At 29.2% G+C, this 57,671-nt stretch carries 57 protein-coding genes, 1 rRNA gene, 1 pseudogene and 1 other annotated feature (2 of these 60 only partly in view); of the genes and pseudogenes, 47 read left to right on the forward strand and 12 right to left on the reverse strand.

From position 1 onward, the window contains the following. The 11 genes from KHQ81_14860 to tpiA form a co-directional block, all read left to right on the forward strand. Positions 1-2,690: the 3' portion of an HRDC domain-containing protein gene (locus KHQ81_14860; GenBank protein QVK18086.1), read on the forward strand. It extends 1,027 nt beyond the left edge of the window; the window shows 2,690 of its 3,717 coding nt (coding positions 1,028-3,717); the start codon falls outside the window, past its left edge; its stop codon occupies positions 2,688-2,690. A gap of 99 nt (positions 2,691-2,789) precedes the next feature. Further along, a complete protein-coding gene (locus KHQ81_14865) occupies positions 2,790-3,416 on the forward strand; it encodes a dTMP kinase (GenBank protein QVK18087.1) in 627 nt (208 codons plus the stop codon). Between the two features lie 5 nt (positions 3,417-3,421). Beyond that, complete coding sequence (gene holB / locus KHQ81_14870) at positions 3,422-4,393, forward strand: DNA polymerase III subunit delta' (GenBank protein QVK18088.1); 972 nt, start codon at positions 3,422-3,424, stop codon at positions 4,391-4,393. A gap of 154 nt (positions 4,394-4,547) precedes the next feature. Then, the gene (locus KHQ81_14875) at positions 4,548-5,426 is read left to right on the forward strand and encodes a stage 0 sporulation family protein (GenBank protein ID QVK19661.1); all 879 of its coding nucleotides are present in this window, start codon (positions 4,548-4,550) and stop codon (positions 5,424-5,426) included. 39 nt (positions 5,427-5,465) lie between these two features. Next, entirely contained in the window at positions 5,466-6,203 is a 738-nt protein-coding gene (locus KHQ81_14880; GenBank protein QVK18089.1) for a tRNA1(Val) (adenine(37)-N6)-methyltransferase, read from the forward strand. Between the two features lie 60 nt (positions 6,204-6,263). Continuing rightward, entirely contained in the window at positions 6,264-6,641 is a 378-nt protein-coding gene (locus tag KHQ81_14885) for a hypothetical protein (GenBank protein QVK18090.1), read from the forward strand. A 115-nt stretch (positions 6,642-6,756) separates the two neighbouring features. Beyond that, complete coding sequence (locus tag KHQ81_14890) at positions 6,757-7,641, forward strand: DUF3137 domain-containing protein (protein QVK18091.1); 885 nt, start codon at positions 6,757-6,759, stop codon at positions 7,639-7,641. Positions 7,642-7,740: 99 nt separating this feature from the next. Beyond that, entirely contained in the window at positions 7,741-8,304 is a 564-nt protein-coding gene (locus KHQ81_14895) for a LemA family protein (GenBank protein QVK18092.1), read from the forward strand. A 136-nt stretch (positions 8,305-8,440) separates the two neighbouring features. Next, positions 8,441-9,001: a DJ-1/PfpI family protein gene (locus KHQ81_14900; protein QVK18093.1), complete on the forward strand. Its 561-nt coding sequence runs from the start codon at positions 8,441-8,443 to the stop codon at positions 8,999-9,001. A 137-nt stretch (positions 9,002-9,138) separates the two neighbouring features. Then, positions 9,139-9,918, forward strand: coding sequence for a hypothetical protein (locus KHQ81_14905; protein ID QVK18094.1), 780 nt, complete (start codon positions 9,139-9,141; stop codon positions 9,916-9,918). A gap of 85 nt (positions 9,919-10,003) precedes the next feature. Next, positions 10,004-10,756, forward strand: a complete 753-nt coding sequence (gene tpiA, locus KHQ81_14910; GenBank protein ID QVK18095.1) for a triose-phosphate isomerase — start codon at positions 10,004-10,006, stop codon at positions 10,754-10,756. A 44-nt stretch (positions 10,757-10,800) separates the two neighbouring features. On the opposite strand, the gene KHQ81_14915 is transcribed toward tpiA, so the two are convergent. The 3 genes from KHQ81_14915 to KHQ81_14925 form a co-directional block, all read right to left on the reverse strand. Continuing rightward, a complete protein-coding gene (locus tag KHQ81_14915) occupies positions 10,801-11,850 on the reverse strand; it encodes an IS1595 family transposase (protein QVK18096.1) in 1,050 nt (349 codons plus the stop codon). Positions 11,851-12,208: 358 nt separating this feature from the next. Continuing rightward, entirely contained in the window at positions 12,209-13,345 is a 1,137-nt protein-coding gene (locus KHQ81_14920; GenBank protein QVK18097.1) for a site-specific integrase, read from the reverse strand. After that, positions 13,294-13,806 carry an ImmA/IrrE family metallo-endopeptidase gene (locus tag KHQ81_14925; protein QVK18098.1) on the reverse strand — a complete coding sequence of 171 codons (513 nt, stop codon included), beginning with the start codon at positions 13,804-13,806 and terminating at the stop codon, positions 13,294-13,296. The genes KHQ81_14920 and KHQ81_14925 overlap by 52 nt, the downstream gene beginning before the upstream one ends. A gap of 470 nt (positions 13,807-14,276) precedes the next feature. On the opposite strand from KHQ81_14925, the gene KHQ81_14930 reads away from it, so the two are divergent. The 6 genes from KHQ81_14930 (at position 14,277) to KHQ81_14955 (ending at position 18,521) form a co-directional block, all read left to right on the forward strand. Further along, positions 14,277-14,756, forward strand: a complete 480-nt coding sequence (locus KHQ81_14930) for a hypothetical protein (GenBank protein QVK18099.1) — start codon at positions 14,277-14,279, stop codon at positions 14,754-14,756. Between the two features lie 152 nt (positions 14,757-14,908). Then, the gene (locus tag KHQ81_14935) at positions 14,909-15,184 is read left to right on the forward strand and encodes a hypothetical protein (GenBank protein QVK18100.1); all 276 of its coding nucleotides are present in this window, start codon (positions 14,909-14,911) and stop codon (positions 15,182-15,184) included. Next, on the forward strand, positions 15,184-16,017 hold the full coding sequence (locus tag KHQ81_14940) for a hypothetical protein (protein ID QVK18101.1): 834 nt from the start codon (positions 15,184-15,186) through the stop codon (positions 16,015-16,017). Before KHQ81_14935 ends, KHQ81_14940 begins: the two co-directional genes overlap by 1 nt. Further along, a complete protein-coding gene (locus tag KHQ81_14945) occupies positions 15,998-16,447 on the forward strand; it encodes a hypothetical protein (protein ID QVK18102.1) in 450 nt (149 codons plus the stop codon). The genes KHQ81_14940 and KHQ81_14945 overlap by 20 nt, the downstream gene beginning before the upstream one ends. Before the next feature lie 773 nt (positions 16,448-17,220). Further along, entirely contained in the window at positions 17,221-17,784 is a 564-nt protein-coding gene (locus tag KHQ81_14950) for a hypothetical protein (protein ID QVK18103.1), read from the forward strand. After that, positions 17,718-18,521, forward strand: coding sequence for an IS3 family transposase (locus KHQ81_14955; protein QVK18104.1), 804 nt, complete (start codon positions 17,718-17,720; stop codon positions 18,519-18,521). Before KHQ81_14950 ends, KHQ81_14955 begins: the two co-directional genes overlap by 67 nt. 57 nt (positions 18,522-18,578) lie before the next feature. Here the strand turns inward: KHQ81_14955 and KHQ81_14960 are convergent, their stop codons facing one another. Then, the gene (locus tag KHQ81_14960; GenBank protein ID QVK18105.1) at positions 18,579-18,776 is read right to left on the reverse strand and encodes a hypothetical protein; all 198 of its coding nucleotides are present in this window, start codon (positions 18,774-18,776) and stop codon (positions 18,579-18,581) included. Positions 18,777-19,104: 328 nt separating this feature from the next. Between KHQ81_14960 and KHQ81_14965 the strand changes: the two genes are divergently transcribed. The 3 genes from KHQ81_14965 (at position 19,105) to KHQ81_14975 (ending at position 22,440) form a co-directional block, all read left to right on the forward strand. Further along, positions 19,105-20,445: a hypothetical protein gene (locus KHQ81_14965; GenBank protein ID QVK18106.1), complete on the forward strand. Its 1,341-nt coding sequence runs from the start codon at positions 19,105-19,107 to the stop codon at positions 20,443-20,445. Positions 20,446-20,457: 12 nt separating this feature from the next. Beyond that, on the forward strand, positions 20,458-20,778 hold the full coding sequence (locus KHQ81_14970; protein ID QVK18107.1) for a hypothetical protein: 321 nt from the start codon (positions 20,458-20,460) through the stop codon (positions 20,776-20,778). Between the two features lie 756 nt (positions 20,779-21,534). Continuing rightward, positions 21,535-22,440, forward strand: coding sequence for a hypothetical protein (locus tag KHQ81_14975; GenBank protein QVK18108.1), 906 nt, complete (start codon positions 21,535-21,537; stop codon positions 22,438-22,440). Between the two features lie 48 nt (positions 22,441-22,488). Here the strand turns inward: KHQ81_14975 and istB are convergent, their stop codons facing one another. Together istB and istA are read right to left on the reverse strand one after the other, a co-directional pair. Next, positions 22,489-23,238: an IS21-like element helper ATPase IstB gene (istB, locus tag KHQ81_14980; protein ID QVK18109.1), complete on the reverse strand. Its 750-nt coding sequence runs from the start codon at positions 23,236-23,238 to the stop codon at positions 22,489-22,491. Beyond that, a pseudogene (gene istA, locus KHQ81_14985) lies at positions 23,238-24,523 on the reverse strand (IS21 family transposase). Before istA ends, istB begins: the two are co-directional and overlap by 1 nt. Positions 24,524-24,640: 117 nt before the next feature. Here istA and KHQ81_14990 point away from each other — a divergent pair. Further along, on the forward strand, positions 24,641-25,150 hold the full coding sequence (locus KHQ81_14990; GenBank protein QVK19662.1) for a DDE-type integrase/transposase/recombinase: 510 nt from the start codon (positions 24,641-24,643) through the stop codon (positions 25,148-25,150). A 482-nt stretch (positions 25,151-25,632) separates the two neighbouring features. On the opposite strand, the gene KHQ81_14995 is transcribed toward KHQ81_14990, so the two are convergent. Further along, a complete protein-coding gene (locus KHQ81_14995) occupies positions 25,633-25,830 on the reverse strand; it encodes a hypothetical protein (GenBank protein ID QVK18110.1) in 198 nt (65 codons plus the stop codon). Positions 25,831-26,126: 296 nt separating this feature from the next. Here KHQ81_14995 and KHQ81_15000 point away from each other — a divergent pair, with 296 nt between their 5' ends. From KHQ81_15000 to KHQ81_15015, 4 genes are all read left to right on the forward strand, one after another. After that, positions 26,127-27,221: a hypothetical protein gene (locus KHQ81_15000; GenBank protein QVK18111.1), complete on the forward strand. Its 1,095-nt coding sequence runs from the start codon at positions 26,127-26,129 to the stop codon at positions 27,219-27,221. Positions 27,222-27,301: 80 nt separating this feature from the next. Then, a complete protein-coding gene (locus KHQ81_15005) occupies positions 27,302-27,865 on the forward strand; it encodes a hypothetical protein (protein ID QVK18112.1) in 564 nt (187 codons plus the stop codon). After that, positions 27,799-28,602: an IS3 family transposase gene (locus tag KHQ81_15010; GenBank protein QVK18113.1), complete on the forward strand. Its 804-nt coding sequence runs from the start codon at positions 27,799-27,801 to the stop codon at positions 28,600-28,602. Before KHQ81_15005 ends, KHQ81_15010 begins: the two co-directional genes overlap by 67 nt. Positions 28,603-29,327: 725 nt before the next feature. Continuing rightward, positions 29,328-29,516 carry a hypothetical protein gene (locus KHQ81_15015; GenBank protein ID QVK18114.1) on the forward strand — a complete coding sequence of 63 codons (189 nt, stop codon included), beginning with the start codon at positions 29,328-29,330 and terminating at the stop codon, positions 29,514-29,516. Between the two features lie 197 nt (positions 29,517-29,713). Here the strand turns inward: KHQ81_15015 and KHQ81_15020 are convergent, their stop codons facing one another. Then, positions 29,714-31,858: an alpha-amylase gene (locus KHQ81_15020; protein QVK18115.1), complete on the reverse strand. Its 2,145-nt coding sequence runs from the start codon at positions 31,856-31,858 to the stop codon at positions 29,714-29,716. 235 nt (positions 31,859-32,093) lie between these two features. Between KHQ81_15020 and gpmI the strand changes: the two genes are divergently transcribed. The 8 genes from gpmI (at position 32,094) to KHQ81_15060 (ending at position 39,896) form a co-directional block, all read left to right on the forward strand. Further along, the gene (gene gpmI / locus KHQ81_15025) at positions 32,094-33,638 is read left to right on the forward strand and encodes a 2,3-bisphosphoglycerate-independent phosphoglycerate mutase (GenBank protein ID QVK18116.1); all 1,545 of its coding nucleotides are present in this window, start codon (positions 32,094-32,096) and stop codon (positions 33,636-33,638) included. A 16-nt stretch (positions 33,639-33,654) separates the two neighbouring features. Next, on the forward strand, positions 33,655-34,266 hold the full coding sequence (locus tag KHQ81_15030) for a threonylcarbamoyl-AMP synthase (protein ID QVK18117.1): 612 nt from the start codon (positions 33,655-33,657) through the stop codon (positions 34,264-34,266). A gap of 113 nt (positions 34,267-34,379) precedes the next feature. Next, a complete protein-coding gene (locus KHQ81_15035; GenBank protein ID QVK18118.1) occupies positions 34,380-35,282 on the forward strand; it encodes a lysophospholipase in 903 nt (300 codons plus the stop codon). Between the two features lie 54 nt (positions 35,283-35,336). Next, complete coding sequence (spoIIR, locus tag KHQ81_15040; protein ID QVK18119.1) at positions 35,337-35,906, forward strand: stage II sporulation protein R; 570 nt, start codon at positions 35,337-35,339, stop codon at positions 35,904-35,906. Between the two features lie 37 nt (positions 35,907-35,943). After that, positions 35,944-36,384, forward strand: a complete 441-nt coding sequence (locus KHQ81_15045; protein ID QVK18120.1) for a hypothetical protein — start codon at positions 35,944-35,946, stop codon at positions 36,382-36,384. Positions 36,385-36,541: 157 nt separating this feature from the next. Continuing rightward, positions 36,542-37,993, forward strand: a complete 1,452-nt coding sequence (locus tag KHQ81_15050) for an aminotransferase class I/II-fold pyridoxal phosphate-dependent enzyme (GenBank protein QVK18121.1) — start codon at positions 36,542-36,544, stop codon at positions 37,991-37,993. A gap of 21 nt (positions 37,994-38,014) precedes the next feature. After that, positions 38,015-38,863, forward strand: a complete 849-nt coding sequence (speB, locus tag KHQ81_15055; protein QVK18122.1) for an agmatinase — start codon at positions 38,015-38,017, stop codon at positions 38,861-38,863. Positions 38,864-39,020: 157 nt separating this feature from the next. After that, on the forward strand, positions 39,021-39,896 hold the full coding sequence (locus tag KHQ81_15060; protein QVK18123.1) for a hypothetical protein: 876 nt from the start codon (positions 39,021-39,023) through the stop codon (positions 39,894-39,896). Positions 39,897-39,941: 45 nt separating this feature from the next. Here KHQ81_15060 and KHQ81_15065 read toward each other — a convergent pair whose 3' ends face one another. The 3 genes from KHQ81_15065 to KHQ81_15075 are packed head-to-tail and all read right to left on the reverse strand — an operon-like array spanning position 39,942 to position 41,040. After that, complete coding sequence (locus KHQ81_15065; GenBank protein ID QVK18124.1) at positions 39,942-40,328, reverse strand: hypothetical protein; 387 nt, start codon at positions 40,326-40,328, stop codon at positions 39,942-39,944. A gap of 13 nt (positions 40,329-40,341) precedes the next feature. After that, complete coding sequence (locus tag KHQ81_15070; GenBank protein ID QVK18125.1) at positions 40,342-40,707, reverse strand: DUF2089 domain-containing protein; 366 nt, start codon at positions 40,705-40,707, stop codon at positions 40,342-40,344. Positions 40,708-40,719: 12 nt separating this feature from the next. Continuing rightward, positions 40,720-41,040, reverse strand: a complete 321-nt coding sequence (locus tag KHQ81_15075; GenBank protein QVK18126.1) for a hypothetical protein — start codon at positions 41,038-41,040, stop codon at positions 40,720-40,722. 244 nt (positions 41,041-41,284) lie between these two features. On the opposite strand from KHQ81_15075, the gene KHQ81_15080 reads away from it, so the two are divergent. Next, positions 41,285-41,761 (forward strand): MgtC/SapB family protein, encoded by a 477-nt coding sequence (locus tag KHQ81_15080; protein ID QVK18127.1) that lies wholly within the window; start codon positions 41,285-41,287, stop codon positions 41,759-41,761. 48 nt (positions 41,762-41,809) lie between these two features. Here the strand turns inward: KHQ81_15080 and KHQ81_15085 are convergent, their stop codons facing one another. Continuing rightward, a complete protein-coding gene (locus KHQ81_15085; GenBank protein QVK18128.1) occupies positions 41,810-42,232 on the reverse strand; it encodes a GNAT family N-acetyltransferase in 423 nt (140 codons plus the stop codon). Between the two features lie 222 nt (positions 42,233-42,454). On the opposite strand from KHQ81_15085, the gene KHQ81_15090 reads away from it, so the two are divergent. From KHQ81_15090 to KHQ81_15150, 13 genes are all read left to right on the forward strand, one after another. After that, entirely contained in the window at positions 42,455-43,246 is a 792-nt protein-coding gene (locus KHQ81_15090; GenBank protein ID QVK18129.1) for an ATP-binding cassette domain-containing protein, read from the forward strand. Next, positions 43,246-44,475, forward strand: coding sequence for an ABC transporter permease (locus tag KHQ81_15095; protein ID QVK18130.1), 1,230 nt, complete (start codon positions 43,246-43,248; stop codon positions 44,473-44,475). The genes KHQ81_15090 and KHQ81_15095 overlap by 1 nt, the downstream gene beginning before the upstream one ends. 151 nt (positions 44,476-44,626) lie before the next feature. Further along, on the forward strand, positions 44,627-45,076 hold the full coding sequence (locus tag KHQ81_15100) for a GatB/YqeY domain-containing protein (protein ID QVK19663.1): 450 nt from the start codon (positions 44,627-44,629) through the stop codon (positions 45,074-45,076). 121 nt (positions 45,077-45,197) lie between these two features. After that, positions 45,198-46,208, forward strand: a complete 1,011-nt coding sequence (gap, locus tag KHQ81_15105) for a type I glyceraldehyde-3-phosphate dehydrogenase (GenBank protein ID QVK18131.1) — start codon at positions 45,198-45,200, stop codon at positions 46,206-46,208. A 92-nt stretch (positions 46,209-46,300) separates the two neighbouring features. Beyond that, positions 46,301-47,224, forward strand: coding sequence for an LD-carboxypeptidase (locus KHQ81_15110; GenBank protein ID QVK18132.1), 924 nt, complete (start codon positions 46,301-46,303; stop codon positions 47,222-47,224). 120 nt (positions 47,225-47,344) lie between these two features. Next, positions 47,345-48,742, forward strand: a complete 1,398-nt coding sequence (locus KHQ81_15115) for an alanine:cation symporter family protein (protein ID QVK18133.1) — start codon at positions 47,345-47,347, stop codon at positions 48,740-48,742. A 9-nt stretch (positions 48,743-48,751) separates the two neighbouring features. Then, positions 48,752-49,981, forward strand: a complete 1,230-nt coding sequence (locus KHQ81_15120) for a competence/damage-inducible protein A (GenBank protein QVK18134.1) — start codon at positions 48,752-48,754, stop codon at positions 49,979-49,981. An 89-nt stretch (positions 49,982-50,070) separates the two neighbouring features. Next, positions 50,071-51,267: a phosphoglycerate kinase gene (locus KHQ81_15125; GenBank protein ID QVK18135.1), complete on the forward strand. Its 1,197-nt coding sequence runs from the start codon at positions 50,071-50,073 to the stop codon at positions 51,265-51,267. Positions 51,268-51,388: 121 nt separating this feature from the next. Next, positions 51,389-53,101: a phosphoenolpyruvate--protein phosphotransferase gene (gene ptsP, locus KHQ81_15130; protein ID QVK18136.1), complete on the forward strand. Its 1,713-nt coding sequence runs from the start codon at positions 51,389-51,391 to the stop codon at positions 53,099-53,101. A 68-nt stretch (positions 53,102-53,169) separates the two neighbouring features. Then, positions 53,170-53,371: a binding site (T-box leader), on the forward strand. A 47-nt stretch (positions 53,372-53,418) separates the two neighbouring features. Further along, positions 53,419-55,356 (forward strand): methionine--tRNA ligase, encoded by a 1,938-nt coding sequence (metG, locus tag KHQ81_15135; protein QVK18137.1) that lies wholly within the window; start codon positions 53,419-53,421, stop codon positions 55,354-55,356. A gap of 197 nt (positions 55,357-55,553) precedes the next feature. Then, the gene (gene rplM / locus KHQ81_15140) at positions 55,554-55,991 is read left to right on the forward strand and encodes a 50S ribosomal protein L13 (protein ID QVK19664.1); all 438 of its coding nucleotides are present in this window, start codon (positions 55,554-55,556) and stop codon (positions 55,989-55,991) included. An 18-nt stretch (positions 55,992-56,009) separates the two neighbouring features. After that, the gene (gene rpsI, locus KHQ81_15145) at positions 56,010-56,402 is read left to right on the forward strand and encodes a 30S ribosomal protein S9 (protein QVK18138.1); all 393 of its coding nucleotides are present in this window, start codon (positions 56,010-56,012) and stop codon (positions 56,400-56,402) included. A 543-nt stretch (positions 56,403-56,945) separates the two neighbouring features. Beyond that, positions 56,946-57,671, forward strand: a 16S ribosomal RNA gene (locus KHQ81_15150) (it continues 806 nt past the right edge of the window).

The raw sequence follows: 57,671 nt of genomic DNA on the forward strand, positions 1-57,671 counted from the left end.
GCCGATTAGTACGTGATCTTTTTGTTGGAATTGATAATCCAACGCCTCAAGTTTCTGAGGTATCTCAACAAGATCCAAATGAAAATAATCTATTTTATATTAATGAAATGAATTATTCACAAGAAAAAGTATTAGCGAGTATCGACCGTGCGATGGTCATTCAAGGTCCTCCTGGGACTGGTAAATCACAAACGATTACTTCGCTCATTTCTCAAGCTGTTCTGCAAAATAAAAAGGTGCTAGTCGTATCTGAGAAGAAAACAGCGCTTGATGTAATCTATAATCGATTAGGAAAAATCAGTGATTTTGTACTCTATGTTGATGACCCAAATAATAAAGATTTATTTTATAAACAACTTAATTCCTTATTAGAACTAGATGATGAGTTTGTTGTGAATAGAAATAAAATAAATGAAAAATCAGTTGAAATTAATCGTGAATTAGAAAAACTAAGTGACTTAGAGTCATTACTTGATTCAAATACATTGTTAAAAGCAAGTTTACGCGATTTGTATCAAAATTCGCGTAAGTTAAATTTTAATGATGGTGATATAGAACGTTTATTTAAAGAAGTAAAAGGTAAAAGGATAAGAAATACTTTTTCCCTGGAACAGTTATTAAAACTTAGACAAATGTTTAAAGAATCTCAAGTTTCAGTAAATTTATTAGCCTATAAAAATTATGTTAAGTATGAAAGTGTTTATGCTTATTTTAAGAATGATATTAATGAAACAGATTTACATGTTACCACAAAAGATTTTTATGAAATTCCTTTTTATGTTGAATTATATAAAAAATTTGGTTGGTATACGCAACTGCGTTTAAACAATAAGAATAAAGCATTACTTAGTACTATTAAATCTTTAACCGAAAAAATTGGTGGTAAACAAAAAAAGAAAGTCAAAAAAGTAATGTATGATGATGTTCAATTCTTTATGAATGCGATTGAAGCTTATCCTAAATATGTTTTTAATAAAAATGTATATGATAGTTTAAATCTAGTTGAGAAAAAATATTTTGAATATTGTTTTTATTTAAGTAAAAAGTTAAAAATTAATTTTAAAAAAGTAAATGAATATTTAATAGATATATTTACTACTGTCGTAATATTAGAATTCGAACAAAAATATGATAATATTTTGATTACAACAGAACGTTATCGTGATATTAGAGATAAAATAACAAGTCTATCGATTGAAAAAGAAAAACTTACTTTTGAATGTTTATATAATATTTTACAACAACATATTAGTGAGGTATTTAATGAACAATCGAAACGATTAAATGAATTAAAAAGAAAATGTGATAGTAAAAGAAAATGGTCTATTCCAAAGCTTGTTAAAGAGTTTAATTTAGAACTATTCAATAGTATATATGTTTGGTTACTAACACCAGAAGGTATATCAGAAATTATGCCAATGAAAGAATCACTTTTTGATTTAATTATCTTTGATGAAGCATCACAAATGTTTATTGAAAATGCTGTCCCAATTTTATATCGTGGTCAAAAAGCAATTGTAGCGGGAGATAGTAAACAATTACGTCCGTCTAAATTTGGTCTTGGAAGAATTGATAGTGAAGATCAGGAAAATTATGATGAGTATAGTGGCGTTCTTGAAGAGGAAAGTTTATTGGATTTAGCGAAGCATCGTTATCATGAAGTGATGTTAAATTACCATTATCGTTCAAAATATGAAGAATTAATTGCTTTTTCTAATTATGCTTTTTATAATGGTAAGTTACATGTTTGTCCAAATCCTGAGTTATCAACAGAACGTCCGATAGAACGGATTAAGGTTAATGGTCATTGGGTTAATAGAAGTAATGAAGTTGAAGCAGATGAAATTATCACTTTACTAAAGAAAATCTTTAGTGAAGGGAAAAATGAAACAGTCGGGATAATAACCTTTAACTCAACGCAAAAAGATTTAATATTAGATAAGATTGAACAAGAATGTTTGTATAATCCTGAATTTTATCAGTTTATCGCAAGTGAAAAATTAAAACCAGCAAAGGATCAGCTTTTCGTCAAAAATATTGAAAATGTTCAAGGTGATGAACGAGACATTATTATTTTCTCAATTGGGTATGCACCAAATGAGCAAAATCGAATTGTTAGACAATTTGGTTGGTTAAATAATGCTGGTGGTGAAAATCGCCTTAATGTTGCAATCAGTCGTGCTAAAAAGAAAATTTATGTGGTGACTTCTATAGAACCTTTTGAATTACATGTTAATGATTTAAAAAATAGAGGTCCAAAATTATTAAGAGAGTATTTAGAATATGTGAAAGCCATAAGTGAAAGAGATAATGATACTGCACAAAAAATATTATATCGTTTAAGTGAACACATAGAGATAGATTCAAAAGAGAATACGCAGTTGTTTGAACAAAGTGTGTATGATGAATTAGTTAATATTGGTTTTGATATAGAAAGAAATGTTGGAACAGGTGTTCACAAAATAAACTTTGTGATTAAAGATAAAATATCAAATCGTTATTTATTAGGTATTGAATTAGATACAAGTAAAATGGCATCTATTAAAGAAAGAGATTATCATCGTCAAAAGTATTTAGAAAGTCATGGTTGGATTGTCCATCGAATTTGGGCAAGCGATTGGTGGCGAGATAGTGAAGCAGAGATCAATAAGATTTTAGCTTTAATGAATCGTATTGAAAAAGCATTATAGATTTATACACTATAATGCTTTTTCTTAACGTTAAGACTTTAAAAAATCGTTAATTTATGCGATAATATAAGTTAAGTGTAAATGAAGTGAGGTTAAGAAATGAAGAGTTTATTTATCACAATAGAAGGTCCTGATGGGTCTGGCAAAACGACCGTCGTTAAAGAAATAGCGAAAAAATTAAATGAAGATCAAATTGATTACCTGACAACAAGAGAACCAGGTGGAATAGATATTGCAGAACAGATAAGAAATATTATTTTAAATCCTAAAAATACCTCAATGGATGTGAAAACAGAAGCATTATTGTATGCTGCTAGTCGTAGACAACACTTAGTTGAAAAAATCATACCTGCTTTAGAAGCAGGAAAAAACGTGATTTGTGAGCGATTTGTGGAGAGTTCTCTTGCTTATCAAGGACATGGACGTGAGATTGGTATTGATGAAGTGTTTGCGATTAATCAGTTCGCAATTAATAACATTATGCCTGATGTGACTATCTTTCTAGATATTTCACCAGATGTTGGGTTATCTAGAATTACCAGTAACCGCAAACAGTTAGATAGATTAGATTTAGAAAGTATTGAGTTTCATAAAAGAGTTTATCAGGGTTATGAAATAGTTAAAAATATGTTTAAAGAACGTATTATCGTGGTTGATGCCAATCGTGATCTTGATTTAGTCGTAGATGAGGTCTATCAGATTATATATCATAAAATTAAAGGATGATTTTCATGTCTTTAGAAGCGTGTATTAATATTCAACCAAAAGTAATTAAAATGTTAATGAATAGTTACAAGAAAAATCGTCTTTCACATGCTTATTTATTTGAAGGAGAAAAAGGGACCAAGAAAAAAGAAATTGCATTGGAATTTGCGAAATTATTATATTGTGAGGAAACAGGAAACGTTTGTGATAGATGTATTAATTGTCTAAGGATTGAACATAATAATCATCCTAATGTTTTAATTATTGAGCCTGAAAATAATACGATAAAAAAAGAACAAGTATTATATCTTCAACAAGAATATTCAAAGACAAATTTAGAACCAGGTCCTAAAATATATATAATTGTTAATATAGATAAAATGTCAAACAATGCAGCTAATAGTATATTAAAATTTATTGAAGAACCACAAGAAGAAACGTATACGATATTAATTACAGATAATATACATCAAATATTACCGACGATTATTTCTAGATGTCAAGTGATTAATTTTCAACCCATCCCTAAAAAAGAAATTATCAATTATTTGATACAGCATAAAATTGATCCTTATATCGCTTCGATTTGTGCACATCTAACAAATGATTTAGAAGAAGCTTTAATAATAGCGAGTGATGATAATATTAATCATGTGATTGATTTAGTTAAAACAATTGGACAAGCGATTTTAACTAAAAAAGAAAACTTAATTGTGATTGCTGAGAATAGTCAAATTGATTTAAGTAAAAATAAAAAGAGTTTAGAATATTTCTTGGATATATTGCTAATGTATATGCGTGATATAAAAAATGTCGATAATGATAATGATAATGTCATATTTATTCATGAATTAGACTTTATGAAAAACCATATAAACCGTTTAACATCAGATAAGATAATTTATAATATAAATGAAATATTAAAATCGAAAATAAGTTTAGAATATAATGCCAATACTGTTTTACTTATAGATCATTTATTAATTAACCTTATGTAAAGGAGGAATATCGTTGAGTAAGAATAAAAATAAAAAGAAAAATTATTATAAAAATCATAAAAAAATAAAAGAGGAAAAAGAAGTTAATAATGTTGATTCATCAGAAAGTATAAATGATGAAGTAGAAAATAAACCAATAAACGAAGATTTGTTTATTTATGAAGAAAAAGAAGAATATAAAGTAATCGCTGTTAGATTTAAAAATGTTGGTAAGAAATATTTCTTTGATCCACGAGATATTGATTTAAAAGTAAATGATAAAGTATTAGTTGAAACAATAAGAGGAATTGAGTTTGGCGAAGTTGTTTCAGATATTAAACTAGTAACTAAAGATGAAGTGTTTTTACCGATAAAACCAATTATAAGAAAAGCAACTGATGAAGATTTAAAAAAATATTATCAAAATAAAGAAGAAGAGAGTCATATACTAGATAAATGTCAACAGTTAATTATTAAAAATGAATTATCTATGAGACTATTAGGGTGTGAATATACGTTTGATAGAACTAAATTAATCATTTACTTCAGTGCTGAAAATAGAATTGATTTTCGTCAATTAGTTAAAGATTTAGCATCTATTTTTAGAACACGGATTGAGTTGAGACAAGTAGGCGTACGAGATGCAGCGAAATATATTGGTGGATTAGGTCCTTGTGGTCGTGTTTTATGTTGTAATACTTTTTTAGGAAATTTTGATACAGTTTCTATTAAAATGGCGAAAAATCAAAATTTATCACTTAATCCACAGAAAATATCGGGTGCCTGTGGAAAACTATTATGTTGTTTACGGTATGAATCGGAATTTTATGATGAAATGTCAAAACTAATGCCTCGTGTAGGTGAAATTGTCACAACACCAGATGGTGAAGGTAAAGTGTTTGGTATAAATGCACTATTAGATACTGTAAAAGTTATCATAACAGAATCAAGTGCAGTTAAATCATATCAACTTAAAGATATCAACAGAACTTCAGTTAGTAAAGATGAAGATGAAGCTGTAGATGAAGAATTATTAGTTTTAGAAAAAGAATAAGGCTAGTAATCCATCAGTAAATAAAGAAGTGTGAAAATAATGTTAAAAGAAAATGAAGTTTTAAATGATTTATTAGGTTATGATCATTTAAAGATTATTCAAAGACCAGATATGTTCAATTTTTCGCTAGATTCAACACTGTTAGCTAATTTTGTGACAATTAATAAAAATGTCAAAAAGATTGTTGATTTAGGAACAGGAAATGGTCCTATTCCGTTGTTTTTGAGTTTGAAAACAAAAGCTAAAATTATCGGTGTTGAAATTCAGGAACAGTCGTATGATTTAGCTAAACGAAATATTGAAATCAATCAATTATCGAATCAAATCGAGATAATTCACGATGATTTAAAAGGAATTTATAAAAAAATAGGTCATCATACATGTGATATTGTGACCTGTAATCCACCTTATTTTAAAGTAACGAATGCTTCGAATGTAAATAAAAATGATTACTTAACGATAGCACGTCATGAGGTTTTAGCGACTTTAGAAGATGTTGTGAAAGAGGCAAGTCTATTGTTAAAACATGGGGGTTATTTCTCTTTAGTCCATAGACCAGATCGTCTATTAGATATTTTTGAAATAATGAGACAATATAAAATTGAACCCAAAAGATTACGGCTTGTATATCCTAAACCTCATAAAGAATGTAATACTGTTTTAATTGAAGGACGAAAAAGTAATCAAGGCGGGTTAAGAATATTACCTCCACTTTATGTGTATCATGACAATAATGAATATACAGAAGAAATTAAGAAGATGTTTATGATGAAATAATAAGCATGATGTTTATTATATTTCACTTAACAAATAATAAAATTAAAAAGGAGTGATTTTATGGAGTTTAAAACAGAAAAATTAATGATAAGAATTGGAGCAATATTAGGTGCAGTTGGAATTTTTTTAGTTGCAGTTATTAATTTGTTATGGAGTGCATTAAAAGAAATGTCAGAAGTAAAAGAAGCATTTGAAAATGCAGGACAAGAAATGCCTGATATCCATCTTACTGCAACTTATTTTGTTTCAACTGTATTATCTATACTTGTTGTGGTTGCTTTATTTATTATTGCTAATAAATTAAATTCAGAAAATAGTAAAATAATGGGAATTGCATTGTTAGTACTTACAGTTGCTTCATATTGGTTATTATGGTTTGTTCCAATTATATTAATCGCAATAGCTGGTATAATGGTTTTAATTAAAGGTAATAAATAAATACAGAAGGTGTAGAATGATTGCTTAATATTTAAAAAATATCTTAAATTCTTTAAAAAGTATTTAAGATATTTTTTTGAAATGATATAATTAATTCTAACAGGGAGGTATCTCAATGGAATATAATCAATTATTAGAACAATTAGAAAGTCAAAGACAAGTTATCAAAAAAAGAATGTTATATAGTATTGGAATTATAATTGTAACCTTATTGTTAGGTCTTTTAATAGGAAATAGTCAAGGTATCGTATTTGGTGGTATTATTGGTTTAGTTTTTTCAGTAGCTTATGTGGGTAGTAGTGCTTCTAAATATAAACAAGCGTTTAAAAATCAATTAATGCCATTAATTATTGCCAAGACAGGTATGGATTTAAAATATGACTACAAAGATGGTGTTGGGAAAAACACGGTAATGGGTAGTAAGTTGTTTAAAAAGCCAGATCGTTATCACTGTGAAGATTTAATGTATGGTACTTTTGATGATGTTCAATTTATGGCAAGTGACGTTCATATGGAAGAAAAGCATGTAACGACTGATAAAGATGGACATCGCCGTGTAGAATACATAACTTATTTTAAGGGTCGTTGGTTTGTTTATGATTTCAATAAAGAATTTAATGGAATCATACAAGTTCGAGAAGATGGCTTTTTTGGAGGTGCTCAATGGGGATTAAATGTTGAGAAAATTTCATTAGAAGATGTGGAATTTAACAAAAAATTCAAAACATATGCTTCAAATCAACATGATGCTTTTTATGTATTAACGCCAACTTTAATGGTTAATATGAAAAATTTAGAAAAACGATTTCCAGGAAGAATATATTTTTCTTTTATTGGTAGTCAATTACATATTGCGATTTATAGTTCAGCGGATTCATTTGAACCGCCTATCTTTAAACCAATAGATGATGCCTTTGTTAGTTCTCAAGTAGAGGACATTTTAATACTAAAACAAATAGTAGAAGAGTTAAGATTAAATAGAAAAATATTTAAGCAATAATAGATTAAATCCAATAAAAAACAATTAATTTTTATATAAAAATATGGTATAATTTGATTGGATTAATAAATTTTAACAGATTAAGAGGAGGAAACAAAAATGCCAGGTACAACGATTTTAATTATTATAGCTGTTATAGTTATCTTTATTATATTATGGATTGCCGGAGGATATAATAGTTTACAAGCCGGTAAAATTAAGGTTGATGAAGCAGAATCAGGAATTGATGTTGCTTTAACAAAACGTTTTGATGTTTTAACTAAAATGGTTGAAGTTGTAAAAGGTTACGCTAAACATGAGCGAGAAACATTAGAAAAAGTAATCGCTATGCGTAATTCAGTTAACTTAGGAAATTCATCAATTGAAGAAAAACAAAAAATGGTTACTCAAATGGATGCAGCGATGCGTGCTATTAATGTAGTTGTTGAACAATATCCAGATTTAAAAGCAAATGACAATTTCAAACAACTACAAATGACTATATCTGATGTTGAAGAACATTTACAAGCTGCTCGTAGAGTTTATAATGCAAATGTATCAGCATATAATCAAAAAGTACAATTATTCCCATCAAATATAATTGCGGGAATGTTCCACTTTACAACAAGAGAATTCTTCGAGGCAGAAGAATTTAAACGTAAAGACGTAGAAATTAAATTTTAGTTTTAGGACTTATTGAAATTATACCTATAAAGAAGACATGACATTAAAAGGTGGATACTTTATAGGTATTTTTATTTATAATAAAAGAAATTAAAAATGATAAAATCATTTATAAAATGATAGAGGGAGATATTAAATGAGTATTTGTATATTTTATTATGATGGATTTTGTGAGTTTGAAGTGGTACTTAGTGCTTTACAATTTAAAGGAAATTATTTTACTGCTGCATTAGAAAATCGAATTTATATTAGTGAAGAGAAACAAAAATTTATACCGGATAAAACAATTGATGAATTAAATACTGATGATATAGATTTATTTATTATCCCAGGTGGTAATCCAGCTTACTTATATAACAATATACAGTTAAAAGATTTTATAAAAGAACTAAATAGAACAAATAAATTGATAGCGGGTATTTGTGCAGGAACATATCTAATGGCAAGTTATGGATTACTTGAAAACAAACGATGCACAGGAGCATCATCTGGTATTGATGAAAATGGTGAATATTTTGATTTATTTAAGAATTCGATTATTGTTAAGGAGGATGTTGTTGTTGATGGCAATGCAATCACTTCAACTGGTCAAGGTTTTATTGAACTTGCTTTACAACTTTGTATAATGATGAAAGTATATTCTAATGATGATGAGGCTGTAAAAGCTTATAACTGGTTCAAAAACTTCAAGTATTAACTGTATTAAAATAATTATAAATGAAGCAGACATGTGTAAGATAAATAGGCTGCTTCTTTATTTATCTATAAAAAAGTTTTGAATATAATTTTTTAATGATATATAATAAAATTAGATAAATATAAATGGGTGATTGTATGAGGAAAAAAAGAGTTTTAGTGGCTCACAATAATATTGAGTTTATTGAACTACTAAGGCAGTGCTTTTTAGAGAATGACTTATACACATTAAGTGATATTGCTTTGAACGGACAGGAATTACTAAACAAAGTCTCTTTAGATAATTATGATATTGTTATTTGTAAAAATGCATTAACGCAAGTGACGGGTTTATATGCCTTGGAAGGTTTGTTTTCTAAAACAAAAAATAAACCAGAGATAATCATTTTAATAACCCCATTTATTAATGACTTTATAAGGAATAAGTGTCAGAAATTAAATATTGATTATATTCAAGGTTTAGATGTTAATATAAGTGAAATTCATCAATTATTATGTCATCTTGGAATAAAGAAAACGGTAGAAGGAAAGAAATATTTTGAATCTCAAATTGAAGTCATAAATATATTAAAAAAAATAGGTTTACTAAAAACATATATTGGATATGCTTACTTTGAGTATGTTTTGAATATCATGTTAGAAAAGAGTGAGAATATAAATAAGTACATGAAAACTATTTATCATATGGTTGGGCAACATTTTAATGTTAGTGCAACAAGTGTTGAGAAGGCAATGAGAACTTGTATAAAATCATCATTATCAAAAAGTGATGGGTTTTATGCGAAAATGTTGTTTGGATATTATGAAGATAAATATCCATCAACATCCATATTTTTACAAGTGTGTATAAAAACCTTGAAAGAACAAAAAAATATGATTATTTCTAATAATATTGGTAGATCAACACGAAAAATATGAGGTTAGTTTGACAAAAAACTTTTTAATTCGTGCCAATTGGTGTATAATAGCAAGGGTAATAAATTACATAAAGGAGAGAAGTTCAATGAGAAAACCTATTATCGCAGGAAACTGGAAAATGAATAAAACACGTGATGAGGCACTTCAATTTATTTATGCTGTAAATCAAGCAGTTCCTTCAATTGAAGAGGTGGATACTGTTGTATGTGCCCCAGCAGTTTTATTACGTTGCTTAGTAAAAAGACAAGGAGATAATTTAAAAATTGGTGCTCAAAACATGCATTATGAAGCAAGTGGTGCCTTTACAGGTGAAATATCTCCAGTAATTTTAAATGATACAGGTGTTAGTTACGTAATTATTGGTCATAGTGAAAGACGTCTTTATTTTAATGAAACTGATGAAGCAGTAAATAAAAAAACACACGCTGCTTTTAAATATGATTTAACACCGATTGTATGTGTAGGTGAGCAATTAGAACAACGTGAGAATAATATGACAAATCAAGTAGTTGAAGCTCAAACTAAAAAAGCATTAGAAGGCTTAAGCGCTGAAGAAGCTAAACAAGTAGTTATTGCTTATGAACCAATTTGGGCTATTGGGACAGGTAAAACAGCAACGCCAGAGATGGCTAATGAAACTTGTGGATATATTCGCTCTGTTGTTGAGAGCATTTATGGAAAAGCTGTTAGTGATGCGATTCGTATTCAATATGGTGGTTCAGTAAAACCAGCAAATATTAAAGAATTAATGTCACAAGAACATATTGATGGAGCATTAATTGGTGGTGCTTCATTAAATGCAGATTCATTTAATGAAATGGCAAATTATCAAAAATAAATTTTTTAAAAATCTATCGTTCTTTTCAATTTAAGTGTTGATGATTATGCAAAAATCCCATATCGATATTCATAATAAGCATCTTTTAAAGATATTGGATAATCAAAATTTAACGTATCCTTATTAGATAAATGATGATTGTATTTTAATAAGTTATACATTATATTTGCATGATCTTTTCGATTAGTTCTATAATGTAATTGTTTTTTATATAGGTAAAATGATAAGTAATCTTGTAAATGTCTTATAGATACACCATGACTATTTTTTATAATCTTAGTAATCCCGGTAGCCAATTGATTAATATCACCTAAACTATTACCTAGATTAGTAGTATAACGTTTTTTATTAGCTATCACAGGAACTTTATCATTCTTAACACCTAAATTATTCGCAAATTGTTGAATACATGGTTTACTGTCAGAAATAATTAAAGTTGTATCCATAAATTTATCGGTATATTTAGTGTATTTTTCCATTGATTCCGATCCAACTCCAGCTATCTCAAGCAACATATTATCATTTTCATCGATTGCAGCGACAATACATACTTTGTGATGAGATATACCTGAATATGCAGATGTATTACCTCTCTTTTTACTATGTCTAGGCATATTTGATGGTTTGGTTCCTTTAAGATTTATCTTTGTATAAATACAATCTAATTCAACTTTACTAGATAAAGTTTCTTTCATCTTTAAGTTTCTGATTGCTTTATAAAGCTTATGTCGCATATAAAAACAAGTTGTGACACTTAAATTATTATAATAAGCAGTTTCTTTTAAAGATAATCCTGATATTTCACAATCAATAAATTTTAACCATATATCTTCAGTACATCTACTTCTATAAAGAAGAGTATTAGATGTATCACAAAATGATTTATTACACTCGCGACAAATGTATCTTTGAATTCCTTTGTTTGTTTTTCCATTTTTAACAAACTCAACTGAACCACAATGTGGACAATTCAAACAAATATCGCTTTTAGATTCTATAGGGTTATTGAAAGACATAATGAAACTAAAAACATCTTCATAATTCTTTATAGATAGTTTATTTAATTCATTAATTAAATCTATTTTATTTATCATTCTAATTACCTCTCTTTATAATTTCATTATAAAGTGACTTATTACATCATAGATGTAACAATAAAAAAATATCAACACTTAAATTGAATTTAGCGAAATCTATTAAAAAATTATAATTTTTTTTGCATAATATTAACATATTTGACTCACAATATTAATGCACGAAATGTGCAAACCTACCCTTTATAATTTAATATATCCCCCCAAAACTCACATAACATATTTACCCCCCTAATCAACTATTTATTTATACAGAAAGTGTTCGTTAGAAATAGCGAACACTTTTTGTTTTGTTTGTACAACAAACTATATAAAATTGTACTAAAATTGAGAGATGTACAACAATTGTACAACATGTTTAACTTAAGTATTTTGATGGATCAATGGTTGTATTTAATAGATTAACTGTTTTTTTATCTAATTCAATAAAATCTTGATACGTATTAACAGTCATATCTGCTTTAGCATGTCCTAGTAAATTTTGTACATCTTTTACATTTGCTGTTTTAAGATGAGTACCAAATGTGTGTCTCAGCTTATGCATTGTAAAATGCACTCCATAAGTTATTGATTTTTCATACATTGTTTTGGATACTTGGCCTGTTTTTAATGGTTTATCATCATACTTACATATAACTAGATTATGATTTTGATAGGTATTTCCTAATTTTTCTTTACATGTTTCAATATGTGATTGTATTCTAAACATCAAGAATAATAGATTATCATACATATAAATATCTCTCATTCCTGAATTTGTTTTAGTTGGGCCTAACCTGCCTTTTGTATCAACACTAGTTCTAACTTCGATGATTTTTTTATTAAAATCAACTCTGTCCCATGTGAGTGAGCATAATTCACCCAGCCTCATTCCGGTCATTATTCCTAATAATAATAAATGAATATAATAATCCATTTGAAATGAATTCAATATAGTTCTGAGTGTATCTTCATCAACAGATTTAACTTCTTTTTTTCTTGTATCCTTAAAATCAAAATCTAATTCAAGCATTGGGTTATATTTTATTAAATGCTTTTTCTTAGCTGATTTAAGTACTAGATTTAAAATATCTCTATATAGTTTTAGGGATGATATTTTTAAACCTCTCTTTTTTAATGATAGAAAATAATTGTCCAGTTCTGTTGCAGTTATTTCAGGTAGTTTCTTAGTTCCAAACTTTTGGTTAATATAGCCTAAATATTTTGTATAGTTATCAACCGTGTTAGGTCTTTTATTGTGTAAGTGAATTTCCATAAACTGCTCTGAGTATTCTTTAAAGGTTTGATTCGTTTCAATCTCAAGAATACCTAGGGCTTTTTCTGCTTCTATTTTAGCTGCAAATTTTTCTGCAGCTTTATTTGCATCACGAATTGCAGATTTAGTAGAATTTTTTGATGTGAAAGCTTTAATGTGTTGGTCTCCTTCTTGATCTCTATAATAGACTAAAAAAGATATTTTACCTTTTGCACGTTCCCTTGTTTTGATTGTTGCCACAAAAGCACCTCCGTTTTGCTTTTTATCCCCTCAAGCCTCTTTTGTGCTAATTCTTCTGTTACATAAAAATAATTAACTACAGCATCAACTGTATTCAAATCCATTATTCTATCCATCAAAAAATATGGCATCGCCAAGTACTGCATTAGTCCATTTGCTTTTAGCTCAAAGTATTTCCATTGATGTTCATTTAAATACTGATAAGATACATGCTCCTGGATGTAATGACTTAGTTCGTGCAAAAAACTAAGGTATTGTTCTTTACCAGATTTGTGTTTATTCAATATTATGGCTGCTTTATTTTTGTTAGTTAATAAAATATTACCTGCATCACAATATCTAACTATGATGTTGAATGCATTTGATAAATCATAGATGTTTAACTTGAATACTGATTTAATCCCTTTATCAATCAAGATGTTTGATATTAATATTTCCCAGTTCGTTGGTACATAACACATATAATCTCTCCCCTATAGTTCTTAATTTAATAGTACGTTTATTTATTACGCGTTATTTGTAACAAATCAAAATTTACCACGATAATTTAATTAAAATGTCTCGTGTTGTCCCTTATTAAATTGTATAACTCTTGTTGAATAGTAGGGTTGTAATATATGTGCTGTTTGAAAATATCGTGGGTTGAACTTAATGGTTGTCTTGTTTCATTAAATTTTAATCTTCATCATCCATAGCTTGTAATACTGCTTTAATTACTTTTAATTGTTCAGGGGTAACATTTGTAGCATCTTCAAAGTGGATAGAAACACCAGGTCCAAGTTCTTCTATGATCATTTGTTTTGTTTTTTCGTGATCATAAGTATCCGGATATCATCCAGTACTTGTTTAATGAAATTAAAGACTTAAAACGAGTTAATGTTCTGTTAAATGACAGAATTGAACGATTAGAGAAGAAAGGCGTGATAGAATAATGGATGTATTACACGAATTTCAAAAGTGGTATAACAATAGTGATGCAGTGTCTAACACTGTTCAAATATTAAATCTGTTAATTATTATTATCTTCATTTGGGTAATATCCTGGTTAAAGAAAAAAGCAAGAAAATTACTTGCAAATGATAAACAAAAAGTACCTGAAGAGAAAATGGATATGTTAATTGAAAACCAGGTTAAAAACAATCGAGCTTTGCAGAACGTCAATCAAATGATAATGTTATTCTCATTGAACACAAATATCAAAGATGGTACAAAGACTGATATCATTAATTTGTATAATGACATAAAGAACAATGCAATTGACTTAACAAACAAATCAAAACAACTTATTGAAAGTACTGTTGATCAAGCTAAAGAAATTGTTGATACAGCTGTAGAGAATGTGGAAGAAGTTAAAATAGAAACCAAAAGCATAATGGATAAATATAGAAAAGAACTTAAAGAGGATGAGTAGGTGATTGTATGAAAAAATATAACACCTTGAGGTTCATATTCTATTGGATATACACGTGTTTCGCAATCGGTATACCAATTATATTAGTCTCTGAAAAGTATGCCCTAGTGGTTGCAAAAAGCCAGTACAAAACTACCGGAATGGGAATCATTATGGCCATAGTTATACTATTTTATTTTCGTGGCCAATTAAAAGACATGATTGAAAACATGGATGATGGGAACGCTAAAGTATTCGCTAGAGAGTCTATGAGAGTGTTCCCTATTCTTCTCTTATTTTTTGCATTGCAGTTTGCTGAAGTACAGATGCAAAACTTTCAATTTATAGTATTATGGTCTTTTGTATCAAATCTAGTTGCGGTTGTATTCCAGGTGCAACATTATAAGTATTTACGATTAGCAAAAGAACAAAGGAAGGTGAATAGTTAATGAATAAATGGAAATGCCTTCCTTTCTTCTTCATGTATTTTATTTCATTATCAATGGTTGTGTTAATAGATTTAGTTACAGCTCAATTTTCATTAGATAGGATTGGTTCTTCAGAATACTGGTCAAACATTTTAACAGTAGCGATAGCAAATCTTTTAGTTTTATTATCATCCACTTTTTATGATGTAGATAAATTAAAGGAAACAGATAGACGTATATTAGATGACAGAAAAGAAATTAGACAGGCAATTGCTAATGATATTGATGTTGATTTTAAAGATTTTATTGTTCAAGATAACTTGAGCAGAAAAATAACATCCTGGAAGAACTACATCAATCGAAAACTTAGAAAACTAGAAAATAAAAAAGCATCTCAAAAACGAGATGCAGCAATCCAAAAGTTACAATCTATGATAACAAAAGAGTATATAGATAAATACATTGATTCTATTAAAATCAAATACTATTATATTAAAATGTCTCAGATTATATCTGGATTCCGTTCAGGAGACGAAGTAGAACGTTTAGAATCAGGATTTAATAAAGTATCTAAAGATATATTACCTAAGTTTCTATTGTCTATATCGCTTCCTATTTTCATATCCTCTTTTGTTATGGATGTTAAGGATTTTAGCCCGGTGTTATTATTGACGATAGCGTCTAAATTGGTCTCATTAATTTCTAATTTTATGAATGGGAAATCATATGCTAAAGTATATGTCAATGAAGTTGTTCTGTATAATCTAGATTACCGGATTAAATATATTGAGCGATATGTTTCTTGGAAAGCTAAAAAGAAAGCTGGTGATACAAATGAAACAACTATTATATAAAGTTATTACTAAAAAAGGAACATTGACTTTGGATCCATCAACTAAGGAAACTATATTAAATGAGTTGGAAAATATGTCTACCTCAATGACATTTATATTTGATAGAATAATTCCTGCAGATAACAAGCTGCTGATTTTGTTTGTTAATGGAGATACTGTTAAACCTTATAAATTAGATCGCATTAATAATAATAGATATAGTATTGCAATACCTCGTGAAGTGATGAAGAAAGGTCGTTTATACTTTACTGTTCATCATTATGATAAAGACTTGGTAGAACTTGCAAAGTACTCACCAGCTGGTTATCTATACATAAACAAGTCATTAGATATATCAGCTGATATGATGGAGATTAGACCTGATCTGTTTGCAGAACTATACTATAAGATACAGAAGTTAGAAGAGATTGTATATAAAGATAATACCTAGGGTTAATTCCCTGGGTATTTTTTTATTGGGTAACAGGCTAATTTAGAAAAGTAGTAGTGTTATGGTATGTTTACAAAAAAAATTAGTTCTGTTTGGTGTTGTTTTCAGATAATATTTAGTATATAATAAAAAACGTACAGATACTTGTGGTTTTAGTATTAGGCTTCCCCTATTGGATATATTAAATTTTTCAACGAGGGGAGGTAATATTTAATGTATAAAAACTTCATTGAAAACATTAGAGTGACGGTACAGATAATTTATTATTTGGCGTTGATAGTATTAATATTAAAAAAGAAAAAAAGTAACCATTAAGCTTGCAGGCGAATGGTTACAGTAAATAAATGCGTGAAATATAGGGGGAACCTATATCCACAAGTATTTGTACAATACATTATATGAAGTTATTATCATATGTAGTACAAAAATGTTTTACAATACACTTTAATGTACCAAAATGTACTACAATACTATATTAATATTATTTTGAAACTTTTTCAAGTATTTTATTATCTTTTTAGATAATTTTTTTATATTTTTATATAAATATATTTACCATTTTAATTAGATTTTTATCTAGAGTTTTTATTTTTTTATATATATTTAAATAAATTATGACTTTTCTCCTGAGGAGAGGGGGCGAAAAAATACAAAGAGTAAGTCGATAATAAAATATACCCTATAGTGTGGACACTTTGAAAAAGAAAGTGTTCCCTCTATAGGGTATTTTTGTATGTTATAATAATTTTAGTGTGTATTAAGGAGAAGAGGATATGAGCATTAATGTATTTAATGAAACAGAAATTGAACTAATAAAAAATAATCCAAATGTTAAGCGTGTGTCAAGTAAATCTATTACTTATACCCTTGAATTCAAGATTGACTTTATGCATGAATATAGAGGCGGAAAATTACCACGTCAAATATTTATTGAACATGGTTTTGATGTTGATATTATAGGGATGAAACGAATAGAACAATGTGCAACTAGATGGAAGAGACTTTATAATGACGGAGGCGTTGTTTCACTTGATGATTCCCGTAAAGATAATCGAGGAAGATATAAGCATGAAATTCAAACCGAAGAACAAGAGATTGAGAAATTAAAGGCTAAAATTGCTTTAATAGAAATGGAAAATGATATGTTAAAAAAGCTCGACGAAAGCGAAAGGAGGAATGGGAAAGAAATAAGAAAAAGTGATAAATTTGAGATGATCAAAAAGTCATCCATAAATCTAGAAGACCAGGAATACAAGATTATTTATGTAGTGTGGCAGAAGTATCAAGAAGTGGTTACTATAACTACCATTCAGAAAAATCAAAGAAGAATAGAATGAAAAAGGAACAAAATGATAAGAAAAGATTTAAACTCATCAAGGAAGTATTTGAGGTTGGAAAGAAAAAGTATGGTGCTAAACAAATTAAGATGCATTTAAAGGAAAACATGAATTTGAAGTCCATTAGAAGAATTATGAGTAAATATGGTCTAGTATGTAAAATACGTAGACAGGATCCTTATAAGCAGATGTTAAAAGCAGATCAAAACCATAGAGTACACAAGAATCATTTAAATAGAAACTTTGATCAGCAGTCTCCATATAAGGTGTTACTGACTGATATTACGTATATAAGGTATAATAATAGATTCGCATATTTATCTACCATATTAGATGGTAGTACGAAAGAATTAGTTGCTTATAAGGTATCAAATAATCTTAAAATTGACTTTGTATTGGATACAGTTAAAGAATTAGACAATATAAACTTACCTGAAAATGCCATTATACATTCGGACCAAGGAAGTCATTATACAAGTCCTAAATTCTCAAAAGAAGTGAGGTCAAGAAACTTACTTCAATCAATGTCTCGTAGAGGTAACTGTTGGGATAATGCACCTATAGAATCGTTCTTTGGCCATATGAAAGACTATATAGACTTTTCAGAATGTAAAACATTAAAAGATGTAGAACTAAAAATAGATGATTATATGTACTATTACAATCACCAAAGATATCAGTGGAAACTAAATAAGCTGACTCCTATTGAATTCAGGAATCAGCTTAAAGCAGCATAATATAATATATTCTTTTTTTCAATATGTCCTTGACATAGGGTACAGTTTAATAAAGACTTACTCTTTTTTATATTTTAAATATAACTTTCTTAAATCTAAATTCAAAGTATGGATTAAATGATATCCATAATCTATCGTCAAATCACCAATTGTAATGTCATTATCTATAACTTTCTTCCAGTCTAAACCAGTTGTTTTTTTTAGTTTATCAACTGAAATATTCTTCTCTTTTAGTATTTTTTGTAACCAGTTCATTTTATTCTCCTTTCTATAATTATATAATGAGTAGTATGAGCAAATTTATAAATATAATAAAAAGCGAGAAATAGTAGTCTCGCTCTTTTTCTGTTATTAATTTCTTCTTCAATTATTAACTTAAAGATAACTGCTAGAGGAAAAGAATAAGTTTTCTTGTAGTTAATAAAAATACATTACAAAGTTAAAAACAAATAACCCCTATCATATTTTCATATAAATCTTTTGTTAACTTATATGAATATTTATTAAAAACTCTATAAAACAATGGTTAATTATGGTAAAATTAAAATTGCATAAAATTTTTAAGAAAAAGGAGAAGTTTTTAATGAAATATTTTAAGAAGATTATATTTTTATGCATTTTTTCCATTTCTTTATCAATTTTTATTAATGAAAAAGTACATGCGAATGAAATTAATAACGATCCACTAAATGTTGATATGCCAAACGGCAGTATTGGGGATATTGGTAATGATAATGGCGGAGGTGGAGGAACTAGTGACGAAAATAATTATTTTAATTCTGCAGTAACTATACCTACACATTTTGATTTTAAAGAATCATATAGTAGATCAGATATTATAGATTATAAAGATGATTTTGATTATTTTAAGTTTTCTTCTAATGTAAGTGGATATATGAATTTTCATTTTTCATCATCCAATAATAAATATTCAATAGTTGCAAGAATATATAATGAAAACAAGGAAGAATTAATATCGAATCATGATACAACTCCTTGTGAATCATGTTCTTTTGATATTAATAATTTTAGAATTGAAAAAAATAAACTATATTATATACAAATAAACAATGGAGATTATAATACACCATACAATACATACAATTTCTCAATGACGCTTGTTGATGATTTAAATAATGAAAACCATCCTGAACCAATTAATTCAAATGTTAATATATCATCATCTATCGATTATGTTGGAGATGTTGATTATTATACATTTACAGCGAATGAAAGTGGAGTATGGGGATATAAGGTAACTGGTATTTTAAATGCTGATATATCAATAATATGTAATGATAAAGATATAAAGTATAGTAATTCGTTATATACTTATTATGGTAGTGCTAATTATCAATTAACTAATTCGGCTTTTTTTGCCTTTAAAGAAGGAGGACATTATACTATTAAAATTAAAGGTTCAACTATAGGAACCTATAGTATTACTAAAGACTATGATATTGGTATGCAAACTATCGAACTTAATAGCAAATCTTTTTCTAATAGTGTTGTATATTCTTATCCCGGATATATTGATGGATATCAGGGATATAAAATAGGTTATTTTACCACGAAGGATAAAGCCAAACTGTTTATTAACTCATTATCTTCTAGCAACCAAACTGAAATTTATGCTATTGGTTTTTTTACATTTATTGCGGGTATAAAATATCCGGTATTAGGTCCGGCAGGTTTTCTTATAGATACCTATAATTACGTCGATAATGAAACAATAGAAATAGCTATCAACTATGCAAATCAACAAATAGATGAAGTGGATAGTGAAGGTATATATATAGCCTTAAGATTAAAAAATGGTTCAGTAAGTAATTATCAAATGACTATTGGCCCATGGGACCAAAAAACATATTATTATAGCGATATCTATTATTATGATTATGGAACAATAATAGATGAATATTAGGAGGGAGAAATTATGCAATTAATACCTATCTTTAGTCTAATTTTATTTATGCTCTTATTTATTACTACAATGATTAAGAAAGAAATTAGCCAAAATAAATTTATAATTATTAATGCATTCATTATTTTTTTAACAATATGTTTAATGATTTATAATATATTTAATGAATATTCTGACAGACTTAATAATGCCTTATTTATGGGATGTACTTTAAATATTAGTGTCGTTAATTTAATTACAGTGTGGTTTAAGAAAATAAAAATACTTTACTTAATACCTTTTATAATATTTGGAATATTTGTTTTCGTCGTTATTAATATTATTTATTCCTGATAAATGGAATGAAATGCTAAAGTAATATAATAGGCTAGATGATTCTTGGAGTAATCTGTTTCTTTTCGGAGTTGTTATTATAATTTATTGTCATTAGAAAAAAGGAAGTTAAATTCTGCTCACGTCCTTTTTCCATACACCTATTGTCACCCTCGTCTATACCATAGAAGTATTCAAAGAAGCATTTTAACAAAAATAATAAAGAGTGAGAAAAAGTTATCTCACTCTTTTTAAGTTTTCATTCTTGGCGACGTGTGGTGCAGGAAAAACAGAGATTGTTTATGAAGTAATATTAACACCAATGAAATAACACTGAAGAGCAAGAAATAACTTGCTTTTTTCATTTTGTACAACATCATGGATAAAAATAGCCTAAAAATTAATTTGGTACAACATTTGTACAACATCTTTAATATCATATTTGAAAATATTGAGTAATACTAAAGGATACTATTTTACCCAACAATTCTAATTATCTTATATATATCAATACAATATTATATATGGAAAATTATGGATATACTCAACATAAATAAACATAACATATTTACCCCCCTAATCAACTATTGGTAGTGTAAAAGTTTTTCTTAAAACCAATACAAAACCTTATATATATTTTGTTTTTATTCTATAATGAGAATCCCCCCCTGTATTTTGGAGGTTGCTCGTTATATTTTTTTATCATATAAATACAAAAAGATAGATACCCCTGATATAATTAAGTCACCACAACCAACCATACAGGGGGTATCTATCATGGTTAAAATTATATCAGTTCTTTCAGTATTTTTAAAGTATTTAAACAAACTACTTTATAAATTTATTCTTTTTCTAGATTCGCACATTATTTCTACACATAGTTCTAAGTCATCTGGCACTTATTATGAACCTTTTAGGAAGTTCACTGTTGATGGTGAACCTATTATTCAGAAGGTTGAAAAGCTAGATTATCAAGAATTGTTTAATGTGTATTTTTTAAAGTACAATAAGCAATTAAAACCTGTTTCTAGAAGAAATCCATCAAAACTTGATTTCAAAGGAAATTGCCCTATTTGTGGTGCTCCTCATGATTACATATATGAAAATAATATTAAATCAAAACAGTTACTTTGTAAGGTATGTAGTCATACATTTACCTTGAATAATGATTTTCTTGAAAAGATTATTTTAAAATGTCCTCATTGTTCAAAGAACCTTGAAAGAATTAAAGACCGTAATAGTTATATTATTTATAAATGTAGACATAAGAATTGTTCCTTCTATTTAGATAAATTAAAGAAATTAACACCAGATCAATTAAAACAATTCAAAAAGAAACCAGGTAAATTTAAACTTCATTATATTTATCGTGCTTTCGATATTTACTTTGATTCCCTAGAACGTGACTCTATATCAAATTTAAATATGAAGGTTGATTTAGCCAATATCAGACATTCTAAGCATACTCTAGGCTTAATCTTAACGTATTACGTTAACTACGGTTTGTCGAGTAGGAAAACTGCAGCTATCATGTATGATATTCACCAAGTTAAGATTTCCCATCAAACCGTGATGAATTATGCAAAGAGTGTTTCTACAATGATTCGTCCCTTACTTGAAAATTACCCATATGATTTATCATCTGACCTTTGTGGGGATGAAACATATGTTAGGGTTATATAAATGTCAAGATAATAATGTACATTTTTGATCATTTAATAATGTACATTTTTAATTTTCTTCGATAAAGTAATTTTTAAGTCGATAAGATTTACCTGTAATGTTAACTACATGAGCATGATGAAGAACTCGATCAAGGATAGCGTTAGCTATTACAGGGTCTTTAAAAATATCATCCCAATTAGAAAAGTTAATGTTGGTTGTAATTATCGTACTTCGTTTTTCATATCGTCTATCTATTAGCTGAAAGAACAATTTAGAATCTTCTTTGTCGATAGGTAAATAGCCTAGTTCATCAATAATCAATAATTTGTACTTGGTAAAATGCTTGAGTCTATCGTTTAAGCGATTTTCTAACTTAGCTTTCTTTAACTGGGCTATCAAATCATGACATTTTATAAAGTAAGTTGATATACGCTTCTTCGCAGCGGATATACCTATTGATGTAGATAAGTGGGTTTTACCAACACCACTCGTTCCCATAAAAACGATGTTCTCGCATTGATGGATGAATCGATGACTCTCAAAATCTAATATTTGTTCTTTGTTTATATTTTCTTGGAAAGAGAAGTCAAAATCCTTCAATTCTTTGTAATGGGGGAATGCCCCTACTTTAACCATAGCTTTGATCATACTAGCCTCTTTATAATCAATTTCATATGTTGTTAATTTAATAAGCCCATCAACGAAAGATAGATTATTTTTATTAATAAAGTTAATAGTATCGTCTAAATGATTTTTCATTTCTTTTAATTTTAAATATTCTAAATTTGCGATTAATTGCTCGTGTGCTGTTGTCATTATTTATAACGTTCTCCTATCTTATTAAGATTTTCTTTTGCGAATTTTTGAATATCTTCATCATCAAAAGATAGAGTCATTCTGGCAATCTGTATATAGTGCTCCTCTAAATAATTCAACTTTTTACTACTTAACGAGTGTATTGTCACCAAATTTGTGTTAGAATATATGTGAATTTGATTATCATATACCTGCAGTTGAAGTGTACGGTTCATATATTTAGGTGGTACTGAATATTGATTACCCTTATAACTAATCATTGATGATGAGTTTACTTTCGCTGTTATGGTTTTAATCAAGTATAGATTTCTTATCGTGTCTCGTGGAGGGGACTGTAAGAAATCTTTTTCATTTTGTAGGCCAAATAGTGGAATCATATCATAAGCTCTATGTAACCTACTGTTTTCTCTGTTGTTTATTTCTTGTACCTTTTTCACTAATTGTTCATAATTTAAATCACCACTATATGCTTTTAATTCATCTAAAATTTTCATAGGGGATTCAACCTTTGCTTTTGTATTTGGTCTGCCTGCGATACAGGGTTTAACTTCAAATCCATAATCATTAGCGAATTGTTGAAATTTATTATTTACTTTTCCTTTTGAATATTCAGTTCTTGGTACATCCATTACTGTTTTCATATTATCAGTTAGTATTTCATGAGGTACACCACCAAATGCTTGAAATGCTTCGTCTATGAAGTTAAACAGTATGTCTTGAGATTTAGTTAATGATAATCTATAAACTCTAAACCTTGAGTAACTCAGTAATAAAACGAATATATTGATTGTGATGACTTCTCCTGTATCAAGCACGAAATTCATTGATTCTTTCCAATCTAGCTGTGCTTGTTGACCTTTATCTGTTTCATAACGTATAACTGAAGGTGCTTTGATAGCACTTTTTTCTTTTGATCAAAGTACTCTTGAAATTCTGGTGTTTTACTTATATATCGCCTAAATGATGATTCAGCACATTTTAGTCCATAATTATCACTAAGATACTGCCAAAGCACTTTTTTATATTCAAAAACTTTTATTTTATCATTGAGTAAATCTTTAATTAAGTAGTAATAATCATCTACTATACTTGATCGTTTTCTATTTTTAGACTTCTCATAACCATTAATGTACTTACTTATCGTTCTTCTATCAACATTTAACTCTCTTGCTAATCGACTTTTATTTACCTTTAAGTTTGTTGTTTCCATTAAATTCTTTAATACCTTCAAATCATTTAATTTCTGTATTTCTATATTAGTATCTATTTCATAGTTTAGTATCATAAGTTGTCCTCCCATTGATTAACTATGAAATTATACTATATTAACTGTACATTTTAAAGTGATCACTTCTGTACATATCTATCTTATCATTTATAGGTTAAGGGGAAGAAGCATTATATCTTCTTCTTCTCAGATAAAATTAAAAAGATTATTACTTCTTATCAAGTTTTTAGTAAACGTGATACTTTTTCAGCAGTCGTTTCACTATATCAAACATTCAAAAAATACACTGAACTACCTAAGAATTTGAAAGTAGTTGTGGATGGTAATCCTATTTACAACGTTGCATGGTCATACTTTAAAAGCATGAACATAAATTTCGATTTATTTCAAGTTATAGGACTCACTAATAACACGGAAACAGACAAGGATTATCGTCCATTTAAACAAGTAACTGAGCGGTTAAATAGAACTTTCAAAGACGATTATATCCAAATGAACGGATTTGGTAATATCAAGAGCGCTAATGCTTATATGGTCTTGTTTACAACGTTTTTTAACTTTCTAAGACCACATAAATCGTTAGGTTATAATCCGCCTGTTAAGTTAGAAGAATTTGATGATTTACCTCATATGCCAAGCAAATGGCTTTCTCTAATAGATATGAGTTACTCTTATATAAACTAATTCTTAACTAAGGAGTATCTCTATTTAAGCGTATTTGAATATGCTTTTTTTTATTTACATAAAATGCATAGTACGATTAAACTGAGTATTGTAGTCCAACACACTACAAATTCAGTTCTTTTTATTTTTGATTATAGAGTTTTTATGTGTTTTCATAATTTATTTGACACTACCCAACTATTTATTTATACAAAGAGAACTCGGAATTTTCCGAGTCCTTTTTGTGTTTAGGCACTATTTAGACACTACAAATATTTTATCCATTTTTTCTTTTGTATTTTCTTTATATTCATTTAAACCTATTAGAACCAAATGTGTGTATTACCTTATGCATCGTAAAATTAGTGGTACAAATGAAAGTAAATATTTATTTCCATAATGTACGATTAAAGCTATATTTATTATCCCTCAGGAACTAATCGAAGAGTGGAACAAATTTCAAAAGTAAAACAGTCCAGGTTTTACTGGACTGTTAATGTTGACTACTTTTTAGGAATATAATTACCCTTAATATGGTTATATTCTAATTCAACTATTTTTTTGAAAATAACTTCTGTAAAATCAGCAAGTTTTTGAGGAGTTTCTAAATAAATTCTTCCTGCTCCATCACTAATAGAAGACAAATGTGCCTTTACAATTTCAACTGTCGCTTCTAATTTGGTCATTTCCTTTTCACTCATCGTTCTCACTCCACTTTCTTAAATATATTTGATAATTTCATTATACTATTTATTTGTCGCAAAAAAAAGAAGTATGTCTATAAAATTATAAAGGAGTTGGTATTATGCCAACTGTCATTTCTGAACATCAAGATGAGTATAACTCTTTACACCACACGTGACCTATACAGGTGTAGTAGCAAGGTGGTGTATTATTGTTGACATAATAATGAAAATACATTTGTCGACAATATTCGACAAGGGTAAATTATGGTAAGTGATACAATCAATTTGTAAACGAATAGGAGGATTTTATTATGAAAAAAATGCTAATGTTTCTATTTAGTGCTTTTATTTTGTTTTTCACATTACAATCAAAAGATCAAGAATACACCATTACAAGGGGAAGTAGTGAGAGTATTGGTGATGCGGATATAATTGGGGAAAATGAAAATGATACATCTACTAAGGATCATCCAGGAACTATAGATTACAATGAATTTGAAGAAGAAACATATCAACAAGTTCATTTTAGAAAAAATGATGGTGTAAAATACTACACAAATCATAGTTATAAAGATTATTCACTTTCTGGAACAATAGATTATCCTGGAGATGTGGATTACTATAAAATTAGTATACCAACAAGCAAGTTATTAAAATTTGTTCATACTCCTAAATATGATATAAGATTACTTGATAGTCTATTTAGACCAGTTTCTTTTTCATATGATATAGAAAAGAAAGATGAAAATGGGAAGAATATCAGCATTGAAGATATCTTTGGTTTATTGAGTAATCAGGAGCATTTGAGTAATGTGGAATATATACTAGAAGTAAAACATCATGATAAAACAATTAGATCAGCTAATTACAACATATTGATTACTGACTTAATATATGAACCAGAGATAGCATTAAATTATGATGACAGCCAAATAATTCATAAAGATGAATTGGCATATAAACCAAAGAATAAGATGATATCATATAAATTTGAAGATAATCATTGGAAGCATCATGATACTGGAGAATCTGTTACGACTGGAATAGTTGAAGATTTTTATTTTGATGATTATAGAAGTGCAATAAACTTTGCCAGAGATTTACAAGTAACAATGCTTGCAACTATCCAAAATCTTTTTAGAATGGATGGAAGCAGGCATACTTCAATAATAGATCAAGTCCATTATTTTGCTAGAGAAAATAATGATGGGAAAGTACATATTAGAATATATACTTACAACAATTATGAACATGATGAAGATGGTCATTTATATAAACAGGGTTCAAGAACCGATATAGAAATAACAAAATGGGATGGAGTAATTATTGATTATCCTATCTATTCTGATTGGTTGAGAAATGATCATTTCGAATACACTGATCACACAATGTTACCATATGAATAAATAAATAATTAAATATTTAAAAAAGTATCTGTATTTTTGTATGTTATAATAATTTTAGTGTGTATTAAGGAGAAGAGGATATGAGCATTAATGTATTTAATGAAACAGAAATTGAACTAATAAAAAATAATCCAAATGTTAAGCGTGTGTCAAGTAAATCTATTACTTATACCCTTGAATTCAAGATTGACTTTATGCATGAATATAGAGGCGGAAAATTACCACGTCAAATATTTATTGAACATGGTTTTGATGTTGATATTATAGGGATGAAACGAATAGAACAATGTGCAACTAGATGGAAGAGACTTTATAATGACGGAGGCGTTGTTTCACTTGATGATTCCCGTAAAGATAATCGAGGAAGATATAAGCATGAAATTCAAACCGAAGAACAAGAGATTGAGAAATTAAAGGCTAAAATTGCTTTAATAGAAATGGAAAATGATATGTTAAAAAAGCTCGACGAAAGCGAAAGGAGGAATGGGAAAGAAATAAGAAAAAGTGATAAATTTGAGATGATCAAAAAGTCATCCATAAATCTAGAAGACCAGGAATACAAGATTATTTATGTAGTGTGGCAGAAGTATCAAGAAGTGGTTACTATAACTACCATTCAGAAAAATCAAAGAAGAATAGAATGAAAAAGGAACAAAATGATAAGAAAAGATTTAAACTCATCAAGGAAGTATTTGAGGTTGGAAAGAAAAAGTATGGTGCTAAACAAATTAAGATGCATTTAAAGGAAAACATGAATTTGAAGTCCATTAGAAGAATTATGAGTAAATATGGTCTAGTATGTAAAATACGTAGACAGGATCCTTATAAGCAGATGTTAAAAGCAGATCAAAACCATAGAGTACACAAGAATCATTTAAATAGAAACTTTGATCAGCAGTCTCCATATAAGGTGTTACTGACTGATATTACGTATATAAGGTATAATAATAGATTCGCATATTTATCTACCATATTAGATGGTAGTACGAAAGAATTAGTTGCTTATAAGGTATCAAATAATCTTAAAATTGACTTTGTATTGGATACAGTTAAAGAATTAGACAATATAAACTTACCCGAAAATGCCATTATACATTCGGACCAAGGAAGTCATTATACAAGTCCTAAATTCTCAAAAGAAGTGAGGTCAAGAAACTTACTTCAATCAATGTCTCGTAGAGGTAACTGTTGGGATAATGCACCTATAGAATCGTTCTTTGGCCATATGAAAGACTATATAGACTTTTCAGAATGTAAAACATTAAAAGATGTAGAACTAAAAATAGATGATTATATGTACTATTACAATCACCAAAGATATCAGTGGAAACTAAATAAGCTGACTCCTATTGAATTCAGGAATCAGCTTAAAGCAGCATAATATAATATATTCTTTTTTTCAATATGTCCTTGACATAGGGTACAGTTTATTATATGGATACTTTTTTCATTATAGGAGCTGAATGCTAGGGCTAAACTAAACAAGAAATGTTTGTGAAGGAATACTTAATAGATTTAAATGCAACTTAGGCGTCTTAAATAATCATTATCTATAGAATAATTAAAAATAAAAATTATTAGTAATAGGGTTAATATGATAAATATCAAATATTTAATTACTACTAATATATTAGTAATTATGAGTACTTTTCTTGATATAAGCCATAGATTATTAATAATAAATCCTGAAATATAAAGAATAATTTAATAATATGAATTTATATTTATTAATACCATAGATAGGCATAATATAATAGATATTAAAAGCATAAATATTATATCTGAATTTTATCCTAGCATGTGTTTATATTTATAATAGTGCTGATGGTACTTCACCATGGTAAGATAAAACTCATCAAGAATTGGAAGACAAGAAACGACATAATCATGAAATGTTTTATGAGAAAATAAATATATGAAGTATTTAATAATTGTCATTTATATACATGATTTTTTTTGCGTTAATGGTATTGATAGTAATTTACACAAACTTAGGTGCTATTGATACTTCTTATTCTGATTGGTTTAGAAAGTGAGATGATATGAAAATGATACAACAACATACTGATGTAATTCTAAAATTAAAATCATATCTAGGTGAGATTGATGGATAGATTAATCATTATCGTTGTTGCTGTATTGTCGTTTTGTTTAGGAATGTTATGGAATTATACACGTTGGCGTATATCAGGGAAAATTTACGAACGAGCAAAGGTAATTTATACTGAAAATATCGAGTTGAGATTTGAAAATGCATTTCTTAAACATGAATTGGAAGAAAAAAATGAAATTTGAAGTAGAAAAGAAAGGGTTTAATAATGATAGTGGAATTTTAGTTTATAATGAAGAACTAAATGAGTTAATGTAAATACTCATACAAATAAATCAATTATAATCAGAAATTAAATGCAATAAAAATTTTATTATTAAATTATAGTCTATCCCAGTTTTATATAGTTTTGTATTAAAAACAAAGTGAGCTTTTCTAATATCTATATTTTAATAATTTTAACTTCTGATGGTTTTAAGTATAGGTTTAAGTTTAAATTATAATCAAAATCATATAAATCTCTTGCCGGTTCATATTGGGAATAGAGTTGGTTTGCTTTTCTGGTATAATTTTTTGCTGCTTCTCTTATTTGATACAGGTTTGCCTGGCAATAGGTATCATGGTAAGGGTCAGTATTAGCGAAAATAAGTAGGATGTTATTGTTTTGTTGATCTATTTTATGTGGTTCTACATAACCAAAACCAATACAATTGATGCTCATATGTTCAAAACCAATCGGATAATAATTGTTTAAATCGACCATTGTATCAATATATTGTTTCCTAATCCTTGAAACAATATCTAAGTTATCAGCGATATCCCAACGCATATGATTTAAGTAATGAAAAGCATATTTATCAAATAAAGCTAGTTTACCATAAAAAGGATCATTTTGATCTAAAAGATATCTTTCATTAGGTCTAGCATCTAGACCAATATTCATTGGTTGTAGTTCATATACTTCTTGTCCAGAATTAATAAATGGAATAGCATTAGGGACAAACATATTTAATATGGTTAACATTTTCGCTGCATTACGTCCTCCTTTGCGAGCTGCTAGGCGTGGTGTATCATGTGTCTCACCACAAGCAAAAAGAGGGCATGATAGATGGTGTACATCGTATAAAAAAGCATGTAATCGACGATCCTGAAATCTTGGTTCCTCTGTAAAACCAGGTCCAATAATCATATTATAACCTGATTCACGTGCTTTTTGGGCGTTAGATGATTCTAGTTCTTCTGCGATAAAACAAAAATTAGGATCAATTTGACGTGCTTTAGATAGAATCATATCTAATAAGTCATTTGACAAGGCATGTCCCATATCAATTCTAGCGCCATCAATTCCAAATTTGCTTTGATAATAAGGAATCACATTTGACAGAGTTTCCCAAAGTTCTATATTAGGCTGATTACCCTGATAATAGTTATTTTTTATGGTATCAAACAATATATAAGGTGGAATAACTTCATCACCAACATGTTTTTTTAACTCTTTATGGGTTAATACTGGATGATCTAAATACATTCTAAAGAAAGTCACATCCGTCCAAGGTGGTTGTGGGTCATTAATGTGATCAGAAAAAGCTGGTGCAATTTGAATTCCATATGACTTTTTAATTAACTCTAGAAATGATTGATTTGGGTTATGTCTGTATTCCTCTACAATTAGTTCATATTTTTCAGAGTCTAGTGTTTTTGGATCAAAACTAAATTTTCGAATGTGTTTCCATACATGGTGTGATTGATAAACTTGTTCTAAAAATTGTGGTTTTGGAGATAAAATAGGTCCTAATGAAGGGACCGAAGGTGGAAAATAGTCATTGTATTCTTCACATTTAATCCAATAAAACCATTCTGGGTGATCTAAAATTAAATCATTTTCAACCGCATTTGTACGGGGGATGATATCAATCATTACTTTCATGTCTAGTATATGACAGGCTTCGACAAATGCTTGAAATTCATCATCAACAGTAAAGTTATCTCCACTAATTGGGTCTTTTAAATTAGGATCTAACTCAAATAGATTAGAAACACCATAAGGAGAACCGAGTTCTCCCTTTTTATCTTTTAAGGAAAATTTAGAGATTGGTAACATGTAAACTACATCAACCCCCATTTTTTTTAGTAATGGAAGTAATACTAATGTTTTAATAAATGTTCCAGTTTCTTTTAATTGATAGAGATTACTATGATCTAATTGACCACTTCTGTCATGATCCCAAGAAGTAGATGCACGAATCATCATAGAATAAACAACACTTTTTTTTATCCAATCTCCCCCAAGATAGGAATAATCCTTGGAATGTTCAATTGGAAATATTTGATGAATTGGTTGACTGTAATCAATATTTTTTTTAGCTTTAGGTAAAATATAAGATTTAATGACTTCATGATAAAAGTGATAAGGATTGACAATTAGTTCACCCCAAGGTGTTTTGGTTATTTTCTTTTCATCATAATCCCATGCATTCCATAAGTCAGGAACGGTATAATTATAAACTTGCTTCGTTTTAATTTTTGGTTTTAAAATATTTAATAATTGATTTAATTTACTAGTTTGATTTCTATTGGTTTTATTCATGATTTTAAAGGTAACTCCCTTCGTGTATAATCTATTTATGATTAAGAAATATTTTAAATGTTTTATAAGATTGATTCTTGTATAAACATTATATAGTGTATGTAAATTAAAAAAAAATAAACAATATAACTATACGAGAAATATAACGTTTACATAATGATAAAATAGGCTTTTATCTTGTAAAAAGCAAGTTATAAATGTATACTATTAACTGTAATAAGGAGGTTTGTTTAAAATGAATAATAATTTAGTAGCACTCATTATTTTAGATGGATTTGCATATGGACCTAAATATGAAGGAAACGCGATAGATTTAGCGAAAAAACCTAATTTTGATCGACTAATTGCTGACTATCCTCATTCAACTTTAAATGCTAGTGGTGAGGCAGTTGGATTACCAGAAGGACAAATGGGAAATAGTGAAGTTGGTCACTTAAATATTGGTGCAGGAAGAATCGTGTATCAATCATTAACAAGAATAAATAAGTCAATAAAAGAGAAAAGTTTCTTTAATAATAAAGAATTTTTAAAAGCCACTGATTATGTAAAAGAACATCAATCAAAATTACATATTTTTGGTTTATTATCAGATGGTGGAGTACATTCACATATTAATCATATAATTGCTTTAATTGAAATGGCAAAGCAACAAAATATAGAAAAAGTTTATGTTCATGCATTTTTGGATGGTAGAGATGTACCACCTAAATCAGCAATTGGATATGTTGAATCATTAGAAAAGGCAATGAAAGAAATTGGTTTAGGTGAAATCGCAACGGTTTCAGGTCGTTATTACGCGATGGACCGTGATAAAGACTATGAAAGAACACAACTTGCCTATGATGCGATGACTTTAGCTCAAGGACTTAAATTTAATAGCGCCAAAGAAGGAATTGAAACTTCTTATGAAAAAGGTATTGTGGATGAATTTGTTGTTCCTTTTGTGGTTAAAGAAGAAGGAATGATTAATGAACATGATGCGGTTATTTTTGCTAATTTCCGCCCAGACCGTGCAATTCAAATCGCAACTGCTGTTTCTAATCCAGATAATGTAGCGAAATATGCCAAAGCTGGTAAAGCAGTGCTTGATGCTTCAAAAGGTCCTCGTAATGTATGTTTTGTTTGTATGATGCATTATGCTGAAAGTGTAAAAGGTGAAGTTGCATTTGGACTACAAGATTTACATAACACATTAGGAGATTATGTATCTCATATAGGATTAAAACAATTAAGAATCGCAGAAACTCAAAAATATGCACACGTTACATTCTTTTTTGATGGAGGTATCGATAAAGAAATTCCAGGATCTAAAAGAGTCCTAATTGATTCTCCTGCAGTAGCGACTTTTGATTTAAAACCAGAGATGAGTGCATTTGAAGTGACAGATGCGGTATTAAAAGAATTAGATAGAGATGACTTAAATATGGTCATTTTAAATTATGCTAACTGTGATATGGTTGGTCATACAGGAGTTATTCCTGCAGCGGTCAAAGCAGTTGAAGCTGTTGATACCTGTTTAGGTAAAGTTGTTAATAAAATTGTTGAAAAAAGTGGCGTAGCGATTGTTACTGCTGACCATGGAAATGCTGAAAAACTAATTGCTGAAGATGGTAAAGCTTTCACTGCTCATACAACAAACCCAGTACCTTTAATTATTACTGAAAAGGGAATAGAAATTCGTGAAGGTGGTAATTTAGGAGATATCGCACCTACGATGTTAGAAGTGTTAGGTGTAGGTCAACCAAAAGAGATGACTGGTAAATCTTTAATAAAAAAATAACTTATAAGGTGATTTTATGGCTAAAGTATATCAAACTAATATACTTAAAGAGGCATTATTAAATTATAAAAATACTGATATTATTGCGTTTCCAACGGATACAGTCTATGGAATAGGTGCTAATTTATTTAGCATCGAAGCAATTAATAAAATATATCAAACAAAACACAGACCAGGCCATAAGCCCTTAGCTGTTTTATGTGCAAATAAACAACAGATTTTACAAGTGGTAAAAGAAATCCCTCCGCAAATGGAGTTATTAATTAATCATTTTATGCCCGGTGCTTTAACGGTGATACTACCAAAAAAAGAGGAAGTACCTGATTTTGTAACAAGTAACCTTCCAACAATTGGTGTTAGAATACCTAATCATAAGATTGCATTAGAAATCCTTGAAAAAGTTGGACCCTTGGCAACAACAAGTGCTAATCTATCTGGTAATAAGAGTCTAAATGATGCTAGTGATGTCATTAAGCGACTAGGCGATAATATAGATATTATTATTGATGGGGGGAAAACGGATATTCAGATACCTTCAACTGTTGTCACGATTTTAAATGATGAAATAAAAATTATACGTGAAGGATCAATAGAAAAGGAAATGATTCAACAAGTATTAAATAAATAGATGTTAAAAAAACAAATATCACTAAGGTATTTGTTTTTTTTTCTGTTTATTAATTTGAATCAGGTGATGTTTGTATGCTAAAATAGGAATAATAAATAAAAAGGAGAGATAGTATGAGTTTTAAGTTGATAGGTGCGGATGATCTTCAACTATATGTGAATGATTATGTAATTGATAAAATGAAAGGAATCGTATTGTGTATCCATGGGATGTGTGAACATAGTAATCGATATGAAGATTTTGCTTTATTTTTAAATAAAAACGGATATTCTGTATACACTTATGATCATCGTGGTCATGGTCAATCTATTTTAATGAATGAAAATAAAGGTTATTTAGGAATTGATGGTTTTAATAAGATGGTTTATGATATGAATGTCGTTGTTTCTTATATTAAAGAGAAATACCCTAATGAAAAAATATATTTACTTGGACATAGTATGGGTTCTTTTGTGACACAGCGATACATTCAATTATATGATAAAGCAGATGGTGTTGTCTTAAGTGGTAGTAACTATGGTACCAAGTCCTTAAAAGCAGGTCGTTTGATGAGTAAATTAGCTTGTATATTTAAAGGGGAAAGAAAAGAGGCTAAGTTTCTAGAAAAATTATCATTTGGTAGTTTTAATAAACATTTTGTTCCTAATCGTACTGCTTATGATTGGTTAAGTCGTGATGAAAAGATGGTAGATCTTTACGTTTCCGATGAAAATTGTGGATATACTTGTACATCTCGATTTTATTATGACTTCTTTGGAGGGTTACTACAATTAAGTAAAACCAAAAATATGGAAAAAATAAATCCTCAATTACCTATCTTAATCGTTTCAGGAGATCAAGATCCCGTGGGAAATTATGGTGAAGGGATCAAAGCATTATATCGTGTTTTAAGAAATCATCTATCTCGTGTAGAATTTAAATTATATAGTGGCGCTCGCCATGAAATACTAAATGAAACAAATAAGAATGAAGTTTATCATGATATTTTAAATTGGTTAACAATGATTGAAGAATAATTGAATATTTTCACCTACTTTATTTCATAATGAGTATGAAAGGTAGGTGACTATATGCGTCGCGGAATCACATTGTTAGTTTTATTGTTTGGGATAATTATTAGCATGAACGATAAAATTAATTTTGCTCAATCTAAAAGTTCAAATATACCAGAGGAAGCTATTCGGTTACGCATAATTGCTAATAGTAATGATTCATTTGATCAAGAAATTAAATTAAAGGTTAGAGATGAAGTTATTCAGACGATTTCTCCTTTAGTCAAAGATATTAATGACCCATATGAAGCGCGTCTTGTTATCTATGACAATTTAGAAGAAATTAAGTCTACAGTTGCAAACGTCCTTAGTGAGAATGAAGTGGATACTAATTACTATGTTGATTATGGAGTAACTTATTTTCCAAAGAAAGTTTATAATAATAAACTATATCCTGCTGGAAAATATGAAGCTGTGTATATTGTTTTAGGTGAAGGGGAAGGCGACAATTGGTGGTGTGTCTTATTTCCGCCATTATGTCTTGTAGATTTAGCTACAAATAATGGGGACTATCCTACAGAAGACACAAATATATCATATTCTTTTTTGATAGTTGAAAAAATAAAAGAATTATTAGGTTATAAATAGGAAGTGCTTCTCATATTCTTTAGGGGGAGGGATTTTCATGGAACAGAAAAAAGTAGTAAAAATATATGAACCAAATGATTATGAACAAGTAATGGATTTTCTTCAAGGTGTACATACACTAGGAGAGATTGAAGAAGATTTATTTGAAAACGCGGTTATCATTGTTAGTGATGAAGAAATTGTTGGGATGATTACTTTTGAAATGTTTAGAAACAAAGCTTTAATTCGTTATTTTATTTTTGATAGAGATGTAGAAGAAATATATCTAGTTGAAATGTATGAAAAGTTTTTTGAAAATTTGAAACAGAAAAATATGAATAAAGTTTTTGTGATAATTAATAATGATAATATTATGCAGATGTTTATTAATCTTGGTTTTAATGAATTCCCTAAAGAATCTTTCTTTTTAACTGAAGAAAGCATCTTAAATACAAAATATAAAGATGCTACAGTTATGTTTTATGAAATTGAATATTAATAATTATTAAGAATGATTATAAACTATATATGTAATCATTCTTTTTTTTATTTGTAGCTATTTAAAAATAATAATTATATCTTCTAATTTAATGGTATAAGTAATAAAACAACATATTTTTAACTAGACAAGAAGTTTTGCACGAAGGAGAAATAAAATGAAATTAGACCAAAATAAAGCGCCTATCTATCTAGCTTTAAAAAAATTAATTGAAGATGACACAATTCCTTTTGATGTACCTGGTCATAAAAGAGGTAGAGGAAATGCTCTACTACAAGAGTTTATTGGGTCTAGAACATGTGAGTATGATGTGAATTCTTCAAAAACAATTGATTATGCAATGCATCCAACAGGTGTTATAAGAGAAGCAGAAAAATTAATGGCAGAAGCTTTTGGGGCAGATGATGCTTTTTTAATGGTTAATGGGACAACTTCGGCTGTACAAGCCATGGTAATGGCTGCTTGTATGGAAGGAGAAAAAATTATTTTACCTCGTAATGTACATAAATCAGCCATTAATGCCTTAATTCTTAGTGGTGCTATACCCGTATATATTAATCCTGGGGTTAATCATAAATTTGGTATTTCTTTAGGAATATCTGTTTTAGATGTTAAACAAACGATAGAGGAAAATCCAGATGCTAAAGCAATTTTCATCATTAATCCAACTTATTATGGAATTTGTTCGAATATAAAAGAAATTGTAAAAATAGCTCATGAATATGAAATGCTTGTTTTAGTTGATGAAGCACATGGAACCCATCTTTACTTTGGTGAAAATTCTCCTTGTGGTGGAATGCAATTAGGTGCTGATATGTGTGCCTTAAGTTTACATAAAACAGGTGGTTCTTTAACACAAAGTTCCGTTTTACTTGTTCGCAATGAAAAAATAAATCCACATTATGTTCGAAATATAATAAATATTACACTAACAACTAGTTCATCTTATTTATTACTGACAAGCCTTGATTTAGCGAGAAAACAATTAGTGGAAAAAGGAAAAGAAATGGTTAATAGAGCAACTGAATTAGCGAATTATGCTAGGAATGAAATAGAGAAAATTGGTGGTTATATTGTATTCTCAAGAGAATTAATTAATGGTGATACTATTTTCGATTATGATGTCACTAAACTAAGTATTAATGTTTCTAATATCGGTTTATCAGGATTTGAGATGGGGAGTATTTTACGTGATGAATATCATATATTAATTGAGTATGGTGATGCTAACAATTTCATGTGTATAATAAGCTTAGGAGATACAATTGAAAATATAGATAAATTAGTCGCTGCTTTAAAGGATATTAAAGGAAAATACCAATCTGATAAGAAAAAAGGTGCTAAAGCAGAGTTTATACTTCCTGAAGTTTCAATTTCTCCAAGAGAAGCCTTCTATGCTCGTAAAATGCCTGTTTTATTTACGGAAAGTGAAGGATTTGTAAGTGGAGAGTTTGTTATGTGTTATCCTCCTGGTATTCCTGTGATAGCTCCAGGTGAGGTAATTAGTAAAGACGCTATTGAGTATATTATCTATTCAAAGGAAAAAGGAAGTTTAATTACAGGTCCAGAAGATTTAACAAATGAGTTTATTAATATATTAGTATATTAGTTATAAATACGGAGGAAAAGAATGGAAAAAAGTACGTTAACATTTTTATTTTGTAATGCAGAGTATAATGATGCCAAAACAGTTTTGTTTGGGGCGCCATTTGATGGAACCACTTCATTCCGTCCTGGTACTCGATTTGCCCCAATGGTCATCCGCAATGAATCGTATGGCTTAGAAATCTATAGTCCTTATCAAGATAAAGAGATAACGGATTTCAACATTTTTGATTCAGGTGATTTAGTGCCAGATATAGGAAATGTGAAAGCAATGATAGACAAAATTTCTGATTTTACTAACCAGGTATTAGATGATGGTAAATTACCTGTGATGATTGGTGGAGAACATTCTTTATCAATTGGAACAATTAAAGCAGTTGCACAGAAATATCCTGATTTACATATTCTTCATTTTGATGCTCATACTGATTTAAGAGATACATATTATGATCATAAATTATCACATGCAAATGTATTATATCGTGCATGGGAAATGCTTGGAGATAATAGAATATATCAATTTGGAATACGTTCAGGTGCTAAAGATGAATTTGAATGGGCAAAAAAACATGTCATTCAAACCAAATATAATACACAAGGATTAGATGAGACCATAGCGAAATTAAAAGGTAAACCTGTGTATATCACGATTGATTATGATGTTATGGACCCATCAGTATTTCCAGGCACTGGTACACCAGAACCAGGTGGTATAAGTTTTCATGAATTACTAACAGCTATTTTAAAATTTAGAGAGTTAAATGTAGTCGGTGCTGATGTGATGGAATTATCTCCTCATTATGATCAAACGGGTGCTTCTACTGCAGTTGCTTGTAAAGTGTTGAGAGAATTATTAATATCCATTTGTAAATAAACTTAATTAAATTACCTATTAAAAGACTTAGTTAAGTATGTATTTTTAACTAAGTTTTTTAATGTTTGTTGTGGATAAAACAAAAAAAGAGTTTTATATTATTAGTCAGTTTAATATAATTATAATAATATATTTATTATTTTGAGGGGGAATTGGTATGAGTAAAAATGAGGATTTTCTATTTTTAAAAGAGTTAAATCAAGATCTATTTAAAAGATACTTAATGATAGAAGATGCTTTGAAAAATACACATGGTAATGTTTTTGTTGAAATGCAGGCATTTTTAGAACATTTATTTAGATATATTAGTAAAAGGGAGAATTTTTGTTTACATCAGACAACTTTAGGAGATTGTTTGAAAAACAATCAGATTATTAAATTTTGTTTAGTACGTATAGAGTATGAAAACCTAGAACAATTAAAGTTAATTAATACCTGTGGAAATCATTATAAACATGAGAATGTGCTTGATTTTAATTTTGATGAATTCATTAAATGTATGAAAGAAGTGTATTTAATATCTCGAAAGGTTTATAATTATTATAAAAAAGATTTTATTAATCAAATAAAAATGTTTGATAAGAATTATTTTTATGAATTACTTCAAGAAGAACAAAAAAAGCAAGAAAAACATGATTTATATCATATGAAGATGCTTCGTTTAAGTGAAGTAATTATTCAAAAAAAAGAGGAGATATTAGAACTAAAGAAAAATCTAGAAGATTATAAACTGAAGTTAAAGGTGTTTGAAAGGAGTAATAATAATTTAACAAAAGTAAGTGATTTATTAAAAAAAGATAATGGGAACTTAAAGAATAAATTAGATAAAATACAAAAAGATTATAAAGCAATAAAAAAAGAATTAAAGGAGATTCAGGAAATTAATAAATGCTTAGATAAAGAAAATAAAGGATTAAAAAATTATCAATTAGCAACTAAAGGAATTCTATCTAGTATGTTAAAACGAAAAGAAAAACCAATGATTAATGATGCGATAATTGAAAAAATAAAATCACAATTTATAGAAAATTAAACAATAAAAAACACATATGAAAAATTTTCATATGTGTTTTTTACATTATTCAATCCAAATTCGAACTCTTGCTGTATTTGATTCGATATTAACTAATTCACCATCAACATCATTTTCTAATAAACTAATGATTTCATCAAAATCGATTGTAATATCGTCAGCGTTCAAGCTAATTTGATTTTTAATAGAATTCATTCGTAGCATCGTTTTAGCTAGATTTAATGGAATATTAATTTTCACTTTTGTTTCTTCTTCGTTAATATCATCATCTTTATTATAGACTTCTACTTTAATAAACTTTTTTGTACTTGGTGAATAGTTTTTTACTGCAGTTGTTTCGTTTCCTAAACTAGAAATGAGTTTTTCACCATCTTCAACTGAAATTTTACCACTTTCTACCATATTCAAGATTTTTTTTACTTCATCATTCATAAATGATTCCTCCTTATTTATTAAGTAATTCAGTTGCACTATCAACTGTAATTTCACCTCGCTCAAGTTGAGCTAATACTTCCATGCGATTCACATCATTAACTGTTTTAGATGTTTTATAACCTAAAGCAACAATGACTTCATCTAATAAGCGTCTTACCGTGGGATATGAAATATTTAAGTCTTTTTCAACATCTTTTATACTCCCACGATTTTTGACAAATATTTCTACAAAAGATAATTGTTCTTTTGTTAAATAGTTGAACTTGTTAAGAGTGAAAGCACCATTGATTTCAGTATTACAATTTGTACAATATAATGACTTTACACTTAATTGCCCTTCACATACAGGACATTTACTTAACACATATTTCTTCATGATTTGACTCCTTTATTTTGTTCTGATAGAGATTTTCGTATCACCGGTTTCGATTTCCACAATACTAAATGGTGGATATCGTCTAATTTCTTTGATAATAGATTTGACTCCGGTTAATACTTCATTGATATCACTTGTTGAAAAACTATCAAACTCTTTTTTACTCAATCGCATAAATAATTTTATAGTACGTAAAATGAAAGATATCGTTCCTTTTGCAAGCCATAATGGGATAGGAATGATATTTAATTTTATATCATCTGTCTTGATGTATATTTTTAAGAATGTACCATGTCGTTTTCGACTTTTGCGAACTGGTTCTATTTCGTTCATACAGACACCTCCAAAACTCTTTACAATTCTATTATATGCAATGATTTTAAAAAAATCAATATAAATATTAAAAAAATTAATAAATTTAATAAAAAATATTAAAAATATTAATTAAATTATAAATTTTATATAAAAATTATGAATAAGGAGATTAAAAATATTAATTTTTGATTAATTTTATGTTAAAATTGTGTTAATTTTGTGTTAAAATATGATGTATAGAAAGTAAAAAGGGGTGATTTTTATGTCAGGAGCTACAGAATTAGAATATGCATTGAGGATGTTACTAGCTTTTATTGCTGGTGGTATTATTGGTTTTGAAAGAGAAAGACATAAAAAGCCTGTTGGTTTTAGAACTTATGTTTTAGTATGTCTTGGGTCTGCTGTTGTGACAATGGTTGGTGTTGAGACGGTTCAAAGAGCAATAGAGATGGCAGAGGGAAAAGCAATTATTAGGACCGATCCAGTACGATTGAGTGCACAAGTTGTATCAGGTATTGGTTTTTTAGGAGCGGGTACGATCCTTCATGAGAAAAAGACAATCAGTGGATTAACTTCAGCGGCGAGTTTGTGGGCAGCGTCTATGATTGGGATAGCGATTGGATATGGTTATTATTTTATTGGAATCATGGCGACATTCCTGGTAGAACTTACCTTAATATTAAGTAGTTTAAGAAATTATTTTAATAAACCATATGATCCTAGGGATAAAGATGATTAAATCTAGAAAGAAATAAAGAGATAAGTGTTCGCTTATCTCTTTCGTAATTTATAGGGCTTTATGCATTGCTTTATGTTCAATGTTTGCATCTAAAAAGATTTCACCATGGTCGGTATAACCGAATTGTTTATAAAAAGGGATTGCGGTTAATTGGGCATTTAAAATCATTTGATGTATTCTTTGCTTTCTAGCATAATCTTCAATTGTATTCATGATTAATTTACCGACACCTTTTTTGCGATAAGACTTTAATACACAAACACGTTCAATCTTACCTAATCCATCTACTATTCTGAATCTAGCAGCACCGACGGGTTTTTCTTCATCATATACGATAAATTGAAGAGCTATAGCATCAAGGTTATCGATTTCTTCATCAATTGGTACTTTTTGCTCAATTACAAAAACTTCACTTCTTACAATGACTTGGTCATAAAAATGTTTTTGATTTTGTGCGATTATACATTTCATACTTTCACCTCTCGTATTAACTATATTTTATATGAATATCGATATAATTTCAATCATATCTATTTAAAAGGTTAAAATATGATATAATATAAATACAAAAATATGGAATATATAGAGAAATTTAAATACTTATTTGAGATTTTTACAAAAATATTCCATTCTGTTGCATTATAGAATTACTTATTTTATACTTATGAAGTGATTATAAAAAGAGGTGATATTATGCTTAAAGTAGAAAACTTAACAAAAACTTACCGATTAAGTAAAAAACAAATGAAATTAGAAAATACTAAAGAATCTAAAAAAATCGCCGCAAATGGTGTTAGTTTTGAAGTGATGCCTGGTGAGATATTTGGTTTATTGGGTCCAAATGGTGCCGGTAAAACAACGACATTACGCTGTGTATCAACCCTCATTAAGCCTGATAGCGGAGATGTTTTCATAGGGGATGAAAAAGTTAGTGTCGTGACTGAAGATGATAGAGCTAGAGGTTATTTATCATTTTTAACGAGTGAATTAAAACTAGAAGATCATTTCACGCCAAATTATTTATTTAATTTCTTTGGTCGTTTACATGGGTTAGATGAGGAAACGATTGAAAGAAATAAAGAAAGATTGTTTTCGAAATTTGGGATTGAAGAATTTGCGGAAATAAAGGTAAGTCAATTATCAACAGGGATGAAACAAAAAACATCGATTGCTGTTTCACTTGTTCATGACCCTGATATTATTATTTTTGATGAGCCAACCAATGGTCTTGATATTTTAACAGCTCGAACAGTAACAGATTATTTACTTGAATTACGTAATGAAGGTAAAACGATTATTGTATCAACGCATATTATGACATTAGCAGCTAAATTATGTGATCGTATTGGAATTATTATAGATGGTAAAATTAGAAAAGTTGGATCTTTAAAAGATATAATAGCTGATACAAATTCAACAGATTTAGAAGATGCATTCTTTAAAATATATAAGAAAGCAAAAGAAGAAGATGGAGGTGCATTATAATGAATAATATATGGACTATTGTTAAAAAAGAATTAAAGAGAGTATTTACAGATAAACGTATTATTTTTTCATTATTCTTATTACCCCCATTATCAATTTATTTAATATATGGATTAATGGGAATGTCAGCAGAGAATGAAACTAAAAAAGAAGAAGAATACACAGCGATTGTTTATGTTGTTAATTCACCAGAAAAGATTGTGAATGAAGAAAAGGAAGCAAAAGCTTTTCTTGAATTTTTAAATGCTGATTTACCTATGAAATCAAATATTAATCCTGTTAGTTCTAATGATTTAGAAGATTTAATCGAACGATTAAAAAATCAAGAAATTGATTTAATAATAGAGTTTCCAGAGAATTTTGTTAATCAAGTAGAGGAAAATACAACAGACACCCTTCCAAAAATCAATATGTACTATAATATCAATCGTACCTATTCACAAAGTACTTATTTAAAATACACGATGACCTTATCTGAATATGAAACAAAGATTGCAGGAACTCGAGTTGATTTGGATTTATTGGATGTATTTGAAGCAGTAGGAGCACCTCAAGGTGATGTTGAAAAAGCAAAAGGTTCAATTTTAGGAATGATTCTACCACTTCTTCTTGTAATCTATTTAATGGCAGGCGCTATGGGAATTGGTATTGAATCTGTTGCTGGTGAAAAAGAACGTGGTACCATAGCGACTTTATTAGTAACTCCAATTAAGAGAAGCCAACTAGCTATTGGTAAAATTATTAGTATTGCGATTATTGCCGTGTTAAGTTCTTTAACCTCTTTCCTAGGATTATTAGCAGTTTTACCACAATTTGCGAAACTAAATGAGGGAAGCGAATCACTTGAGACTGTAAGTTATGCTATTTCTGATTATGGGATGATATTAACGATCATGCTTGCAACAGTATTGTTCTTTGTTGCCCTTATTGTAATCGTATCAACTTACTCAAAATCAATAAAAGAAGCGGGAACATTAGTTATGCCTCTATATTTAGTGGTTATGGGTGCAGCGTTCTTCAATATGTTTAATCAAAATATATCAAAAGATTATACTAATTATCTTATCCCAATATATAATGTAGTGGTTGCTTTAAAAGCTGCTTTCCAATTTGATTTAACAGTAACTAATTGGTTAATAACGATTGGGTCTACAATTGGTTATACAGTAGTATTGATATTCTTAATTCAAAAAATGTTTAGAAATGAAAAAATAATGTTTAATAAATAATTTGTTTTCAAAATTATTTTAATAAATAATTTGTTTTCAAAATTATTTTAATAAATAATTTGTTTTCAAAATTATTTTAATAAATAATTGTATTTTATTAATAATATTAATAGTTTCTAAATTGTAATAAATTAAAAGAGATGGTGAAATAATAATGTTGTTAGATAAAATTAATCTCGATCTTAAAGAAGCCATGAAAAATAAAAATAAGACGAAACTAGAGACAATACGATTAATTAAAACAACACTGATGAATGAGAAAATAAAATTAATGGTTGATAAGTTATCAGAAGAACAAGAAATTGCTGTTGTTGCTAGAGAAGTCAAGCAAAGAAAAGATTCAATTATTGAGTATGAAAAGGCTGAACGGGCTGATTTAGTAGAAAAAGAAAAGGTACAATTAGATATTTTACAAACCTATCTTCCAAAACAATTAGAAGAAAAAGAAATTATAGATTTAATTGAAAAAATAGTTGTTGATAGTAATTTCACAAGTATAAAAGATATGGGAAAAGTGATGAGTACCTTATCGCCTCTAGTAAAAGGAAGAGCTGATATGGCTAAGGTGAGTCAATTAGTTAAAAATTATCTAAATAAATAAAAATGACTACGCTTTCATTTTACTATCTACTTGAAAAAACAAATCAATAGTAGTAAAATAAAATAGGAATTAGAAATATGTGAAGTAATTCACAGATTCAATAATTTAAGGAGGAATTCTAATGGCAGTTAAAGTAGCAATTAATGGATTTGGACGTATCGGACGTTTAGCTTTCCGTTTAATGTTTAATGACCCAGAATTTGAAATCGTTGCAATTAACGATTTAACAGATGCTTCTACATTAGCACACTTATTAAAATATGATTCAGCTCAAGGTAGATTTGAATTACCAGTGGAAGCAAAAGAATCATCAATTGTAGTTGATGGAAAAGAAGTAACTATTTATGCTGAAAGAGACCCTAAGCAATTACCTTGGGGAGAATTAGGTGTAGATGTTGTTATTGAATGTACAGGAATGTTCACTGATAAAGCAAAAGCAGAAGCGCACATTGTTGCAGGAGCAAAACATGTAATTATTTCAGCTCCAGCAAAAGGTGATTTAAAAACAGTTGTATACAATGTTAACCATGAAATCTTAGATGGTTCTGAAACAGTTATTTCAGGTGCATCATGTACAACAAACTGTTTAGCACCAATGGCTCAAGTATTAAATGATAAATTTGGTATTGTTGAAGGATTCATGACAACAATCCATGCTTATACAAATGATCAAAACACACTAGATGCACCTCATAGAAAAGGTGATTTAAGAAGAGCACGTGCTGCAGCAATGAGTATCATTCCTAATTCAACAGGTGCAGCTAAAGCAATTGGTTTAGTTATTCCAGAATTAAATGGAAAATTAGATGGTGCTGCTCAACGTGTACCAGTAATTACAGGTTCATTAACTGAGTTAACTACAGTATTGAAAAAAGAAGTTACTCTTGATGAAATCAATGCTGCTATGAAAGAAGCAAGTAATGAATCATTTGGATATAATACAGATCCAATTGTTTCACGTGATATTATTGGAATTACATATGGTTCATTATTCGATGCAACACAAACTAAAGTTATTACAGTTGATGGAAAACAATTAGTTAAAACAGTTGCTTGGTATGATAATGAAATGAGTTATACAGCTCAATTAGTTCGTACTGCTAAACACTTCGGTGACTTAATAAATAAATAATATTTATGAATCAGCCACACTGTGGCTGATTTTTTTTATAGACATATAATTCTAAATGATATGAAGTTAAATGAAAAGGTTGAGGTGATAAGATGTTAAAAGGAAAAGCATTAAAAAAGGGAGATACTTTAGGGATTATTAATATTTCATCAGTAGGATCATTAAATGAAGATAGGGTAGATGGAATTATTAAAAAATTAAAGGACATGGGATTTAATGTTGTTGTAGGTAAGTCCTGTTATGAACGATATGGTTATTTAGCAGGGAGTGATGAAACAAGAGTCAATGATTTAAACAACATGTTTGCTAATGATCAAGTAGATGGGATTGTCTGTATAAAAGGTGGATATGGAGCGATTCGAGTTCTTGATAAAATTGATTACGATTTAATAAAAAAACATCCTAAGTTTTTTATTGGTTATAGTGATGTAACAGCTGCCCATATCGCATTGAATCAAAAAGCAAATCTTGTTACATTTCATGGTCCAATGCTAATTGGTGAGTTTGAGAGAGGAATAAGTAAAGATTCTTATCAATATGCTAAAGCATTATTAACAGGAAAAGAAAAAGTTTCTTATATCAATCCTGATAATGAAGAATTGGTATGTGTTGTAGAAGGAGAGATTAAAGCGCCTATTATTGGAGGGAATCTTTCGGTTTTAGTTTCTACATTAGGTACGGATTATGAAATAGATACAAAAGGAAAAATTCTATTTTTTGAAGAAATCAATGAAGAAGTTTATCGTATAGACTCAATGCTTGCTCACCTTAGATTAATGCATAAATTAGAGGAATGTAGCGGGTTCATTATAGGGAAATTTACAAAGTGTCTTGAAGAAGAAAATGGATTTACAATAGAAGACTTAATTAAACAATATATTAAACCTTTAAATAAACCAACGATCGCTAATTTTCAAGCAGGACACGTTTCTCCAAATTATATGATTCCTTTTGGAGTAGAGGCTTATTTGAATGCAACTGAAAAAGAATTAGTCGTTGAACCAGCAGTCCTTTAGTATATTAGGTCGAAAAATCAGTTATTTATATAGCTGATTTTTTTATCTAGAGAAAATAACATAATTTAACTACCTTCATGAATAAGATAGTGATAGTTAAGGTATTTATGGAGGTTTTATATGGACTACATTGTGAATAAAATTATCTGGGGTTGGCCACTTATCATTTTATTATTAGTAGCTAGTGTTTACTATGGAATTCGAACAAGGTTTGTACAATTACGATTTTTAAAATTAATGCCTAAGTTATTGTTTGAAAAGAATGAAGACAAAGAAAAGATTTCTTCTTTTCAATCAATTTCTTTGGTTCTTGCTAATCATGTAGGAACAGGGAATATTGTTGGGGTTTCAATTGCGATAATGTATGGAGGTCCTGGCGCTATATTTTGGATGTGGATAACAGCTGTTCTATGTTCTGTATTAGCGTTTGTTGAAAATACCTTAGGACAAATGTATAAAATTGAAGTGAATGGTGAATATCGCGGAGGTCCCGCTTATTATATACTAAAAGGTATAGGCTCTCCATTGTGGGCGCATATTATTTCCTTTGTTTTTTTTATTTGTCTAGGTTTATTTATGCCAACCATACAATCAGCAACAATTTCTTCCACTATCCATACAACATTCACCTTTCCAAAGTTAATCATTGGTTTGTTTGTTACTCTTACAATCGGTTTTATTATTTTTGGTAACTCCAAAAGGATTGTCCATGTTGCTGAAGTGGTTGTTCCATTTATGGCTGTTTTTTACATTATCGTTGCTACTGTTATTATTTTAGTTCATTTCACACAAATAGATAATGTCTTTTTATTGATTATAAACAATGCGTTAAAAAAAGATGCGATATATGGAAGCATTTTAGGGAGTGCGATTAGTTATGGGATGCGTAGAGGTTTATTTTCTAATGAAGCGGGAGTTGGTTCATCATCGAATATTTCAGCATCAAGTAATGTAACCCATCCAGCAAAACAAGGACTAATATCAACTTTTTGTGTGTTTATAGACACAATTATCATTTGTAGTGCGACTGCTTTTATGATTCTTGTCACAAACTGTTATAACATTATTGATGAAGGAAAAACTCTCTATGTTGGTGTTGAAGGACTTCATTATGGTGAATATGTGGGAGAAGCCATTAATACAGTCTTTAACAATTGGGGAACTTTTTTTGTTACAATTGCATTATTCTTTTTTGCGTATACATCATTATTTAGTGGTTTTTATAATGCACAATCAAATTTAATATTTATATTCAAATCAAAAAAGACATATAAAATTGCAAATTTTATATATAAATGTGTCTTTTTGTCAATAATATTTTTGAGTTCAATTTTTAACACTGACTTTGCATGGAGTTTAGCTGATATGGGTATTGGGATAGCTGCGTTAGTTAATATTATTGTTATTGTGCTACTAAGTGGTAAAGTTCTTGAAGTATTACATGACTTTGAGTTAAAATATAAAAAGAAAGATCAAAGCAGATATTTTAATAAAGAATTAGAATGTTGGCGAAAATAAGGAGAAATTATGAAAGTAGCAATTTTAACGATTGGTGATGAAGTAGTTAGTGGTAAAATAGTAAATACGAATGCATCGTATTTGGCAAAAATTTTGGAAACGAATCAGTTAATTGTTTCTAGACACTTAGCGGTAAGAGATGAAACTGAAGAGATTTTAAATGGTTTATCTTATCTTTATCAAAATGCTAATGTTGTTATAACAACAGGCGGTTTAGGTCCAACAGTTGATGATTTAACAAAAGAAGTATGTGCCACCTATTTTCATGAAGAAATGGTGCTATATCCTCATGAATTAGATCATTTAAAAAGTATCTACGAAAAAATGAATCGAAAAATGCCAGATATTAATATTAAACAAGCTCACTTCATTAAAAATTCAACAGTGATAAGAAATAACAATGGTACAGCACCAGGAATGATTTATGAAAATAAAGAAAAAGTTATCATTAATTTACCCGGACCACCAAAAGAATTAGAACCTATGTTAATAGATGAAGTTATCCCATATTTAAAAAATAAAATCAATGGGGAAGTATTGAAGAAACAGTATCGTTTAATGCATATTGGTGAATCAAATGCTGAAACAATGATTAAACCCTTATATCAAAAATATCCAAATATTAAGATTGCTCCATATGCTTCTGTTGGAACAATTGATTATATGCTATCAGTTTCTAAAGAAGGCAATGAAGATAGTTTTAATCATTGTTGTCAATCTTTTGAAAGTTATTTAAAGGATTATATCATTGGAGATTGGTCAAATAGTCTTCAAGAAATAATTGTCAAAATACTAACAGAAAAATCACTTACTCTGGCAATCGCTGAAAGTTGTACAGGTGGGATGGTGACTTCATCAATTGTTGATGTTTCAGGAAGTTCTGCCGTCTTAAAAGAGGCGATGGTGACTTATAGTAATGTAGCAAAGGAAAAGAGATTGGGTGTTAAAAAAGAAACCTTGTTGCGTTGTGGGGCTGTTTCTTCAGAAACAGCGCGAGAAATGGCAATAGGTGTAAAAGAAACAAGTCACGCTGATATCGGACTTAGCGTCACAGGAATAGCGGGACCTACAGGTGGTACTAAAGAAAAACCAGTTGGATTAGTCTATACAGCGGTTCATTGGAACGGTCAAACGTATGTTTTTAAAAACAACTTTAATGGTGATCGTTATAAAGTTAGATTGCGTTCAACGATGGAAATATTATATTCATTGTATCAATTGTTAATAAAAACGCTTTAGTTGTGATTTTTTTCTCAATATAATTGAAATAGCAATCAACTAGATTTATAATAGGAATGGAAATGAAAAATGACAAGGAGGAATATAAAATGGCTAAAAAAACAGTGAGAGATGTTGAATTAAAAGGACGTAAGGTATTAGTTCGTGTTGATTTCAATGTACCGATGGATAAAAATACAGGTGATATAACTGATGATAATCGTATTGTTCAAGCATTACCTACCATTCAGTATATTATCGATCAAGGTGGGAAAGTAATTTTATTTTCACATTTAGGAAAAGTGAAAACAGAAGAGGATAAAGCAAAAAAATCTTTAGCACCTGTTGCGAAGAGATTAAGTGAAAAATTAAATAAAGAGGTGCAATTTATACCAGCTACACGTGGACCTATTTTGGAAAAAGCAATTGATGAACTACAAGATGGGAATGTACTATTATTTGAAAATACACGTTTTGAAGATATTGAAGGTAAAAAAGAATCAAAAAATGATCCTGAATTAGGAAAATATTGGGCTAGCTTAGGTGAAATATTTGTTAATGATGCATTTGGTACAGCACATCGTAATCATGCTTCTAATGTTGGAATTGCTTCTAATGTTGAATGTGTTTCAGGATTCTTAATGGAAAAAGAAATTAAATTTATCGGTGGTGCAGTAGATAATCCAGCGCATCCGTATGTTGCGATTCTTGGTGGAGCTAAAGTATCTGACAAAATCGCTGTTATTGAAAATTTATTAGATAAAGCTGATAAGGTTTTAGTTGGTGGCGGAATGATGTTTACCTTCTTAAAAGCTAAAGGATATAGTATTGGAAAATCTTTATGCGAAGATGATCGTATTGAATTTGCGAAATCATTATTAGAGAAAGCTGGTAATAAACTAGTTTTACCAATTGATACACTTGCTGCTAAGTCATTTAGTAATGATACAGAGTATAGAACATGTTCAGTAGAAGATGTAAAAGCTGATGAAATGGGCTTAGATATTGGACCTAAAACAGTTGAGTTATTCGCTAAGGAATTAGAAGGGGCTAAGACAGTTGTATGGAATGGTCCTATGGGTGTATTTGAAATGGAGAATTTCGCTAAGGGAACAATTGGTGTTTGTGAATCAATTGCTAATTTAGAAGATGCAACAACAATCATTGGTGGTGGCGATAGTGCTGCAGCAGCAATACAATTGGGGTATGCAGACCGCTTTACGCATATTTCAACTGGTGGAGGCGCATCACTTGAATATTTAGAAGGTAAAACCTTAACTGGTGTTGCTGCAATTAGTAATAAGTAAAAATACTAGGGAGAAATATTAGAAATTTCTCCCTTTTTTTTATGTAAGGGTTTTTATATATTCCTAAAGATAATAATTAGTGTTACAATAATATTATCGTGAATCATTTGGAGTGGTTATTATGATCATAAAAGGAACAAAAGTCTCAAATGGGTATGCAATTGGCAAAGTAAAAATCATTCACACGCAAGAAATATTAGTTAATCAAAAAAAAGTGGATGATGTAATCGTTGAATTCAACCGTGTTAAAAAAGCTGTGGAAAACGTTGTGGAAAAAATTGAAGCAGAGAAAATATTAGTAGAAGATCGTTTAAATATTAGTGAATTATATATTTTTGATGCGCACATTACAATGGCACAAGACCCTGAAGTTTTATCTATGATAAAATTAGAGATTGAAAAGAATCATGAATCTGCAGAATTTTCAGTTAATAAAGTATTTGATGAAGTAATTAAAACGTTTGAATCAATGGATAATGAATACTTTAGTCAAAGAGCTGAAGATGTTCTTGCGATTAAACGCAAAATATTATGTGAGTTATTAAAAATTGAAGAAATAAATATTGAACAAATAACAGATAAAGTTATTATTGCTTCCTATGATTTAACTCCATCACAAACTGCAAGACTTAATCCAGAAAATACTTTAGGATTTATCACAGAAACAGGTGGGTTAACCTCTCATAGTGCGATTATGGCTAAATCATTAGAAATTCCTGCTGTTTTAGGTGTTAGAGGAATATTAGATCATATAAAAGATGGAGACATTATTATTATTGATGGTGAAGAAGGATATGTTATCATCAATCCTACACCTAAAGAAATAAAATTGTATGAAAAAAAGAAACAATTAAATCAGATTTATAAAGAGAAATTGAACCTAACAAAATCATTACCAACGACAACTCTAGACGATAGAAAAGTTGAACTAGCAGCTAATATTGCTGATTTAAATGATTTTTCTAAAGCCCTTGAAGTTAATGCTGATGGAATCGGATTATTTAGAACTGAATTTATCTATATGGATAGACCTAATCTTCCTAGTGAAGAAGAACAGTTTTTAATATATAAAAAGGTCCTAGAAAAGATGAGGGATAAAAAAGTGGTGATAAGAACAGTCGATATTGGTGGGGATAAAACGTTAGATTATTTACGTTTACCGAAAGAAATGAATCCTTTTTTAGGATTAAGAGCGATTAGACTTTGTTTAAATCAACCAGAAATTTTTAAAAAACAGATTAGAGCATTACTAAGGGCATCTATTTATGGGAAATTGTGTATTATGTTTCCGATGATTTCAACTGTTCAAGAATTGATCGATGCGAAAGAAATTGTAAATCAAACTAAAACTGAGTTACAAAATGAAAATTGTGAGGTTTCTGACAATATTGAAATTGGTATGATGATTGAAACACCAGCTGCAGCAATCTTAAGTGAGAAATTTGCGAAACACATAGATTTTTTTTCCATAGGAACAAATGACTTAATACAATATACATTAGCTGCAGATAGAATGAATGAACAGGTATCTTATTTATACCAGCCATTAAATCCAGCGATATTAAAATTGATTAAGATGACAATAGATTCAGCCCATAAATATAATAAATGGGTGGGTATTTGTGGAGAAATGGCAAGTGAAAAATATGGAGCATTATTACTTGTTGGAATGGGTGCTGATGAATTATCTATGACTGCTTCTAACTTACTTTATATTAAAGATATTCTATTAGGATCTAACTATATAGATTTAAAACATATTACTAGTCGTTGTTTAATGTTTGAAACTGATGTTGAAGTAATTAACTATTTAAAAGAACAATGTGATTTATAAATTTCTAGTAAATATAAAAAAAATATTGACATATACTAAAATATAGTATAAATTATTAGATATATAATAGATAAACTGTGATGGAAAGAGTAAATAATTGATTTTTTCATAGAGAGCCTCGTTTGGTGGAAAGAGGTAAGAATAGATTATTGAAGATGGCTCCTGAGTTTGTTATCTGAATAGTTAAGATAACACGTTAATCGCGTTAAGATTTTGAGAGTGCCTTTTAAAGACAAATTAGGGTGGTACCGCGGTTATTTCGTCCCTAGCTATTTTATAGCTAGGGCTTTTTTTATATAAATTAAGGAGATGATAAAATGAAAAAACCTACCTATTATATTACAACACCAATTTATTATCCAAGTGGAAGATTTCATATTGGCCATACTTATACCACTGTAGCGGGAGACGCGATGGCAAGATATAAAAAAATAAGAGGATATGATGTATTTTATTTAACAGGTACTGATGAGCATGGTGAAAAAATACAAAAAAAAGCAGAAGCAAAAGGTGTTACACCATTAGAATATATTGACCCAATTATTAAAGAGGCTAAAGAAGTTTGGAAGAGTTTAGATATTTCATATGATGATTTTATTCGTACAACGGATGAACGTCATGAAAAAGCTGTTCAAAAGATATTTCAAAGATTTGTTGATCAAGGGGATATCTATAAGGGGTATTATGAAGGATTATATTGTACACCTTGTGAAGCATTTTTTACGCCAACACAATTAAAAGATAATAAATGTCCTGATTGTAATGGAGAAGTTCATTTAGTTAAAGAAGAAGCATACTTTTTCAAAATGAGTAAATACGCAGATAGATTATTAAAATATTATGAAGAGAATGTAGAGTTTATTGAACCTGAGTCCCGTAAAAATGAAATGATTAACAATTTTATTAAACCTGGTTTGGAAGATTTATGTGTTTCACGTACTTCTTTTGATTGGGGTGTTAAAGTTCCAAGTGATCCAAAACATGTTGTTTACGTATGGATTGATGCTTTATCTAATTATATTACAGCTCTCGGTTATACTTCTGAAAATGAAACCTTATTTAATAAGTACTGGCCAGCAGATGTACATTTAGTGGGGAAAGAAATTGTGCGGTTCCACACCATTTATTGGCCAATTATGTTAATGGCCCTTGGTTTATCACTACCTAAAAAAGTATTTGCTCATGGCTGGATATTAATGAAAGATGGAAGAATGTCAAAAACAAAAGGTAATGTCATTTATCCAAGTACCTTAATAAATCGATATGGTGTTGATTCTGTACGATATTTCTTATTACGTGAATTACCATTTGGTTCAGATGGTTTATTTACACCAGAAGCTTTTGTGGAAAGAATTAATTATGATTTAGCGAATGATTTAGGTAATTTATTAAATCGAACAATCTCCATGATTAATAAATATTTTAATGGTGAAATAAAAGATAATCCAAAACAATTATCTAATTTAGATAAGATTCTTGAGAATTTTATATCTGACAAGATTAATTTATATGAAAAAGAAATGGAAAAATTAAGATATTCTGTTGCATTACAAGAAGTATGGTCTATTATTTCTCGTGCTAATAAATATATTGATGAGACGACACCATGGATATTAGCTAAAGATGAGGAAAAACAAGATGAATTATATTCAGTATTGTATCATTTAGCTGAGACTCTAAGAATTGTAGCGATTTTAATCAGTCCAATTTTAACGAAAGCACCACTTAAGATATTAAATCAGTTAGGAATTACAGAAGAAAATTTATCAGAATATGATTCGATTAAGAAATTTGGTTATATTAATAATGTTCAAGTAATTAGTAAGCCAGAACCTATTTTTCCAAGACTAGACATTAAGGAAGAAGTTGAATATATTAAAAGTCACATGTTAGGGAATACTGAAAAAACAGTTGTACAAAAACCTAAAGTTGAAGAAATAACTATTGAAGATTTTACAAAGGTTGATTTACGTGTTGGAGAAATTATAGAATGTAAAAAACATCCAAAAGCAGATAGACTTCTTGTATCTAAAGTTGATTTAGGATATGAAACACGTCAAATTGTTTCTGGAATCGCTGGTCATTATCAACCGAAAGATTTACTTCATAAAAAAGTGATTGTGGTTTCTAATTTGAAGGCAATTAATTTAAGGGGAGAAAAATCAGAAGGGATGATTTTAGCTGCAAGTTATGACAAAGATTTAACAATAGCAACTATATTAAAGGACCTTCCAAATGGTTCTAAAGTAAAATAATAGTTTAAATATTGGTAAATTTCTAATTTATTTAAAATATGAAAAAAAATCATTGACATTCTAGTAAATATTTTATAATATATAGTTTGGTACATATCCTTTCCACTTTTTTTAAAGCCCCTTTAAAAAAGGGAATTATATTAAAAATATCAAAAAAATAAAAATAATGAAATTCTTTGTAGGAGGATACTGAAATGATGCGTTCAACATTTATGGCAAATGCTCAAAATATAGAACGTAAATGGTTCGTAGTTGATGCTGCTGGAAAAACTTTAGGACGTTTATCTACTGAAGTAGCAACATTATTACGTGGTAAACATAAGCCAACATTTACACCACATGTTGATTGTGGAGATTATGTTATTGTAATCAACGCAGATAAAATTGAATTAACTGGAAATAAATGGAATCAAAAATTATATGCTCATCACTCTGGACATCCAGGTGGTTTAAAAGTTAAAACTGCTAAAGTGATGAATGAGACTCAACCTGAAAAAATGTTAGAGATAGCGATTATTGGAATGTTACCTAAAGGACGTTTAGGAAGACAAATTGGTAAAAAATTATTCGTATATAGTGGAAACGAGCATCCACATGCTGCGCAAAAACCTGAAGTTTACGAACTTCAAGGGTAATAAAGGAGGAAGCAATATATGGAAAAAGTACAATATTTAGGAACGGGTAGACGTAAAAGTTCAGTTGCTCGTGTTCGTCTAGTTCCAGGTACAGGTAAAATCGTTATTAATGGTCGTGAGTTTGAAAATTATATTCCAAATCCAGCTACACGTTTAGATGTTTTACAACCATTAGCATTAACTGAAAATACAAGTAATTATGATGTATTTGTTAATGTTAACGGTGGAGGTATTACAGGGCAAGCTGGAGCTATCCGTTTAGGGATAACTCGTGCTTTATTAGAAGCAAATCCAGATTATCGTTTAACATTGAAAAAAGCAGGATTAGTTACACGTGATCCACGTGCTAAAGAACGTAAAAAATACGGTCTTAAAAAAGCGCGTCGTGCACCACAATTCTCAAAACGTTAATTTGTTTACAAGCAATATTCGAAAAGAATATTGCTTTTTTTTATATTTTTGAATGATTTCTGTATATTTAATCCATAATATGGATAATATGGAAATATGCAATCAAAATACATTTCTGTATTAAAATTCAATTTACAAAAAGTGTTGACAACCATCTATGTTAGTGGTAAAATCTATTTCGTTGTTTCGTAATGAAGTTAACCCTTTAGATGTGGTTGATGGAATTATAACATAGTGCTATATTCTTAATTACTCATCTTTAAACAATATTATTTCTAAAAAATGGTTGTTGACAAGATGTGATATAACTGATAGAATCTATCTACCCTTGTGAAACAAGAAAAATAAATGTAAAAAGTTGTTGACAATAAGGGCTACAAATGATAGAATCTAATAGTTGACAAAATAATTACGTACAAATAATACAACGTAATTGTGAGTAGATCTTTGAAAACTAAACAGAACGTTGAATAAACGAACAAGTTAAAACCTTTGAGTACAGAATCAAAAAACCAATGAAATTAATTATATTAATTAATAAATTATTTGGAGAGTTTGATCCTGGCTCAGGACGAACGCTGGCGGCATGCCTAATACATGCAAGTCGAACGAACACTTTTAGTGTTAGTGGCGAACGGGTGAGTAACACGTAAGTAACCAACCTATGAGACGAGGATAACTACTGGAAACGGTAGCTAATACTGGATAGGATATAGAATCAATGATTTTATATTTAAAGATGCCTTAAAGCATCACTGATAGATGGGCTTGCGGCGCATTAGCTAGTTGGTAGGGTAAAGGCCTACCAAGGCGACGATGCGTAGCCGACCTGAGAGGGTGAACGGCCACACTGGGACTGAGACACGGCCCAGACTCCTACGGGAGGCAGCAGTAGGGAATCTTCGGCAATGGACGAAAGTCTGACCGAGCAATGCCGCGTGAGTGAAGAAGGTCTTCGGATTGTAAAGCTCTGTTATTAGGGAAGAAAGAACTTAGCAGGAAATGGCTAAGAAGTGACGGTACCTAATGAGAAAGCCACGGCTAACTACGTGCCAGCAGCCGCGGTAATACGTAGGTGGCGAGCGTTGTCCGGAATTATTGGGCGTAAAGCGTGCGTAGGCGGTCTATTAAGTCTGATTTGAAAGCCCATGGCTTAACCATGGAGGGTGATTGGAAACTGGTAGACTTGAGTACAGGAGAGGAAGGTGGAATTCCACGTGTAGCGGTGAAATGCGTAGATATGTGGAGGAACACCGGTGGCGAAGGCGG

The sequence above is a fragment of the Mycoplasmatota bacterium genome, assembly GCA_018394295.1.
Lineage (GTDB): Bacteria > Bacillota_I > Bacilli_A > Haloplasmatales > Haloplasmataceae > JAENYC01.

Bases quoted from the DNA above. Each gene is read 5' to 3' on its own strand.
- KHQ81_14885 (QVK18090.1), top strand. From the start codon at position 6,264: ATGGAGTTTAAAACAGAAAAATTAATGATAAGAATTGGAGCAATATTA.
- KHQ81_14930 (QVK18099.1), top strand. From the start codon at position 14,277: ATGGATGTATTACACGAATTTCAAAAGTGGTATAACAATAGTGATGCA.
- KHQ81_14915 (QVK18096.1), bottom strand. From the start codon at position 11,850: ATGATAAATAAAATAGATTTAATTAATGAATTAAATAAACTATCTATA.
- KHQ81_15005 (QVK18112.1), top strand. From the start codon at position 27,302: ATGAGCATTAATGTATTTAATGAAACAGAAATTGAACTAATAAAAAAT.
- KHQ81_14960 (QVK18105.1), bottom strand. From the start codon at position 18,776: ATGAACTGGTTACAAAAAATACTAAAAGAGAAGAATATTTCAGTTGAT.
- KHQ81_14995 (QVK18110.1), bottom strand. From the start codon at position 25,830: ATGAGTGAAAAGGAAATGACCAAATTAGAAGCGACAGTTGAAATTGTA.
- istB (QVK18109.1), bottom strand. From the start codon at position 23,238: ATGACAACAGCACACGAGCAATTAATCGCAAATTTAGAATATTTAAAA.
- gpmI (QVK18116.1), top strand. From the start codon at position 32,094: ATGAATAATAATTTAGTAGCACTCATTATTTTAGATGGATTTGCATAT.
- KHQ81_15045 (QVK18120.1), top strand. From the start codon at position 35,944: ATGGAACAGAAAAAAGTAGTAAAAATATATGAACCAAATGATTATGAA.
- rplM (QVK19664.1), top strand. From the start codon at position 55,554: ATGCGTTCAACATTTATGGCAAATGCTCAAAATATAGAACGTAAATGG.
- KHQ81_15060 (QVK18123.1), top strand. From the start codon at position 39,021: ATGAGTAAAAATGAGGATTTTCTATTTTTAAAAGAGTTAAATCAAGAT.
- KHQ81_14865 (QVK18087.1), top strand. From the start codon at position 2,790: ATGAAGAGTTTATTTATCACAATAGAAGGTCCTGATGGGTCTGGCAAA.
- KHQ81_14970 (QVK18107.1), top strand. From the start codon at position 20,458: ATGCAATTAATACCTATCTTTAGTCTAATTTTATTTATGCTCTTATTT.
- KHQ81_14940 (QVK18101.1), top strand. From the start codon at position 15,184: ATGAATAAATGGAAATGCCTTCCTTTCTTCTTCATGTATTTTATTTCA.
- holB (QVK18088.1), top strand. From the start codon at position 3,422: ATGTCTTTAGAAGCGTGTATTAATATTCAACCAAAAGTAATTAAAATG.
- KHQ81_15035 (QVK18118.1), top strand. From the start codon at position 34,380: ATGAGTTTTAAGTTGATAGGTGCGGATGATCTTCAACTATATGTGAAT.
- KHQ81_15115 (QVK18133.1), top strand. From the start codon at position 47,345: ATGGACTACATTGTGAATAAAATTATCTGGGGTTGGCCACTTATCATT.
- KHQ81_15075 (QVK18126.1), bottom strand. From the start codon at position 41,040: ATGAACGAAATAGAACCAGTTCGCAAAAGTCGAAAACGACATGGTACA.
- KHQ81_15090 (QVK18129.1), top strand. From the start codon at position 42,455: ATGCTTAAAGTAGAAAACTTAACAAAAACTTACCGATTAAGTAAAAAA.
- KHQ81_14945 (QVK18102.1), top strand. From the start codon at position 15,998: ATGAAACAACTATTATATAAAGTTATTACTAAAAAAGGAACATTGACT.
- KHQ81_15070 (QVK18125.1), bottom strand. From the start codon at position 40,707: ATGAAGAAATATGTGTTAAGTAAATGTCCTGTATGTGAAGGGCAATTA.
- spoIIR (QVK18119.1), top strand. From the start codon at position 35,337: ATGCGTCGCGGAATCACATTGTTAGTTTTATTGTTTGGGATAATTATT.
- rpsI (QVK18138.1), top strand. From the start codon at position 56,010: ATGGAAAAAGTACAATATTTAGGAACGGGTAGACGTAAAAGTTCAGTT.
- KHQ81_15080 (QVK18127.1), top strand. From the start codon at position 41,285: ATGTCAGGAGCTACAGAATTAGAATATGCATTGAGGATGTTACTAGCT.
- KHQ81_15125 (QVK18135.1), top strand. From the start codon at position 50,071: ATGGCTAAAAAAACAGTGAGAGATGTTGAATTAAAAGGACGTAAGGTA.
- KHQ81_15110 (QVK18132.1), top strand. From the start codon at position 46,301: ATGTTAAAAGGAAAAGCATTAAAAAAGGGAGATACTTTAGGGATTATT.
- KHQ81_15020 (QVK18115.1), bottom strand. From the start codon at position 31,858: ATGAATAAAACCAATAGAAATCAAACTAGTAAATTAAATCAATTATTA.
- speB (QVK18122.1), top strand. From the start codon at position 38,015: ATGGAAAAAAGTACGTTAACATTTTTATTTTGTAATGCAGAGTATAAT.
- KHQ81_15085 (QVK18128.1), bottom strand. From the start codon at position 42,232: ATGAAATGTATAATCGCACAAAATCAAAAACATTTTTATGACCAAGTC.
- KHQ81_14890 (QVK18091.1), top strand. From the start codon at position 6,757: ATGGAATATAATCAATTATTAGAACAATTAGAAAGTCAAAGACAAGTT.
- KHQ81_14925 (QVK18098.1), bottom strand. From the start codon at position 13,806: ATGTGTTATGTACCAACGAACTGGGAAATATTAATATCAAACATCTTG.
- KHQ81_14895 (QVK18092.1), top strand. From the start codon at position 7,741: ATGCCAGGTACAACGATTTTAATTATTATAGCTGTTATAGTTATCTTT.
- KHQ81_15120 (QVK18134.1), top strand. From the start codon at position 48,752: ATGAAAGTAGCAATTTTAACGATTGGTGATGAAGTAGTTAGTGGTAAA.
- KHQ81_15030 (QVK18117.1), top strand. From the start codon at position 33,655: ATGGCTAAAGTATATCAAACTAATATACTTAAAGAGGCATTATTAAAT.
- KHQ81_15065 (QVK18124.1), bottom strand. From the start codon at position 40,328: ATGAATGATGAAGTAAAAAAAATCTTGAATATGGTAGAAAGTGGTAAA.
- tpiA (QVK18095.1), top strand. From the start codon at position 10,004: ATGAGAAAACCTATTATCGCAGGAAACTGGAAAATGAATAAAACACGT.
- KHQ81_15015 (QVK18114.1), top strand. From the start codon at position 29,328: ATGGATAGATTAATCATTATCGTTGTTGCTGTATTGTCGTTTTGTTTA.
- gap (QVK18131.1), top strand. From the start codon at position 45,198: ATGGCAGTTAAAGTAGCAATTAATGGATTTGGACGTATCGGACGTTTA.
- KHQ81_14880 (QVK18089.1), top strand. From the start codon at position 5,466: ATGTTAAAAGAAAATGAAGTTTTAAATGATTTATTAGGTTATGATCAT.
- KHQ81_15050 (QVK18121.1), top strand. From the start codon at position 36,542: ATGAAATTAGACCAAAATAAAGCGCCTATCTATCTAGCTTTAAAAAAA.
- metG (QVK18137.1), top strand. From the start codon at position 53,419: ATGAAAAAACCTACCTATTATATTACAACACCAATTTATTATCCAAGT.
- KHQ81_14975 (QVK18108.1), top strand. From the start codon at position 21,535: ATGGTTAAAATTATATCAGTTCTTTCAGTATTTTTAAAGTATTTAAAC.
- KHQ81_14905 (QVK18094.1), top strand. From the start codon at position 9,139: ATGAGGAAAAAAAGAGTTTTAGTGGCTCACAATAATATTGAGTTTATT.
- KHQ81_14935 (QVK18100.1), top strand. From the start codon at position 14,909: ATGGCCATAGTTATACTATTTTATTTTCGTGGCCAATTAAAAGACATG.
- KHQ81_15000 (QVK18111.1), top strand. From the start codon at position 26,127: ATGAAAAAAATGCTAATGTTTCTATTTAGTGCTTTTATTTTGTTTTTC.
- KHQ81_15095 (QVK18130.1), top strand. From the start codon at position 43,246: ATGAATAATATATGGACTATTGTTAAAAAAGAATTAAAGAGAGTATTT.
- KHQ81_14900 (QVK18093.1), top strand. From the start codon at position 8,441: ATGAGTATTTGTATATTTTATTATGATGGATTTTGTGAGTTTGAAGTG.
- KHQ81_14950 (QVK18103.1), top strand. From the start codon at position 17,221: ATGAGCATTAATGTATTTAATGAAACAGAAATTGAACTAATAAAAAAT.
- KHQ81_14965 (QVK18106.1), top strand. From the start codon at position 19,105: ATGAAATATTTTAAGAAGATTATATTTTTATGCATTTTTTCCATTTCT.
- ptsP (QVK18136.1), top strand. From the start codon at position 51,389: ATGATCATAAAAGGAACAAAAGTCTCAAATGGGTATGCAATTGGCAAA.